Raw genomic sequence first — 57,671 nt, forward strand, 5'->3', positions numbered from 1 at the left:
GGTTACATTCCGAACCCGGAAGCTAAGCCTCACAGCGCCGATGGTACTGCAGGGGGGACCCTGTGGGAGAGTAGGACGCCGCCGAACTATTATTAGAAGAGCTGGTCCCTGAACTTCGGTTCAGGGACCAGCTCTTTTTTGTTTTGTGTCACTTGCCGTTCACGTTCCGCAGCCAACATCCATAGTCATGGGGACAGTTGGCATGTTGCGAGCCGCAGGTGTCGGTGCAGGTGACGAGGTCATCGTGCCGGCGTACGGAAACGTCGAGATCGCCGAGGCCGTGGTCCTGGCAGGGGCCGTGCCCGTATTCGCGGACATAGATCGGGCGTCGTACTGCCTCGATCCTGATGCGGTGGCCGCCGCCGTGACCTCCCGTACGGCCGCTGTGGCCGTCGTGCACCGCTTCGGGCACCCGGCTGACGTAAGGCGGCTCCGGGACGTCGGGACGCGGCACGGCATTCTCGTACTGGAGCAGGGAGAGTCGGACGCACCGTACGACGAGCGTGCGCAGCGGCGGGCCCACGCGGCCTACCTCAGCGGGCGGCTCGGCGGTGTGATCACCCCGGACGGCGTGGAGGGGCACAGCTATCAGCAGTACGTCGTGCGGGTGCCAGGCAATGGGCGGCCGGACCGGGACGCGTTCGCGCGTGCCGTGCGGGCCAAGGGAATTGACTGCCGGGTGCCCGTGAAGACACCCGTTCACCGCACGCCCAAGTTCTGGCGGGACGTCTATCTGCCCGAGACCGAGCGTGCCGCGGACGACACCCTGACGCTGCCGGTCGATGCGTCGATGTCGCGGCGCGAGCTGCAGCGTGTGGTGTCCGCCTGCAACGCGCTCGGCGGGCTTCTCCAGCCGGCATTCTGAGAGCCGCGTGCGCTAAGGCGCCTCTGTGGTGTGGGACTTGAAGAACTCCCACATCAGGTCTGTCGCGTTGATTCCCGCGGTGGGGTCGGACATGCTGCCGCCCGCGCCACCCGGCCAGGAGTGGCCCATGTCGGGCAGCCGGTAGACGACCACGTCTGAGCCGTCGCGGCACTTGGTTGTTGTTTTTTTGATCTTCTTCTTTAGTTTCTCGGGTTGGCCCGTCTTGCACGACAGGCGTTTCTGCCAGGCCGTGATGCCTTCGTCCATCCCTGCGTAGTGCTCGTCGAGGCCGCCGATGAAGGTGATCACGGAGGCAGGGGTTTTCGGCATGTACGAGTCGTCTGCCGAGTCGGGGCCGAGGTAGCCGCCGCTGATCGTGGCCGCGGCCGCGCCGTCGGCCGGATACGGGTGCATGGCGATGACCAGCGGGAGCTTTTCCGAACGGGTGTAGCCGGGTGGGGCGTGCACCGTGTAGACGCGCTTCTTGCCCTTCCAGGTGAGCGTGACCTTATGGATGTTCCACGTCGGGTCGGCATGGGCGCAGAGTGGCAGTGGCGGTGCGGGCGGTCCAGAGGAACGGCCGGTTCGAGGCACCTTCGATTTCAGGTATGATCTATTCCGTTGCCAAGCGGGAAACCGCGAAGCGCAACAGGCCCCTATAGCTCAGTCGGTAGAGCGTCTCCATGGTAAGGAGAAGGTCTGCGGTTCGATTCCGCATGGGGGCTCAGCGAGCAAGACGGGAAAGTCCCCGCCCAGTTGGGCGGGGACTTTTTTTGTATCCCGGGGGGCCCAAGGCCCCCCGGTGCCAGATCGTCAGTCCTTCTGGATGTCGGGGACGCGCATCGCCAGGATCGCCATGTCGTCCGACGGGGCGTCCGTCGCGAACCGCTCGACCGCGCGCATGATGCGGGCCGCGACCGCGCCCGCGGTGAGGCCCGTGCACGTGGTGAGAACGTCCGCGAGGCCGTCGTCGCCGAGCATGCGGGTGCCTTCGCGGCGCTCGGTGACCCCGTCCGTCACACAGAGCAGGACGTCGCCCGGATCGAGCGTCATCGTCTGTTCGTAGAGCTCCAGGTCGTCCATGACGCCGAGGAGCGGTTGCGGCTCCGCGTACGGCTCGACAGTGCCGTCCTGGCGCAGGCGGAGCGGGAGCGGGTGGCCGGCGCAGACGATCTTCAGGACGGCCGAGCCGTCCTCCTGCGGCCACAACTCCCCGTAGAGGAGGGTGAGGAAGCGGCTGCGGGCGCCTTCGTCGAGGATCGCGGCGTTCAGGCGTTCCAGGACGGCGGGGCCGCCGAAGCCCTCGCGGGCGAGGAGGCGCAGGGCGTGGCGGGCCAGGCCGGTGACCGCGGCTGCCTCCGGGCCCGTGCCGCAGACGTCGCCGATCGCGAAACCGTACGCGCCGTCGCGGATGGGGAAGAGGTCGTAGAAGTCGCCGCCGACTTCGTTCCCCTCGCCGGCCGCGCGGTAGATGACGTCGACCTCGACGCCCGGGATCTGCGGGAGTCCCGGCGGCAGCAGGCTGCGCTGGAGGGACTGGCTGATCGCCATGCGCTCCGAGTACAGGCGGGCGTTGTCCAGGGCGAGGGCCGCTCGGCGGGACAGATCTTCGGCCAGTTCCAGGATCTCTTGGCGGAAGTGTTCGTCGGAGGGCTTGCCCAGCGTGAGCATGCCGATGACGCGGTTTCGGGCGACCAGGGGCAGGACGACCGTCTCGCCGCCCACCGCCGATGCCGTGGAGAGCGTTGTGCCGATGCCCGAGCCCAGGCTCAGGGGCTCGCCGAGGCCGAGGCTGCGCATGGAGGTGCGCAGGGCGGCCTGGTGGGCGGCCTCCGAGGGGGCGGCCCAGACGCGGGCTCCCGGGGTCGGCACGGGGTCGGGAGGGGCGATCTTGGAGAGGAGTGCCTTCAGGCCGTCGATGCGCTCCTCGTCCTCATGGAGGACGTACGAGAGATAGGGCTCGGACGACTGGTCGGCGATCGTGTAGACCGCGCACCAGGTGGCGAGGGTCGGGACCGTCATCTGGGCCATGAGCGCCAGGGTCTGGTCACGGTCCAGGGTGCCCGCGAGGAGGTCCGATGCCTCGACGAGGAAGGAGAGCGAGCCGCGGCGCAGGCGCTCCAGCTCGCCGAGGCGCGCCGACTCGACGGCGAGGGCGATGCGGTCGGCGGCGAACTGGAGGCGCAGGGCCTCTTCGTTGGAGTACCGGTCGGGGGCCTCGGCGGCGACGCCCAGGGAGCCGGTGAGACGCCCCTCGACCTTCAGCGGGACCGTGACGACCGAGCGCATGCCCGTGCCGCTGAGGAGCGGTACGGCGCCGGGGACGACCGTGAGGTCCTCGTGGACGGCCGGCATGCGGGCGGAGCCGTAGCGACCGGGTCCTGCCTCCACGGGGACGCGGGCGAAGCGCTGGCGGGCCGAGGGGAGGCCTGTGGAGGCGCGTACCTCCAGCTCCGTCTCGTCGTCCGTGGCGAGGAGCAGGAAGGCGGCGTCGCCGTCGAGCATGTCGCGGGCGCGCTCGACCGTGCGCTGGAGCAGACCGTCGAGGTCGTCCGGCGCGGGGGAGCCGATGAAGACCTCGAAGGGGTCGGCGGTGTGCGACTCGGTGAGCGCCCCGGGCTCGGGGGCGGGGCCGCGCAGCGGGGTCTGCAGGACGGCACGCTCGTCGTCGCGGACGAGCAGGCAGACCGTGGAGGGTTCGCCGTCGGTGTCGCGCACGCGCAGATGTGAGGCGTAGACGGGGGTCACGCGGCCGTCGGAGCCGCGGATGCCGTAACTGCCCTCCCAGCGGGAGAGTTGGAGCGCTTCCACGATGCCGGTGCTGGTGCCCGGGGTGTGCGGCCAGGCGGCGAAGTCGGTGAGCGGTTTGCCGATGACCTGCTCGGCGACGTACCCGAAGAGCTCTTCGGCGTCTTCGTTCCAGGCGGAGATCGCGCCGATGCGGTCGATCTGCACGACGGCCACGCGGACCCTGCCGTCGGTGAGCGGGAGCAGTTCGGCGGGGAGGGCGGGTCCCGCGGCTCGGGTGCCCACCGAGCGGTCGGGGAGGTCGAGTTGGAACCAGACCAGTTTCTGGGTGGGGGTGTAGTCGACGCCCCAGCGGGTGGCGAGCGCCGCGCACAGCTGGAGGCCGCGGCCGCCCTCGCGGTCAGGGTTGCCCATGTTCACGGCGGCCTGCTGGAGCGGGATCTCGCGTTCCGGATAGTGGTCGGAGACCTCGATGCGTACGGCGTCCTCGCTGCGCAGGCAGAGGACGTCGGCGGCGGTCCCGGCGTGCACCACGGCATTGGTGACGAGTTCACTGGTGAGGACGACGGCGTCGTCGACGATGTCCGTGAACCCCCAGCCCTGGAGGGTGTCGCGGACAAAGGAGCGGGCCGTCGCGACGGAACGCCCGACGGGGTCGAAAGTCGCAGCCGCGCGCGCGGTGATCACAGAACTCCTCGTACGAGTATCGACGCCCAAGTCTCCCACCATGGTGCGGCCGCCCCTCCGATGCCCGCTTGTACGTGTGCCACCGCCCAGGCCGGGCAGGACCGGGGTGGTTGGACAGCCGGATGCCAGGTTACTTACCTTCGCCGTCCATGCTGATGCCGGTCGTCAGTGTTTCCGCCCGGAGGGTGTGCGGACGGTGTGCGAAGCTGCCGAACTGTTATGGCCTGGTTCAGCCATGGTGAAACACTGGGCAAGCTTCTTGGAGAGAGCCCAGGTAACCCGAGCAGTACGGTCGACCCTTGCGGGAGGGACACAGTGGAGTCTGGCGCAGCGACGCGGGGCACTAAAACGCGTGCGAAAGACGGACAGTCCCAGAGCAAACAGCGCAAACCGCGCCACGGGGCGACCACGTCGGTGGACGCAGCGGCCCTGAACAGGTTGCTCGCGGCGCTGGTGGCGATGCGGGACGGAAACTTCCGCAAGCGGCTCACGGTGTCCGGTGACGACGTCATGTCCGAGATCGCCGCCGTCTTCAACGAGGTGGCCGACCGCAATCTGCACCTGACCGGAGAGATCTCCCGGGTCCGGCGGATGGTCGGACGTGAGGGGAAGCTCACGGAGCGCCTGGAGACCGGCGCGAGCGAGGGCTCGTGGGCGGCGGCGATCGACGCGTCGAACGCGCTGGTCGATGACCTCGTACGCCCCGTCTCCGAGGTCGGGCGGGTGCTCTCCGCGGTCGCCGAGGGCGACCTGGAGCAGCGGATGGAGCTGCGGGCCCAGGTGGACGAGGGGAACGGCCATCCGCTGCGCGGAGAGTTCCTGAAGGTCGGCCGGACGGTCAACAACCTCGTCGACCAGCTCTCGACGTTCACCGACGAGGTCACGCGGGTGGCCAGCGAGGTGGGCACCGAGGGCAAGCTGGGCGGTCAGGCGCGGGTGCGCGGAATGTCCGGTTCGTGGAAGGATCTCACGGATTCGGTGAACACCATGGCGTACCGGCTCACCGCGCAGGTGCGTGACATTGCTCTCGTCACGACGGCGGTCGCCAAGGGTGACTTGTCCCGGAAGGTGACGGTCCACGTCGCCGGCGAGATGCTGGAGCTGAAGAACACCGTCAACACGATGGTGGACCAGCTCTCGTCCTTCTCCTCCGAGGTGACCCGCGTCGCGCGCGAGGTCGGCACGGAAGGCGAGCTCGGCGGCCAGGCGCAGGTGCCGGGTGTGGCGGGCGTGTGGAAGGACCTCACCGATTCGGTGAATCTTATGGCCGGCAATCTCACCGCCCAGGTGCGGGGGATCGCCCAGGTCACGACGGCCGTCGCGAACGGCGATCTGTCCCAGAAGGTGACGGTCAGCGCACGCGGCGAGGTCGCGCAACTCGCCGAGACGATCAACCAGATGACCGAGACGCTGCGTACGTTCGCGGACGAGGTCACCCGCGTGGCGAACGAGGTCGGCGCGGAGGGGCAGCTCGGCGGTCAGGCGAATGTGCCGGGCGCGGCGGGGACGTGGAAGGACCTCACCGACTCGGTGAACACGGTCTTCCGGAACCTCACCACCCAGGTGCGGGACATCGCGACGGTGACGACGGCGGTCGCCAACGGTGATCTCTCGCAGAAGGTCACGGTCGACGTCGCGGGCGAGATGCTCGAGCTGAAGAACACCGTGAACACGATGGTGGACCAGCTCTCCGCCTTCGGTGCCGAAGTGACGCGTGTGGCGCGCGAGATCGGCGTAGAAGGTGAGCTCGGTGGCCAGGCGCAGGTGCAGGGCGCGGCCGGCACGTGGAAGGACCTGACGGACTCGGTCAACACCGCTTTCCGCAACCTCACGGGCCAGGTGCGCAACATCGCGCAGGTCACGACGGCGGTCGCCAACGGCGACCTGTCGCAGAAGGTCACCGTCGACGTCTCCGGCGAGATGCTTCAACTGAAGAACACCGTCAACACGATGGTGGACCAGCTGTCGTCCTTCGCCGATCAGGTCACGCGGATGGCGCGCGACGTGGGTACGGAGGGCCGCCTCGGCGGCCAGGCCCGCGTGGACGGTGTCAGCGGCACCTGGAAGGAACTCACCGACTCCGTCAACTTCATGGCGGGGAACCTGACGTCGCAGGTACGTCAGATCGCCCAGGTCACCACTGCGGTGGCCCGCGGCGACCTCTCCCAGAAGATCGACGTGGACGCGCGCGGCGAGATCCTGGAGCTGAAGAACACCATCAACACGATGGTCGACCAGCTCTCCGCCTTCGCCGACCAGGTGACCCGGGTGGCCCGAGAGGTGGGCACGGAGGGCCGCCTCGGCGGGCAGGCGCAGGTGCCCGGCGTGGCCGGTGTGTGGCGCGATCTGACCGACTCCGTGAACGGCATGGCCGGCAACCTCACCGCCCAGGTGCGCAACATCGCGCAGGTGGCGACCGCGGTGGCCCGCGGTGACCTCTCCCAGAAGATCGACGTGGACGCGCGCGGCGAGATCTTGGAGCTGAAGAACACCCTCAACACGATGGTGGACCAGCTCTCGGCCTTCGCCGAGCAGGTGACGCGGGTGGCCCGTGAGGTGGGCACCGACGGCATCCTGGGCGGTCAGGCCGAGGTGCAGGGGGTCTCCGGCACCTGGAAGGACCTCACGCAGTCCGTGAACGGCATGGCGAACAACCTGACCCTTCAGGTCCGCAACATCGCCGAGGTCACGACGGCCGTCGCCATGGGCGACCTCTCCAAGAAGATCACCGTCGACGCGAAGGGCGAGATCCTCGAGCTCGTCACCACCGTGAACACGATGGTCGACCAGCTCTCCAACTTCGCCGAGCAGGTCAACCGCGTGGCCCGTGAGGTGGGCACCGAGGGCAATCTGGGTGGTCAGGCGCGGGTTCCGGGCGTCACAGGCACCTGGAAGGACCTCAGCGACAACGTCAACCTGATGGCGAACAACCTGACCGGTCAGGTGCGCAACATCTCCCAGGTCGCGGCGGCGGTCGCCAACGGAGACCTGACCAAGAAGGTCACCGTCGAGGCGCGCGGCGAGGTCGCGCAGCTCGCCGACACCGTCAACACCATGGTGAAGACGCTGAGTTCGTTCGCGGACGAGGTGACCCGGGTGGCCCGCGAGGTGGGCACGGACGGCATCCTCGGCGGTCAGGCCCGGGTGCCCGGAGTCTCGGGCACGTGGAAGGACCTGACGGAGTCCGTGAACGGCATGGCCTCCAACCTCACCGGCCAGGTCCGCAACATCGCGATGGTCACCACCGCGATCGCCAAGGGCGACCTGACGAAGAAGATCGACATCGACGCCCGGGGCGAGATCCTCGAACTCAAGACCACCATCAACACGATGGTCGACCAGCTGTCGTCCTTCGCCGAGCAGGTCACGCGCGTGGCCCGCGAGGTGGGTACGGAAGGGCAGTTGGGCGGTCAGGCGCGGGTGCGGGACGTCGACGGCACTTGGCGTGACCTCACCGAGTCCGTGAACGAGATGGCCGGAAACCTGACGCGTCAGGTGCGTGCCATCGCCGAGGTCGCCACCGCGGTGACGCGCGGCGACCTGAACCTGAAGATCGACGTGGATGCCGCGGGCGAGATCCAGGTCCTCCAGGACAACATCAACTCGATGATCGCCAACCTCCGCGACACGACCCTCGCCAACAAGGAGCAGGACTGGCTCAAGGGCAACCTCGCCCGCATCTCCGGTCTGATGCAGGGCCGCCGGGACCTCGCGGACGTCGCCTCGCTGATCATGAGCGAGCTGACGCCGGTGGTCTCCGCGCAGCACGGCGCGTTCTTCCTGGCGCTGCCCACGGAGGACGCCCCGGAGCCGGGCGCCGAGCAGGGTGACGCGTACGAGCTGCGCATGATGGGCAGTTACGGCTACTCCATGGGCTCCATGCCGACGTCCTTCCGGCCCGGCGAGACGCTGATCGGTACGGCGGCGCAGGAGCGGCGCACGATCCTCGTGGAGAACGCGCCGTCCGGCTATCTGCGGATCGCGTCCGGACTCGGTGAGGCGCCGCCCGCGCAGGTGATCGTCCTTCCGGTGCTCTTCGAGGGGACCGTCCTCGGCGTGATCGAGCTGGCCGCTTTCCAGCCGTTCACGCAGATCCAGAAGGACTTCCTCAGCCAGATCGCCGAGATGATCGCGACGAGCGTCAACACCATCAGCGTCAACACCAAGACCGAAGTGCTGCTCAAGCAGTCGCAGGAGCTCACCGAGCAACTGCGCGAGCGCTCGGCGGAGTTGGAGAACCGGCAGAAGGCGCTGCAGGACTCCAACGCCGAACTGGAGGAGAAGGCCGAGCTGCTCGCCCAGCAGAACCGCGACATCGAGGTCAAGAACACCGAGATCGAAGAGGCCAGGCAGGTCCTCGAGGAGCGCGCCGAACAGCTCGCGGTCTCCATGCGGTACAAGTCCGAGTTCCTGGCGAACATGTCGCACGAGCTGCGTACGCCGCTCAACTCCCTGCTGATCCTGGCCAAGTTGCTCGCCGACAACGCCGACGCCAACCTCACCCCCAAGCAGGTGGAGTTCGCCGAGACGATCCACGGCGCGGGCTCGGACCTGCTGCAGCTCATCAACGACATCCTCGACCTGTCGAAGGTCGAGGCGGGCAAGATGGACGTCTCCCCGACACGCATCGCCCTGGTGCAACTCGTGGACTACGTAGAGGCCACTTTCCGGCCGCTGACCGCCGAGAAGGGGCTCGACTTCTCCGTACGGGTGTCTCCGGAGCTGCCCGCCACGCTCCACACGGACGAGCAGCGACTCCTCCAGGTGCTGCGCAACCTCCTGTCCAACGCGGTGAAGTTCACCGACTCCGGAGCGGTCGAGCTGGTGATCCGGCACGCGAACGCCGATGTGCCCAACGCCATCCGTGAACAGCTCCTGGAGGCGGGTTCGCTGCGGGACGCGGACGCGGATCTGATCGCGTTCTCGGTCAGCGACACCGGCATCGGTATCGCGGGCAGCAAGATGCGGGTGATCTTCGAGGCGTTCAAGCAGGCCGACGGAACGACGAGCAGGAAGTACGGCGGCACGGGGCTCGGGCTCTCCATCAGCCGGGAGATCGCACGTCTCCTGGGCGGCGAGATCCACGCGGCGAGCGAACCGGGCCGCGGTTCGACGTTCACGCTCTATTTGCCGCTGCACCCGAGCGAACTGCCGCCCCAGGGTTACTCGCAGCTGTCACCGCTGCCGGGCACGGTCGCGAGGCCCGCCCTGGAGGAGGGCGCGTCCACGGCCGAGCAGCCCGCGCAGAGCGAGGATGTCACGCCGCCGCGGCTGGACGCGACGCCGGATTCCGGCACGCTCTTCAGGCGCCGGCGCCGTGCCGCACACGCCTCTTCGGAGCAGCCGCCGGTGCTGCCGGGGCAGGGTGTCGCCGAGCCTCAGGAGCAGCGCTCGCAGGAGCAGTGGCCGACCCCGGGGCAGCAGGAGGCGGCCGAGGCGCGGCCGGGCCACCAGTTCGGCGGCGAGAAGGTGCTCATCGTCGACGACGACATCCGTAACGTGTTCGCGCTCACCAGCGTCCTGGAGCAGCACGGGCTCTCGGTGCTGTACGCGGAGAACGGCCGCGAGGGCATCGAAGTCCTGGAACAGCACGACGACGTGACGGTCGTCCTGATGGACATCATGATGCCGGAGATGGACGGGTACGCGACGACGACGGCGATCCGCAGGATGCCGCAGTTCGCCGGGCTGCCGATCATCGCGCTGACCGCGAAGGCCATGAAGGGCGACCGGGAGAAGGCCATCGACTCCGGGGCGTCCGATTACGTTACGAAGCCGGTCGACCCGGATCATCTGCTCTCGGTGATGGAGCAGTGGATGCGCGGGGAGTGACCGAGAAGAGGCTTCATTACGCGGAGTTGCTGACAGAGTGTGTTTGAGCCCGTGTAGAAGCGCGGTATTCGGGGAACCTTCTGGTCTCCCACTGCGTTTCTGCTACGTGCACAGTGACATCGCGGTGACAGGGTGTGGCGACAGGCGGGGTGCGGCTACCATGACCGGCACAAGGACGGACGGCGTAAGGGAGTCGTCCCCTGGGGCGGCGCCCGGTGTACCGCCGGGGCGAGGAGGGCGGGCCATGGTGCAGAAGGCCAAGATCCTCCTGGTCGATGACCGGCCGGAGAATCTGCTGGCGCTGGAGGCCATCCTCTCTGCGCTCGATCAGACCCTGGTACGGGCATCGTCCGGGGAGGAAGCGCTCAAAGCACTACTCACGGACGACTTCGCGGTCATTCTGCTGGACGTCCAGATGCCAGGCATGGACGGTTTCGAAACCGCCGCGCACATCAAGCGGCGAGAACGGACCCGGGACATCCCGATCATCTTCCTCACCGCCATCAACCACGGCCCGCACCACACGTTCCGCGGGTACGCGGCCGGTGCGGTGGACTACATCTCCAAGCCTTTCGATCCGTGGGTGCTGCGCGCGAAGGTCTCGGTGTTCGTCGAGCTGTACATGAAGAACTGCCAACTGCGGGAGCAGGCAGCGCTGCTGCGGCTCCAGCTGGAGGGCGGCGGCAAGTCCGCGGCGGGTGACGCGAAGGAGCCCGCGGGGCTGCTCGCCGAGCTTTCCGCACGCCTGGCGGCCGTCGAGGAACAGGCCGAGGCGCTCTCGAAGCAACTGGACGACGACTCGGCGGATGCCGCCGCGGTCGCCACCGCGGCCCATCTCGAACGCAAACTCACCGGCCTCCGGCGGGCTCTTGACGCCTTGGAGCCAGGCACCGGAAGCGGTGCGCCTTCGGTGTCCTCGCAGAGTTGATCCGACGCGGCGGCGGTGAACATCCGTCAGTTCACCGCCTCCGCAAGGGCGACACAAACGGGTGAAGCAGTAGGCACACGTGTCCGCAGTGGCCTCCACCGGTAACCTCAGACCCATGGCCTCACGTCCGTCCGCAGCCAAGAAGACGCCCGCGAAGAAGGCGGCCGCGCCCACAAAGGCTCCGGTGAAGAAGGCCGTCGCCAAGAAGCCGCCCGCCAGGAAGGCTCCGGCGAAGAAGGCGCCCGCCAAGAAAGCCGTGGCGAAGAAGCCCGTACCCAAGCCGGCGCCCAGTCCCACGGGCGGCGTGTACCGCCTCGCGCGCGCCCTGTGGCTCGGTCTCGCGCACAGCGTGGGCGCGCTGTTCCGCGGCATAGGGCGCGGCGCCAAGGGACTCGACCCGGCCCATCGCAAGGACGGCGTCGCGCTCCTGCTGCTCGGCATCGCGCTGATCGTCGCCGCGGGCACCTGGTCGAATCTGCGCGGTCCCGTCGGGGATCTCGTCGAGATGCTGGTGACCGGCGCGTTCGGCCGCCTCGACCTGCTCCTTCCGATACTGCTCGCGGTCATCGGCGTACGCCTCATCAGGCACCCCGAGAAGCCCGAGGCGAACGGCCGCATCGTGATCGGTCTGTCCGCGCTCGTGATCGGCGTGCTCGGCCAGGTGCACATCGCCTGCGGTTCGCCCGCCCGCGCGGATGGCATGGCGGCCATAAGGGACGCGGGTGGACTCATCGGCTGGGCCATGTCGACGCCGCTGATCTTCACCATGGGCGAGGTCCTCGCCGTACCGCTGCTCGTCCTGCTCACCGTCTTCGGGCTGCTCGTGGTCACGGCGACGCCCGTCAACGCCATCCCGCAGCGGCTGCGGCTGCTCGGCATCAAGCTCGGCATCGTCCAGCCGGCGCCCGAAGAGGTGCAGGATGACTACGCGGACGACGAGCGCTACGAGGAACAGTGGCGCGAGGCGCTGCCCGCTCGCTCACGCAGGCGCGCCGAGGCCCCTGAGGCGTACTCCGCGGATCAGGCGGAGGAGGAGGCCCTCACCCGGCGCCGCAGGCCCCGCAGGGCCGCACAGCCCTCTCTGGACCGCCCGATGGACGCGGTGGACGTGGCTGCCGCCGCGGCCGCCGCGCTGGACGGTGCCGTGCTGCACGGCATGCCGCCCTCGCCGCTGGTCGCCGACCTGACGCAAGGGGTCACCGGGGAGCGCGACGAGCGGCCCGAGGAGCCCGAACAGTCCGAGCAGTCCGCTGAGGGCTCCGCGAACTCCGCTCCGGTGCCGACCGGGCGCGCCAAGGACGGCCCGCCCCCCGGCGTGCTCCGCAAGAAGCCGGGGGAGTCGCGTGACACCTCGGCCTCCGGCGTGAAGGACCTGACGAAGGCCGCCCCGGAACAGCCGCGGGACCTCCCGCCGCGGGCCGAGCAGCTGCAGCTGGCCGGCGACATCACGTACTCCTTGCCCGCGCTCGACCTGCTGGAGCGCGGCGGCCCCGGCAAGACCCGCAGCGCCGCGAACGACGCGGTCGTGGCCTCGCTCAGCAACGTCTTCAGCGAGTTCAAGGTCGACGCGGACGTCACCGGCTTCACGCGCGGCCCGACCGTCACGCGGTACGAGATCGAGCTCGGCCCGGCCGTGAAGGTCGAGAAGATCACGGCCCTGGCCAAGAACATCGCGTACGCGGTCGCCAGCCCCGACGTCCGCATCATCAGCCCCATCCCCGGCAAGTCCGCGGTCGGCATCGAGATCCCGAACACCGACCGTGAGATGGTCAACGTCGGCGACGTGCTCCGTCTGGCGGACGCGGCCGAGGACGACCACCCCATGCTGGTGGCGCTCGGCAAGGACGTCGAGGGCGGCTACGTCATGGCCAACATGGCGAAGATGCCGCACATCCTGGTCGCCGGAGCCACCGGCTCCGGTAAGTCCTCGTGCATCAACTGTCTGATCACGTCGATCATGATGCGGGCGACCCCCGAGGACGTACGGATGGTCCTCGTCGACCCCAAGCGCGTCGAGCTCACCGCGTACGAGGGCATCCCGCACCTGATCACGCCGATCATCACCAACCCCAAGCGGGCCGCCGAGGCGCTCCAGTGGGTCGTACGCGAGATGGACCTGCGCTACGACGACCTGGCGGCGTTCGGCTACCGGCACATCGACGACTTCAACCAGGCCGTCCGCGAGGGCAAGCTCAAGACGCCCGAGGGCAGTGAGCGTGAGCTCAGCCCGTACCCGTACCTCCTGGTGATCGTCGATGAGCTCGCCGACCTGATGATGGTCGCCCCGCGCGACGTCGAGGACTCGATCGTGCGCATCACGCAGCTCGCCCGTGCGGCGGGCATCCATCTGGTGCTCGCCACGCAGCGGCCGTCCGTGGACGTCGTGACCGGTCTGATCAAGGCGAATGTGCCCTCGCGGCTCGCCTTCGCGACCTCGTCGCTCGCCGACAGCCGGGTCATCCTCGACCAGCCGGGTGCCGAGAAGCTGATCGGCAAGGGTGACGGGCTCTTCCTGCCGATGGGCGCAAACAAGCCCACCCGTATGCAGGGCGCTTTCGTCACCGAGGACGAGATCCACGCGGTCGTCCAGCACTGCAAGGACCAGATGGCGCCCGTCTTCCGGGAGGACGTCACCGTCTCCACCAAGCAGAAGAAGGAGATCGACGAGGACATCGGCGACGATCTCGATCTGCTCTGCCAGGCCGCTGAGCTGGTCGTTTCCACTCAGTTCGGCTCCACGTCGATGCTCCAGCGCAAGCTGCGCGTCGGTTTCGCGAAGGCCGGACGGCTCATGGACCTCATGGAGTCGCGCGGCATCGTGGGTCCCAGCGAAGGCTCAAAGGCTCGTGACGTTCTTGTGAAACCCGATGAGCTGGATGGCGTGCTGGCCGTGATCCGCGGGGAGGCTCACCCATAAGGGAGCGGCAGGCAACCGTTTCTCTTCGGCATACGTCAAGTTGAGCGGAGGGAAAGCACCATGGTCCACCGCCCCCACCATCAGGATGTCCGGCCATTCCGATGGCGTACAAAGTCCGTCGCCCAGTTGCCCCACCCTTCGGGAACCCCCCTAGACTGAACATCCGGCAGGTGGCTACACGCTCGAAAGGCGCCCCCGTGTCCATCGGCAACTCCCCTGAAGACGACCGCCCTTCAGACCACCGACCTAACGACGACCGGCCCGTGGACGACCGTCCGGCAGCCGAGAGTCCGGCTGACGACCGGCCCTCCATCGGGCGCACGCTGCAGCAGGCACGTATCGACACGGGCCTGACCGTCGACGAAATCAGTTCGTCCACTCGGGTGCGCATCCCCATCGTGCACGCGATCGAACAGGACGACTTCTCCCGGTGTGGCGGAGATGTGTACGCCCGCGGACACATTCGTACCCTCGCGCGTGCCGTGGGACTCGATCCCGCCCTCCTGCTGGCCCAGTACGACGAGGCGCACGGCGGTCGCCCGCCCGCGCCCACCCCCGCGGCGCCGCTCTTCGAGGCCGAGCGGATCAGGTCCGATCCGCGCCGCCCCAACTGGACCGCGGCCATGGTCGCCGCGATCGTCGCCGTCATCGGCTTCGTCGGCTTCACCGCGTTCAGCGGCGGCGGCGAAGAGGACGGGTCGAAGTCGCAGGTCGCCGAGGGCGCCACGCCGGCCACCAGCAAGCCCGCCACGAAGCCCGCGCCGAACAAGCCCGCCGACCCCAAGCCGGACCCGTCGGACAGCGCGATCGCCGGCGCCCCCCAGGACAAGGTCACGGTCAAGGTCAATGCCGCGGACGGCCGCAGCTGGATCTCGGCCAAGGACCACAACGGCCGCACGCTCTTCGACGGCGTCCTGGAGCAGGGCAAGTCGAAGACCTTCCAGGACAAGCAGAAGATCGACCTGGTCCTCGGTGACGCGGGCGCGATCCATCTGTTCGTGAACGGCAAGACGGTCGACAACGAATTCGAGCCCGGCCAGGTCGAGCGGCTCACGTACACCAAGGGCGACCCCCAGGTCGGCTGACCCTTGTGACGGCGGCCCGGACCCTCGCGGCGGGGGCCCGGGCAAGGACGAAGTAGTCTTGAGAGCATGCCCGAACGCCGTACCGTCGCCCTTGTCACTCTTGGCTGCGCCCGTAACGAGGTGGACTCGGAGGAGCTCGCAGGCCGCTTGGAGGCGGACGGCTGGCAGCTCGTCGAGGCCGCCGAAGACGCGGATGTCGCCGTCGTCAACACCTGTGGATTCGTCGAAGCCGCCAAGAAGGACTCCGTCGACGCCCTCCTGGAAGCCAACGACCTCAAGGGCCATGGCAAGACCCAGGCCGTCGTCGCGGTCGGCTGCATGGCCGAGCGGTACGGCAAGGAGCTTGCCGACGCCCTTCCCGAAGCCGATGGTGTCCTCGGCTTCGACGACTACTCCGACATCTCCACCCGCCTGAACACCATCCTGAGCGGCGGCAGTGTCGAGGCCCACACCCCGCGCGACCGGCGCAAGCTGCTTCCGATCAGCCCCGCGGAGCGCCAGGAAGCGGGCTCAGACGTCGCGCTGCCCGGTCACACGCCCATGGACCTGCCCGAGGGCCTCGCGCCCGCCTCGGGGCCGCGTGCCCCGCTGCGGCGGCGCCTGGGCACCAACCCCGTCGCCTCGGTGAAGCTGGCCTCCGGCTGCGACCGGCGCTGCTCCTTCTGCGCCATCCCCTCCTTCCGCGGGTCCTTCATCTCGCGGCGCCCCTCGGACGTGCTCGGCGAGACGCGCTGGCTGGCCGAGCAGGGCGTCAAGGAGGTCATGCTCGTCTCCGAGAACAACACGTCGTACGGCAAGGACCTGGGTGACATTCGTCTCCTGGAGACGCTGCTGCCCGAGCTGGCCGCGGTCGACGGGATCGAGCGGGTGCGTGTCAGCTACCTGCAGCCCGCCGAGATGCGCCCCGGGCTCATCGACGTACTGACCTCCACGGAGAAGGTCGCCCCGTACTTCGACCTGTCCTTCCAGCACTCCGCTCCCGGCGTGCTGCGGGCGATGCGGCGCTTCGGGGACACCGACCGCTTCCTGGAGCTCCTTGACACCATCCGTACGAAGGCGCCGCAGGCCGGTGTCCGGTCCAACTTCATCGTGGGCTTCCCCGGCGAGACCGAGGCCGACGTGAACGAGCTGGAGCGGTTCCTCACGGGTGCGCGGCTGGACGCCATCGGCGTCTTCGGGTACTCCGACGAGGAGGGCACCGAAGCGGCGACGTACGACCAGAAGCTCGACCAGGACGTCGTCGACGAGCGGCTCGCGCGGATCTCGCGGCTCGCCGAGGAACTGACCTCGCAGCGTGCCGACGAGCGACTCGGTGAGACCGTCGAGGTGCTCGTGGAGTCCGTGGACGAGGAGGACGGCGCGATCGGCCGGGCGGCTCACCAGGCGCCCGAGACGGACGGCCAGATCCGCTTCGCGGGAGCCACGGGTGGGGACGACCTGCAGGTCGGTCGTATGGTCGTGGCAAAGGTGGTCGGCACGGAAGGCGTGGACCTGGTGGCTGAGTACAGCGAAATTCTGGGCGACTCGCCCCGGATTCCGGCCGAGGAGGCACGCAGATGACCGGAGTCCCGGCATCCGCCGCGGGCGGCTCCGGCGCGCAGGGCGCCAAGCCGGTGCGCGGCGGAAAGTTGGGCGCTGCGGCCGTCAATCAGGCCAGCGTGTGGAACGTCGCCAACTTGTTGACGGTGATCCGGCTGCTGCTCGTGCCGGGCTTCGTGATGCTCCTGCTCGCCGACGGCGGGTACGACCCGGCCTGGCGCGCCTGGGCCTGGGCGGCGTTCGCCGTCGCCATGATCACGGACCTGTTCGACGGGCACCTCGCACGGACGTACAACCTGGTCACGGACTTCGGGAAGATCGCCGACCCCATCGCCGACAAGGCGATCATGGGCGCCGCGCTGATCTGTCTCTCGTATCTCGGTGATCTGCCGTGGTGGGTGACGGGCGTCATTCTCGGGCGTGAGCTCGGGATCACCCTGCTGCGCTTCTGGGTGATCCGCTTCGGTGTCATTCCGGCCAGTCGCGGCGGCAAGATGAAGACCCTCTGGCAGGGCGTGGCGGCAGGGATGTACGTCTTGGCGCTGACCGGTCCGCTCGCCACGCTGCGGTTCTGGGTGATGGCGGTCGCCGTCGTCCTGACCGTCCTGACCGGCCTCGACTACGTGCGGCAGGCGATCCTGCTGCGGCGCACGGGCCTCGCGGAGGCGCAGGCGGCGTCGCTGGCCTCCGCCGCGGCTGCTGAGGCGGCAGCGGCAGCCGCCGAGGCATCGGCCTCCGCTTCCGGTGAAGGGACCCGGGAGTCGGCTCCGTGACGTCCCTCGGTCCGGCCGCGCAGGTGCTGCGGCTTCTTCAGGCGCGTGGCGAGACGCTCGCCGTGGCCGAATCGCTCACGGGCGGCCTGGTGGCCGCCGAGCTGACGGCGGTGCCGGGTGCCTCGCAGGTCTTCCGGGGGTCCGTGACGGCGTACGCGACCGACCTGAAGCACGAGGTGCTCGGGGTCGACGGCACTCTGTTGGCCGAGCGCGGTGCCGTGGACGGCGAGGTGGCGCTGCAGATGGCAGCGGGTGTGCGCAAGGTCATGGGTGCGGACTGGGGGATCGCGACCACGGGCGTCGCGGGGCCGGAGCCGCAGGACGGACAGGCGGTCGGGACGGTCTTCGTGGCGGTTGCGGGGCCGGTCGTCGGGCCGGGCTGCGGGCTGGATCCCGGGCTGGTTTCCCTGGACGCGGGGCCTGGGACGGCGGTCGGCGGTGTGGGTTCCGCTCTTCGCTCTGAGGGGAAAGTCGCCGCTCTGCGGTTGAACGGTGAGCGTTCGGACATCCGTATGGAGAGTGTACGGAGCGTGCTCACGCTGCTGGTCGAGCGGCTGTCCGGCGAACGTGCCGGGAACGGGCGGGCACAGGATACGGAACAGAACGGGGGGACTTGATGTTTGCAGCCCTGAGTGAACACGACATCGCTCCCCGCACGGCCGCCGCGCAAGGCGGTACGGTGGGGCGTGAAGGATGCGGCTACGCGGTCCGAGGAGGGAGCCACCGATGATTCTGCTCCGTCGCCTGCTGGGTGACGTGCTGCGTCGGCAGCGCCAGCGCCAGGGCCGTACTCTGCGCGAAGTCTCCTCGTCCGCCCGAGTCTCGCTCGGCTATCTTTCCGAGGTGGAGCGGGGGCAGAAGGAGGCATCCTCCGAGCTGCTTTCCGCGATCTGCGACGCGCTTGACGTACGGATGTCCGAGCTCATGCGCGAGGTGAGCGATGAGCTCTCCCTCGCCGAACTGGCTGCGTCGGCAGCGGCTACGGAACCGGTGCGCGCACCGGTTCGCCCCATGCTCAATTCCGTCTCGGTGAGCGGTGTGCCGCCGGAACGGGTGACGATCAAGGCGCCTGCGGAGGCGGTGGACGTCGTCGCCGCGTGATCTCGCGTTGTGATGCCGCGTTGTGATGCTGCGTTGACGGTGCACGCTGTTTGAGCGCTCATATGTGTACGAGGCCCTGGCCGGGTTTACTGGCTGGGGCTTTTGTGCGTTTTGGGGCTTGGGGTTGGGTCTGAGGGTTGAGGGCCGGGGGTCCGGGTGTGTGGTCCGGGTGACGCTGCGTGCACTCTGTGCGATGTCCCTATTGGTGCATTTGTGCCATGGTGGTGGGGGTTTTCGCTTACGCGTTCCCATGATCTTTGGAGGCGGCATGTACGTCGTGAAGAGTCCTCTGTCCGAGGCGGATCTGAAGACGGTCTCGGAGGCCCTGCAGGGCGCGCTCGTGGACCTGGTCGACCTTTCCCTGGTGGCCAAGCAGATCCACTGGAACGTGGTGGGCACGCGCTTCCGCTCCGTTCATCTGCAGCTCGACGAGGTCGTGGACACGGCGCGGACGCACTCGGACACGGTGGCCGAGCGGGCTTCCACGCTCGGCGTCTCGCCCGACGGGCGCGCGTCGACCGTGTCGCGGAGCAGTGGCATCGGTGACGTCGCCGCCGGCTGGGTCAAGGACGCGGACGCGGTCGGCACGCTGGTGGATGCGCTCGGTGCGGTGATCACGCGGATGCGGGAGCGGGTCGAGGCGACCGGCGAGGCAGATCCGGTGAGCCAGGACATCTTCATCGGGATCACGGCCGACCTGGAGAAGCACCACTGGATGTTCCAGGCGGAGAACGGTTGATCGCGTGATCGCGGATCGCGTGATCGCGAAGAGGGGCTGAATGAGGCGGGAGCCTCGGCTCGCTCGTGCCTCGTGTGCCCTGCGGTGCGCCCTCCCGTCTGGTGGGGCCGGCGTCTAGCGTCGGGCGCCAAGTTCAGGCCCAGGATTTGGGGGTCGGGCGGGGCGTGGGGTGTTGAGCGTCGGGGGCCGGCTTCGTGCGGAGGTGGTGGCCGTGGCATGGAGAGTCGTGCGGTGGGCGCCGGCTCTGGCACTCGGCGCGCTCTGGTGGTGGGGCGTGCTGCGGCTGGCCCTCGTCCCTGAGGCGGGAGTCCTGGAGGGGGCCGTCGCGGCCGGTGGGTGGGGGCTGAGCTTGCTGCCGGTGCACTGTGTGCCGCAGTCCCGGGCTGTGGGGGCGTCCCGAGCTGCTGCTCGGGCTGCTCGGGCGTCCCGGGCTGCTCAGGGTGCCTCGCAGGGTTCCCCGGCCAGGGGGCGCGGTCGGGGGGCGGACGGTGGTGGGGCGGGGTGGTTCGGGAAGCGTACGGCCGGAGGCGCTGCCCGGTCCGCCGGTGACGCTGTCACCAAGGCATGGCGACGCCGCCGTTCGGGCGGAGGATCTGACCCGTCGTGAAGGCGGAAGCGTCGGACGCCAGGTGCAGGACGGCGTGGGCGATGTCCTCCGGTTCGCCTACGCGGCCCAAGGGGGACATGCGGATCATGAGCCCCTCGGTGTGTGCCTGGGCGTCAGCGTCGTGGCGGTCGGTCATGGGGGTGCGGATCCAGCCGGGGGCTACCGCGTTGACCCGGATGCCGTGCTTGCCCACCTCGGTGGCGAGGGTCTTCGTGAGCTGGACGACGGCGGCTTTCGCCGCGCCGTAGCAGAGGAGGCCAGGGCCGCCGGTGTCCACGGCGCCCGAGGCCATGGTGATGATGCTGCCGGGGTGGTGGGGGCGGCGTGGGTGGCCGGGATGGCGGGGATGATCGGGCTTGGCCGCCGTGCTTGCCGTGTTGGCGGCGATCATCGTGCGGGCTGCGGCCTGGCAGGCGTACAGAACGCCCTTGAAGTTGATGTTCAGGACTCGGTCGAGGTCCTCGTCCCGGGTCTCCAGGACGGGGCTGTTGTGCATGATCCCGGCGATGGCGGCCATCACGTCCAGGCGGCCGGTGGAAGCGGCGGCGGTCGCGACGGCCTGGTCGACCTGGGCCCTGTCCGAGACGTCCACGGTGTGGGTGTGCGCGGTGCCGCCGGCGGCCTTGATGAGCGTGGCCGTCTCGTGGAGTGCTTGGGTGTCGCGGTCGGCGCAGTGAACGGTGGCGCCCGCTTCCGCGAGGAGTACGGCCGATGCGCGGCCGATGCCGCTTGCCGCGCCGGTGACGAATGCGGTGCGCCCGCTGAGGTCGTACGCCGTGAGGGGCATGACGGGACGGTACGACTGGACCTGACGGGCCGTCAACTGGTGGGTTGGGGCGAGGTTGGGGTCGGGGGTAACGGGAGTTGGTGGTTGGCGGGGTTCAGGGTGTCTGGCCCTGTTGGCAGGACGGGCACCAGTAGGTGGGGCGGCTGCGGGAGCCGTCGCCCTGCTCTCCCAGGCGGATGGGGGTCCCGCAGCGCAGGCAGGGGCGGGGTGCCCGGCCGTAGACGTAAAGGCGCTGGCCCGCGCGGTCGTGGCCCGTGGTGGTGCGTGACGGGCGGTTGCGGTTGGCTTCCAGGAGCTTTTTGGCGAGGGCGGGGATGCGAGAGACCGTCTCGGCGGGGAGCTCACCCACGGGGAGCCAGGGCGTGACGCCGAGGAGGAAGGCCATCTCGCACTTGTAGACGTTGCCGATGCCCGCGAGATTGCGCTGGTCGAGCAGGGCTTCGCCGAGGGCGCGCTCGGGCGTCGCCAGGAGGTTGGCGAGGGCTTTCTCGGGGTCCCAGTCGGGGCCCAGGAGATCGGGGCCGAGATGGCCCACGGCCTTGTCCTCGTCGGCGGTGCGGAGGAGTTCGAGCACGGGAAGGCGGTACCCGACTGCTGTGCGCTCGGCGTTGCCCAGGATCGCCCTGATCTGGTGGCCGGGGCCGCCTCTCCAGCGCTCACCGGGGGCGTACACCTTCCAGGAGCCGTCCATGCGGAGGTGGGAGTGCAGGGTGAGCCCGCCCTCGAAGCGGGTGAGGAGGTGCTTGCCGCGCGGGGTGACGTCCAGGACGGTGCGCCCGGTGAGGTCGACGGTCGCGAGCTTCGGGACGCGGAGGTCGGAGCGCGTGACGGTGTGCCCGGCGAGGGCGGTGTGCAGCCGCCGGGCTGCCTGGTGGACGGTGTCGCCTTCGGGCATGGGATCCAGGGTTGCATGTTGGGAGCGGGGCGGGGGTGCGGTGAGGGCCGGGTGGGGGTGGGGATTGGGCGGCGTGAGGGGAGCCAGGTGGAGGGGCGTGGGTTGTCGTGCCGCGAGCGATCTGGAGTGACGTGGTGTGGCGTGACGTGCGTGATGTTGCCTGGCGTGGGTGGGCGGGAGGTGGTGGTGAGGGGCGGGGGATCTGCGTTGCCGTGGTGTCGTTGCGCGCGGTGAGGGTGGCCGGTGCCGCGGTGGCGCGGTGGCGCGGTGGCGTTGCGTTCGCGGCGGGAGACTGGTGCCGCGGTGTGTTGCGCCCACAGCGTGTGGCTGTGTTGCCGCTGTGGGCTTACGGGCGGCGCAGAGTGGCCGTGGCTGTTGTCGTAGTGGGTTTCGCCCGTCGCGGGTGGCTGTTCGGTCGCGGTGAGGTTGCGTCCGCAGGGGATGGCGCCACGGCGGCGATAGCGCGTGTGGCGTGAGGCTGGTGCCGCGGTGGCGTTGGGCCCCCTCGGGGTGGCTGTGTGACGCCGTGGTGGCGTTACGCGCGCAGGCGTAGGCCCCGTGGGGTGGCGTGGAAGCCTGCTCCTTCCAGGAGGGGGGCGAGGGGGGACGTCAGGGAGGAGACGCCGTTGATGCGCTCGACCGTGACGGTGCCGAGTGAGCCCGCGCGGGCCGCGGTGGCGAGAGCCTCGGCTGCGGCGTGCAGCCGTACGTCCTCGGTGGCCGGGGCGTCGTCCTGCGGCGTCGCGGGCCAGGCCAGCAGGGTCTTGCCGCCGCGCTCCATGTAGAGGGTCAGTTCGCCGTCGACGAGCACGACCAGGGAGCCTGCCTTGCGGCCCGGCTTGTGCCCCGCGTCGGTGGGCGGATCGGGCCAGGGAAGCGCGGCTCCATAGGCGTTGGCCGGGTCGGCGGCCGCCAGGACGAGGGCCTGGGTGTCCGAGGTGCGCGGGGAGTAGTTCATGGCGCCGGGTGAGCTGTCCGTACGGTCAAGGGCGTTCGCCGCCGCGCGCAGCCGGTCGACCGCGCCGTCCATGGCGAACTGCGCGGCGCCGAGCCCCTCGACCACGTAGCCGCGCCGCGCCTGGCCGCTGTCCTCGAAGGCGGACAGGACGCGGTACGTCGCCGAGAAGCCGCCCTCCACCCCCTCGGCCGCGACTGCCCCACGGGTGACCACGCCGTGCCGGTCCAGGAGGGTACGGGCCAGGGCGTGGGCCCGCAGGGTGGGGTCGGGTTCGTGGGCGGGGAGCAGTGACCAGCGGCCCGCCACGGTCGGCGGGCCCGTACGCGACGACGTGGGGCGGGCGGCGCCCGTCAGCGAGCCGTAGCGTCCGCGCGGCATGGTGCGCTTGGCGCGGTGTGCGGTGGAGCCCGCGGTGCGGCCCGAGCCGAGGAGCGAGCGCATCGGGGTGAGCGTGTCGTTCGTGAGCCGTCCGGACCAGGCCAGATCCCAGATCACGTCGGCCAGTTGGAGCTCGGAGGCCTCGGGGTGGGTCGTGGCCCGGATCTGATCGGCGATCTGCCGGAAGAAGAGGCCGTACCCCCCGGAGAGCGTGTCGAGGACCGACTGGTGCAGTGCGGTGAGCTCCAGCGGATGGGCCGGCGGCAGGAGCAGGGGCGCGGCGTCGGCCAGGTACAGGGAGACCCAGCCGTCCTTGCCGGGAAGGGATCCGGCCCCGGCCCACACCACCTCTCCGGCGGCGGTGAGTTCGTCGAGCATCGCCGGTGCGTACCCGGAGACGCGGGAGGGCAGGACGAGCTTCTCGAGCGCGGACGCGGGCACCGTCGCGCCCTGCAACTGCTCGATGGCGCGCACCAGTCCGTCCACGCCCCGCAGCCCGTGACCGCTCAAGTGCTGCCACTGGGGCAGGAACTGGGCGAGCGCGGCGGGCGGCACCGGCTCCAGCTCGTGCCGGAGGGCCGCGAGGGAGCGGCGGCGCAGGCGGCGCAGGACGGCCGCGTCGCACCACTCCTGGCCGATGCCCGCCGGGTGGAACTCTCCTTGTACGACGCGTTGGTTGGCGGCAAGGCGCTGCAGCGCACCCTCGGTCACGGCGACGCCGAGGCCGAAGCGGGCCGCCGCCGTCGCCGAGGTGAACGGGCCGTGCGTGCGCGCGTACCGCGCGACGAGGTCGCCGAGGGGGTCCTTGACGGGTTCGGTGAACGCCTCCGGGACGCCGACCGGAAGCGCGGTGCCCAACGCGTCACGCAGCCGGCCCGCGTCCTCGATCGCCGCCCAGTGGTCTGCTCCGGCGATGCGAACGCTGATCGCGCGGCGGGCGGAGGCCAGCTCCTGCGCCCACTCAGGCTCGGCGCCGCGCTCGGCGAGCTCGGCGGCGGTGAGCGGCCCGAGGAGGCGCAGCAGGTCGGCGACGCCCTCGGCGTCCTTGACGCGGCGGTCCTCCGTGCGCCACTGGAGCTCCTGCTCCAGCTCCGCGAGGACGTCGGCGTCAAGCAGCTCGCGCAGCTCGGCCTGGCCCAGGAGCTCCGAGAGGAGCCGGGAGTCCAGGGAGAGGGCCGCCGCGCGCCGCTCGGCGAGCGGCGAGTCGCCCTCGTACAAGAACTGCGCCACATAGCCGAACAGGAGCGAGCGGGCGAACGGGGACGGTTCGGGAGTGGTGACCTCGACGAGCCGGACCTTGCGGGACTCGATGTCGCCCATCAGTTCCGTGAGGCCGGGGACGTCGAAGACGTCCTGGAGGCACTCCCTGACCGCTTCAAGGACGATGGGGAATGAGCCGAACTCACTCGCCACCTGGAGCAGTTGTGCCGCACGCTGGCGCTGCTGCCACAGAGGCGTGCGCTTTCCGGGGCTGCGGCGCGGCAGCAGCAGCGCGCGGGCGGCGCACTCACGGAAGCGCGAGGCGAACAGGGCCGAGCCGCCCACCTGGTCGGTGACGATCTGATTGACCTCGCCCTTGTCGAAGGCGACGTCCCCGGCCCCTACGGGGGGCTGCTCGCTGTCATACCCCAGGGGCTGGTCGGTGGGCTCCTGGTCGAGCAGGTCCAGGCTCATCAGGTCGGCGTCCGGCAGGCGGAGCACGATGCCGTCGTCGGCGTGCATGACCTGGGCGTCCATCCCGTACCGCTCGGTCAGCCGGGAGGCGAGGGCCAGGGCCCAGGGCGCGTGCACCTGAGCGCCGAACGGGGAGTGCACCACCACCCGCCAGTCACCCAGCTCGTCGCGGAACCGCTCCACCACGATCGTGCGGTCGTCCGGGATGTGGCCGCAGGCCTCACGCTGTTCGGCGAGGTACGTCAGGACGTTGTCGGCCGCCCAGTCGTCAAGGCCCGCGGCCAGCAGGCGCACGCGCGCGTCGTCGATCGGCAGGGAGCCGACCTCCCGGAGGAAGGCGCCCAGCGCACGGCCCAGTTCGAGCGGGCGGCCCAGCTGGTCGCCCTTCCAGAAGGGGAGCCGGCCCGGGACGCCGGGAGCGGGGGAGACGAGTACGCGGTCGCGGGTGATGTCCTCGATGCGCCAGGAACTCGTGCCGAGCGTGAAGACGTCGCCGACGCGCGACTCGTAGACCATCTCCTCGTCGAGCTCTCCGACGCGGCCCCCGCCCTTCTTGGGGTCGGCGCCGGCCAGGAAGACCCCGAAGAGGCCGCGGTCCGGGATCGTGCCCCCGGAGGTGACCGCGAGGCGCTGCGCCCCGGGGCGGCCGGTGACGGTCCCCGCGACGCGGTCCCAGACCACGCGGGGACGCAACTCCGCGAAGGCGTCCGACGGATAGCGGCCCGCGAGCATGTCCAGGACGGCCGTGAACGCCGACTCCGGGAGCGAGGCGAAGGAGGCGGCCCGGCGAACCAGGGCAAGGAGGTCGTCGACCTGCCAGGTGTCGAGGGAGACCGTCGCGACGAGCTGCTGGGCGAGCACGTCCAAGGGGTTGGCCGGGATGCGCAGCGACTCGATGGAGCCGGTCCGCATCCGCTCGGTGACCACGGCGGCCTGAACCAGGTCGCCTCGGTACTTGGGGAAGACGACGCCGGTGGAGACCGCTCCCACCTGGTGTCCCGCCCGGCCGACGCGCTGCAGACCGGAGGCCACGGAGGGCGGTGACTCGACCTGGACCACCAGGTCGACCGCTCCCATGTCGATGCCGAGCTCCAGGCTGGACGTGGCGACGACAGCCGGCAGACGGCCGGCCTTCAGGTCCTCCTCGACGAGCGCGCGCTGCTCCTTGGAGACCGAGCCGTGGTGGGCCCGGGCGAGGACCGGAGGGGCGCCCTTGGCCGCCCCCGACTCGGCCATCAGCTCCGCGGGGGAGTGGTCTTCGGGCAGGGGCTCTCCCGTGGCGCGTTCGTACGCGATCTCGTTCAGCCTGTTGCACAGGCGCTCCGCGAGGCGGCGGGAGTTGGCGAAAACGATGGTCGAGCGGTGCGCCTGGACGAGGTCGGTGATGCGTTCCTCGACGTGCGGCCAGATGGAGGGCCGCTCCGCGCCCTGGTCGGAGTCGGCGACCGGGGAACCGCCCAGCTCCGCGAGGTCCTCGACCGGCACGACCACGGACAGGTCGAACTCCTTGCCGGACGGCGGCTGGACGATCTCCACCCTGCGCTGCGGCGACAGATAGCGCGCCACCTCGTCCACCGGACGGACGGTCGCCGACAGGCCGATGCGCCGGGCGGGCCGGGGCAGCAGCTCGTCAAGCCGCTCCAGGGAGAGGGCGAGATGGGCGCCGCGCTTGGTGCCCGCTACGGCGTGCACCTCGTCCAGGATCACCGTCTCGATGCCCGCCAGGGCGTCCCGCGCGGCGGAGGTGAGCATCAGGAAGAGCGACTCGGGGGTGGTGATCAGGATGTCCGGCGGGCGCGTGGCCAGGGAGCGGCGCTCGGCGGGCGGGGTGTCGCCCGAACGGATGCCCACCCGGACCTCGGGCTCGGGGAGCCCGAGGCGCACGGACTCCTGGCGGATGCCGGTCAGGGGGCTGCGCAGGTTGCGCTCCACGTCGACCGCGAGGGCCTTCAACGGAGACACGTACAGCACGCGGCAGCGTTTCTTGGGGTCGGCGGGCGGCGGCGTCGAGGCCAGTTGGTCCAGGGCGGCGAGGAACGCGGCCAGGGTCTTGCCCGAGCCGGTGGGCGCGACGACCAGCACGTCCGAGCCCTCGCCGATGGCTTTCCACGCCCCGGCCTGCGCGGACGTGGGCGCCGAGAAGGCCCCCGTGAACCAGCTGCGGGTCGCGGGGGAGAACCCATCAAGGGCGCCGGGGGCACTGGATGCGGACCTGACCATGACCCCATCGTGCACCCCGCCACTGACAACGGCGCCGACCTGCGAAAAAGGGTTTGCGTGGCTGTCGCAGAATGGGGGGTATGGCGGGTTCGGCGGAGCAGGCGCGGCACTGGCGATACGCGGAGCTGCCCGGGGTCGACCTGCTGCGTGCCCACTACATCGACAAGACGTTCGTGCGGCACACCCACGAGCACTACGTGATCGCCGCGATCGCCGAGGGCGTCGACGTCTTCCACCACGGCGGCGCCGACCAGCACGCGGGCCCGGGGACCCTGGCCCTGATCAACCCCGACACGCCGCACACGGGCCGGGCCGGTGCGCCCGAGGGATGGCGGTACGCGGCGGTCTACCCGTCGCCGGACCTGGTCGCCGCCATCGCCGCGGAGACCACCGCGATTCGGGGCACCCCCGGCTTCATCCGCCCGGTACTCGAGGACCCGTACGCCGTGGCCCTCGTCCACCGGGTGCTGCGAGCAGCCGAGGAGGGCAACGCGCTCGCCGCCGACACGCTGCTCAGGGTGGCCGTGACCCGGCTGCTCCGGCACAACGGCGGGGCCGCCCCCCAGCGTGACGCGCGCACGGCGGGAGCCAGGATCGCGGCACGCGCGCGTGCCGTCCTGGAGGAGCGGCTGGCCGACCCGCCGAGCCTGGAGCGCCTCGCCACCGATCTCGGAGTCGGCCCGTTCGCCCTGCTGCGGGCCTTCCGCGACGCGTACGGGATGCCTCCGCACGCGTGGCTCACCGACGCGCGGGTGCGCGCCGCACGGCGCCTCCTGGACGCGGGAACGCCACCGGCCGAAGCGGCCGTCGCCGTGGGCTTCACCGACCAGCCGCACCTGAACCGGCACTTCACGCGCATCGTCGGAGTACCGCCCGGGGCGTATCAGCGCGAGCGCAAGAACGTACGCGAGCGCAAGAACGTACAAGACGGGGAATCGGCCCTGCTCGTACCGTCCGGCGTGTGGCAGAACAGACGACACCCGCAGACATAGGCGCAGGTCTCTCAGGAAACACGACAGCCGACCGACCGCCGGAGAAACCCGATTCCGCGGTGGTCCGCGACGCCCTCGGCGTCGGGGTCGCCGTCGGACTCTCCGGCTTCGCCTTCGGGGTGACCTCGGCGGGCAGCGGGCTCACCGTGCTGCAGACCTGCGTGCTCAGCCTGCTGGTCTTCACCGGCGCCTCGCAGTTCGCGCTGGTCGGGGCGCTCGCGGGCGGCGGGAACCCCTTCACCGCCGCGGCGGGCGCCTTCTTCCTCGGTGTACGCAACGCGTTCTACGGGCTGCGGCTCTCGCAATTGCTCGCCCTCCCGCGCGCGGTGCGCCCGTTCGCCGCCCACTGGGTCATCGACGAGACCACCGCCGTCTCGCTCGCGCAGCCGACCAGGCGCGCCGCCCGCATCGGCTTCACCGTCACCGGGCTGAGCCTCTACGTGCTGTGGAACCTCACCACGCTCCTCGGTGCGCTCGGTGCCGAGGCCATCGGTGACACCGACGCGTGGGGGCTCGACGCCGCGGGACCTGCGGTCTTCCTGGCGTTGCTCGCGCCGATGCTGCGTACGACCACGGAGCGGGCTGTCGCGGCGCTCGCGGTCGTCCTGGGGCTCGGCCTGCTGCCCGTTCTGCCCGCGGGGGTGCCGGTCCTGGTGGCCGCGCTCGCCGTACCGGCGGTGCTCTACGTAGATGGCCGGAGAGCCACCTCCGAAGCGGCCGACAAAGACGCTCGCCCGGACGACACTCAGAAGGAAGACCGTTGAACATCTGGATCGCGATCGGCGTGACCTTCGTCGGCTGCTACCTCGTGAAGCTCGCGGGCCTGCTGGTGCCCGCGGGCGCCCTGGAGCGCCCGCTCGTCAAGCGCATGGCCGCCCTGCTGCCCGTGGCGCTCCTGGCCGCGCTCACGGCCCAGCAGGCCTTCGCCAACGGTCGGGTCCTGGAGATCGACGCCAAGGCCCTGGGGCTCGCCGCGGCGGCCGTGGCGCTGCTGATGCGGGCGCCGTTCCTGGTCGTCGTCGGGGCCGCCGTGGCCGTCACCGCGGGGGCGCGGGCGCTCATGGGCTGACCGCGTAACGTGACGCGTCACAACCGCGGCCCCGCCCCCGGAGAGGAGACCCCGTGGCGCTGTCCCCCGAGGCGAAATCGCTCGCGGCGCGCTGCGAGCCCCGGGTCAATGAACTGGCCCGCAGGATGGTCCGTGAGTCGTTCGAGGAGCTCCCCGGGTACGCGGAGCTGCCCGACGACGTGAAGGACCTGGAGATGGCCGCGACCGCACGCCACGGAGTGCGCCTCTTCCTGCGGCGCGTCACCGACCGGCCCGGCAGTCACCGGCTCTTCCGTGAGCGGGCCGCCCAGCGTGCGGAAGAGGGCATGCCGCTGCACCTCTTGCTGCGTACGCACGCTCTGGGGGTGTACGTCCTGTGGCAGGCGCTGCGCGACGAGGCCCGCCCCGGCGAGGAAGCGGCCCTGGTCGAGCTCGTGGACGTACTCCTGCGCTCGCACCCCTCCATCGTCGGGGCCGTGGCGGAGACCTACCTGGACGAGCGCTCCGCGCTGGAGGCCGAGCAGCGCGCCCACCGCAGGTCCCTGGTCCGGGGTCTGCTCGACGGCATGGTGCCGCCCGGCCACGTGCTGCTCGACCAACTGAACCTCGCGGGGCCCGTGCTCGTCCTGGCGATCGGTTTCGACGGGACGCCGGCTGAGGGCCCCGTAGCGGTACGGCGGCGCCTGCGACGTGTGCAGACCGCCCTGGACCACGCCTTCGAGGTGGAGGTGCTCGCCCTCCTGGAGGCCGACGGCGGACGGGTCGTCGTGCCCCAGGCACGCCGGCCTCCCGAGGACCTGCCGCACCGGCTCAGCAAGGCCTGCGACCTCCCCGTACGCGTGGCCGCCGTGGACGCCGCCGGGCCCGAGGCGGTCACCGACGCGGCGCGCACCGCGACCGAGATACTGCGCGTCACGCGCGCGTGCGGCCTGCCTCCGGGACTGCACCGCATGGAGGACGTACTCCTCGAGTACCACCTCTCCCGACGCAACGAGAGCAGCCACCTCATCTCCGCACTGCTCGACCCGGTGGCCGACCGGCCCGAGCTTCTGGAGACGCTGCGAACCCACCTGGGCCACCAGCAGGAGCGCAGGGCGACCGCCGCCGCCCTGGGCCTGCACCCCAACACCGTCGACAACCGCCTCGCGAAGATCGGCGAGCGCACCGGCCTCGACCTGTCGGCACCGCGCGGCACCGCGCTCGCCATCGCGGCGCTGCTGCTGAGGGGGGCCGAGGAGGCCCCGTCAGACGATGGCCCGTCCGTACGCCCGTAGGGTGCGCAGCGCCTCGACGGTGACGATCGGGCGGGCTTCGAGAGCGCTGCCCGGCGCCCACTGCCGCCAGCCGATCGGCCAGCCGCCGTCCTCCTGCTGCTCCCGCTCGAGGTGGTCCAGGGAGCGCGTCATCTCCTCGTCGGTGAACCACGCGCGCGCGAGCGACTCGGGGGTCTTGGCGTAGTCGTGGGCGAAGTGGTGCTCACCTGGTGCGTACCCCGGTGCCACGGGGTACGCCTCCAACCGCTCGGGGTCGAGCGCCACGAGCCGCTGCTCCCGCGCGACTCTGCCGAGCCGGTCGGCTGCCGCCCGCGCGCGCGGGCGGTCGGGTGCCCCGTCGAGGAAGGCGACGGCCGCCTGGATCTCGTACGGATGGGACTTCTCCAGGGACTCCACCGCGGCCCAGCAGAAGTCGGTGGCCCTGAACAGCCAGGCGTGCCACACCTCGTTGCGGTGCAACAGGCCCACTACGGGGCCGGTGGCGAGTAGTTCGCTCGGGGGATCGTCCACCACGGGCACGAACGGCGCCGAGGGATAGGCGCGTTGGCTGGGATGGATCGCAGGGAGGGCACCGTCCGACGTCGACACCGACGTCAGATAGCGGCACACGCGCTCCACCCGCTGCCCGCCGCAGCGTCCGATCGAGTCCAGGACGCGCAGCGCGTGCCCGACGTGCAGGGGCTGGCTGACGGGGCCGCGCAGGTCCGGTTCCAGCGCGTATCCGTACCCGCCGTCCTGGGTGCCGTACGCGGCAAGCGCGGTCTCGACCGCGTCGGCCGACGGACCGGCTCCGGCGCCGCCCGTGCCGCTCAGGAAGTGGTAGGCGAACCGCCGCTGCTCGAGGACGCGCGCGGTGAGCCAGACGAAGTGCTCGGCGCGTGCGACCGGCGAGGACGCGGCGTGCGGGGAAGCTCCGGTTTCGGCCATGCACAGACCGTAGGCCGGAAAGCGCCTTCGGTGATCCCCCTGCGTCCGGCTGCACTCTCAAGGGAGCGATACTGAGGGCATGCGGTTGACGATTTTCTGGGAGCGGATGGCGGACCACTTCGGACAGGGGTACGCCGACTCGTTCGCCCGCGATCACGTGATGGCCGAGCTCGGCGGACGTACGGTGCATCAGGCACTGGACGCGGGCTGGGACGCCAAGGACGTCTGGCGCGCCGTGTGCTCCGCCGTGGACGTACCGGCCGAAAAGCGCTGACGCCGGGATACTTCCCCGTTCTTCCGCGTCCCGTCGCGCGTGCCCAAGAGCGCGAAGATGCGGGGGCGGCGGCCGAATGTCGTCGGCGTGGGCGAGACTGACTCCGTGGCATCGACAGACGAGACCGCGCAGGTCACTCAGGACGTAGCTCCGCTCGGCACGACGCCGCCCGCACAGCCCCCGAACGGGGCGGAGACCGGGCGGACCGCCGGCATGCCGCGCTGGCTGCCGCGCGCCATGGTGCTCGCCCTCGCTCTCATCGCCTGTTTCCAGCTGGGCAGTTGGGCCTTCCACCAGCTGACCGGGCTGCTGATCAACATCCTCATCGCGTTCTTCCTCGCGCTCGCCGTGGAACCCGCGGTGAGCTGGATGGCCGCGCGCGGGCTGCGCAGGGGCTTCGCCACCTTCCTGGTCTTCCTCGGAGTCCTGATCGTGGGCGCCGGCTTCATCACGCTCATGGGGTCGATGCTCGCGGGCCAGATCGTGGACATGGTCGAGGACTTCCCGGAGTACCTCGACGATGTCATCAGCTGGATCAACCAGACGTTCCACACGGAACTCTCCCGGGTCGAGATCCAGGACAGCCTGGTCCACTCGGACTGGCTGCAGAAGTACGTGCAGAACAGTGCCAGCGGCGTCCTGGACGTGTCGGCGCAGGTCCTCGGGGGCCTCTTCCAGCTCCTGACCGTCCTGCTGTTCTCGTTCTACTTCGCGGCCGACGGCCCACGGCTGCGGCGCGCCCTCTGTTCGGTGCTGCCGCCCGCCCGCCAGGCCGAGGTGCTCCGCGCCTGGGAGATCGCGGTCGACAAGACCGGTGGCTACATCTACTCGCGCGGCTTGATGGCGCTGATCTCCGGAGTCGCGCACTACGTCCTGCTGCAGGCCCTGAGCGTGCCGTACGCGCCCGTGCTCGCGGTGTGGGTCGGCCTGGTCTCGCAGTTCATCCCGACCATCGGCACGTATCTGGCGGGTGCGCTGCCGATGCTGATCGCCTTCACGGTCGATCCCTGGTACGCGCTGTGGGTGCTGATCTTCGTCGTGGTCTACCAGCAGTTCGAGAACTACGTCCTGCAGCCCAAGCTCACCGCCAAGAGCGTGGACATCCACCCGGCGGTCGCCTTCGGGTCGGTCATCGCGGGCACGGCGCTCCTGGGTGCGGTCGGCGCCCTGATCTCCATCCCGGCGATCGCGACCCTTCAGGCGTTCCTGGGCGCGTATGTGAAGCGGTACGACGTCACGGACGACCCGCGCGTCCACGGACACCGACGCAAGGGCGGAGCGTCCCTCCTGACGCGCATGAGGCGCGCGCTGCGTGGACCGAACCATCCGGGGGCGAGCTCGGAGGCCGAGGTCGCCGCCGAGGAGGCTTCGGGAGCGAGCCCTGACCCCGCTTCAGGGGCCGGCCCGGAGCCGGGTTCGGGCGAGCGTCGGTAGCGCCGGGAATCGCCCGAGTACCGGGATCCGCCCGGCGGACGGAGCCCTTCCGTACTCTCGGTGGGACCCGCGTGGTGCGCTTGACACCAAAATCGAACATCCATTCTCATGGGTGGCCTGGCGGCGTTTTCCCGGGGTTTTCGCGGGGGGATCCCTGGGGCTCCGGCGGATTCCGGCGGGGCGATCGCCTCGAGTTATCCACAGGCCGGACGGGCGTCGGGGCGGATTGTCAGTGGCAGGCGCTAGCGTCATTGACGTGAAGCGATCGACACAAGCAAATCGGGTGGAACCCATGGCAGGAACCGACCGCGAGAAGGCGCTCGAAGCCGCGCTCGCACAGATTGAACGGCAATTCGGCAAGGGCGCAGTGATGCGCATGGGCGAGCGGCCGAACGACCCCATCGAGGTCATCCCCACCGGATCGACCGCCCTCGACGTCGCGCTCGGCGTCGGCGGCATCCCGCGCGGCCGTGTGGTGGAGGTGTACGGACCGGAATCCTCCGGTAAGACGACGCTGACGCTGCACGCCGTGGCGAACGCACAGCGCGCGGGCGGCGCCGTCGCCTTCGTGGACGCCGAGCACGCACTCGACCCCGAGTACGCGAAGAAGCTGGGCGTCGACATCGACAACCTGATCCTGTCCCAGCCGGACAACGGCGAGCAGGCCCTGGAAATCGTCGACATGCTGGTCCGCTCCGGCGCGCTCGACCTGATCGTCATCGACTCCGTCGCGGCCCTGGTGCCGCGCGCGGAGATCGAGGGTGAGATGGGCGACTCGCACGTGGGTCTGCAGGCCCGTCTGATGAGCCAGGCGCTCCGGAAGATCACCAGCGCGCTCAACCAGTCCAAGACGACCGCGATCTTCATCAACCAGCTCCGCGAGAAGATCGGCGTGATGTTCGGCTCGCCGGAGACCACGACCGGTGGTCGCGCGCTGAAGTTCTACGCCTCGGTGCGACTCGACATCCGCCGGATCGAGACCCTGAAGGACGGCACGGACGCGGTCGGCAACCGCACCCGCGTCAAGGTCGTCAAGAACAAGGTCGCGCCGCCCTTCAAGCAGGCCGAGTTCGACATCCTTTACGGCCAGGGCATCAGCCGCGAGGGCGGCCTGATCGACATGGGCGTGGAGAACGGCTTCGTCCGCAAGGCGGGCGCCTGGTACACGTACGAGGGCGACCAACTCGGCCAGGGCAAGGAGAACGCCCGCAACTTCCTCAAGGACAACCCCGATCTCGCCAACGAGATCGAGAGGAAGATCAAGGAGAAGCTGGGCGTCGGCGTGAAGCCGAAGGACGAGGAGCCGAAGGACGAGCCGGCCAAGGACGCGGCGGGTGCGGTGGCCGAGGACGCCGCCAAGACGGTTCCCGCTCCGGCGACCAAGGCCACCAAGCCCAAGGCCGCCGCGGCCAAGAGCTGATCCATGACGCGGCGCACGGACTGGGCGGACCAGATCACTCCCGAGCACCACACCGACCCCGCGGGCAGAGGCCTCGCGGACGGTGTGGATCAGGGTGGCGCCGACCAGGAGGGTGACGACACCGGCTTCCGCGGGGGCGGCGGCCGGCGAGGTCGCCGACGGCGTGGCGGCTTCGGCGAAGGCCGAGGCGGCGGTTCACAGGACAGCGGCCCCCCTTCCTCGTCGAGGGCCGAGAAGGGGGAGCCGCCGACATCGGATCCGGGTGAGAAGGCGCGGGCGATCTGTCTGCGGCTGCTCACCGGGACTCCGCGCACGCGCAAACAGCTGGCGGACGCGCTGCGCAAGCGGGAGATCCCGGATGACGTGGCGGAGGAAGTGCTGACCCGCTTCGAAGAGGTCGGCCTGATCAACGACGGCGCCTTCGCGGGTGCGTGGGTGGAGTCCCGGCACCACGGCCGGGGCCTGGCCCGACGGGCGCTCGCGCAGGAGCTGCGTACGAAGGGCGTGGACGCCACGCTGATCGAGGAAGCCGTCGGGCAGCTCGACTCGGAGCAGGAGGAGGCGACCGCACGCGAGTTGGTCGCCCGCAAGCTCCGTGCCACACGGGGTCTCGACCGCGACAAGCGACTGCGCCGCCTCGCGGGCATGCTCGCCCGCAAGGGCTACCCGGAAGGCCTGGCGCTCCGGATCGTCCGGCAGGCCATCGAGGAAGAGGGCGAGGACGCGGGGGACTTGGGGTTCGACGGGGACTGAGCCGACCAGGGCCCTCGCGGGGGTGGGGCCCAGGTCAGGCCGGGCAGCGCGGTGCGAACCGTGGCCCGGCCCTTTCGCGTTCCGCGGAGGGCGTCACGAGGGGTGGCGCGATGCCCTGCGGCCTCCGTAGCGCCCTGCTCCAACTCCCCTTCCGCGCCTGCAGGGTGGGGTTAACCCCCCACCGAAGACGCCGGTCCACCGCACTGCAAAGGAACCTGTGCACAGGCGACTGTGTACGCATGGCTAAGGAACCCGGCACGACCGACGGCGCCCCGGAGGAGCTGAACGACCTCCGCGTCCTCAAGGCACTCGCACAGCCCCGGCGGCAGCAGATGCTGCAGCACCTCACCGTGCACGGCCCGGCAACTTCGGCGACGCTCGCCAGGGCGCTCGGCCTCAACACCGGCGCCACCAGCTACCACCTGCGCGAACTCGCCCGCTACGGCTTCGTCGAGGAGACCGCCGGTACGGGCCACGGCCGCGAACGCTGGTGGCGCGCCATTCCCGGCGACCGGCGCTTCCCGCCCCGCAGCAAGCAGAATGCCGAGACGCGGCTCGTCATGGACGAGCTGAACCATCTCGCCTACGCCGCCGACCTGGAGCTCTTCGAGCAGGTGCAGCGAGAGGCATGTGACACCGGGGACGCCGGACTCGGTGAGTGGGCCGACGCGTTCACGTACTCGCGCGGCACGATCCGGCTGACGCTTCCCGAGCTCCGCGAGTTCTTCGAGGAGTACATCGCCCTGCTCAACCGCTACAAGCGCCCCGAGGCCGAGACCCCGGCCGACGCCCGCACCGTACTCACACGGCTCCTGGCCTTCCCGGCGCCCGCATCCGCCGACGCGCCGCCCGCGCCCGCGCCCGCGCCTGCCCGTTCCGCCCGCTCCTCCGCCCCCTCTTCCCTCTCTTCCTCCTCCTCAGAGCCCGAGGCGACGTCATGATGCTGCGCTACGCACTGCAGACAGTCCGAGACCGCAAGGGCGGATTCCTCGGCGCCTTCCTGGCGTTGATGTGCGCGGCGGCGCTCATCACGGCCTGCGGCACCCTCCTGGAGACAGGCCTGCGCGGCACCATCCACACCGAGCGCTACGCCGCCACCCCCGTGATCGTCTCCGCGGACCAGAACGTCCACCAGACCACCGTCAAGCACAAGAAGGGCAAGACCAAGGTCAAGCACAAGGCCAAGCCGATCGCCGAGCGGGCCTGGCTGTCGGACGACATCGCGGAGAAGCTCAAGGGAGTGCGGGGAGTCGGCAAAATCATCCCCGAACTCACCTTCCTCGCCACGCCGTTGACCCCCGCAGCCGGCGACCTCACCGACAAGCCCGCGTACGGCCACGCCTGGGAGTCGGCAGCGCTGACCCCCTTCCGCCTCGTCGAGGGGAAGGCTCCGCGCGCCGCGGGGGACCTCGTCATCGACAGCGGCCTTGCCGGGCGCGCCCAGCTCAGGACCGGTGACCGCCTCACCGTCCAGTCGACACAAGCCCCGCGCTCCTACCGCATCACCGGTGTGGCCGCCTCCTCCGGAGGCGCCCTCGCTCACCAGACGTCTCTCTTCTTCTCCTCCGGAGAGGCCGAGCGGCTCGCCGCGCACCCCGGAAAGATCACCACTCTCGGCGTCACGCCGGCCGAAGGAACCGGGACGGGTGAGCTCAAGGCGGCGGTCGCAGACGCCCTCGCCGGTACGAAGTCGCAGGTCAGCACTGGCGATGACCGTGGCCCCGTGGAGTTCCTCGACGCGGCGGGGGCTCGCATCAAGCTGGTCAGCATGGGCGGTGCGATGGGCGGCACCTCCCTCCTCGTCGCGGTCCTCGTGGTCGTCGGCACGTTTGCCCTCTCCGTGCAGCAGCGCCACCGCGAACTCGCCCTGCTCCGCGCCATCGCCGCCACCCCGAAGCAGATCCGGGGGCTCCTCGGCCGCGAGGCCCTGATCGTCGGGGCGGCCGCGGGCGTCATCGGCTCGCTCGGCGGAATCCCGCTCGGCGGCTGGCTGCACGGCAAGTTCGTGGACCTGGGCGCCGTCCCCGCCACGCTGGAACGGACGGTCAGCGCCTTCCCGCTCATCGCCGCCGTGGCCGCGACGCTGCTCGGGGCCTGGGCCGCCGCCCGCCTCTCGGCCCGCCGCATCGCCGGTATCCGCCCGGCAGAGGCCCTCGCCGAAGCGCGCGTCGAGCGCGCCCGGCCGCCGTGGAGCCGCATCATCGTGGGCGTCCTCGTCCTCGCCGCGGGAGCCGTGCTGGTCGCCGTGCTCAGCGTGCTGCGCACCGAGCCCGCGTCGACTCCCGTGACGTTCCTGGCCGTGGTGGTCCTCTCCACCGCTGTCGCGCTGCTCGGCCCGCTCCTGGTCAGGGCGGCGGCTGCAGTGCTCCGCGGACCGCTGCGGCTCTCCGGCCCCGGCGGCCGCCTCGCGCACGCCAACCTTCGCGGCAACGCGGCCCGGATGGCGGCGGCCGTCACCCCGCTCGCTCTTCTCACCGGCATGACCTGCACCGTCCTGTTCGTCCAGCCCACCCTCGGCGACGCGGCCCGCGCTCAGGCCCGCGACGGCATCCGCGCCGACTGGGTCCTGGCGGCGCAAGGGCCGGGCGTCCCCGCCGAGGTCGCGCGGAAACTGCGTACGACCGAGGGCGTCGAGGCCGCCACCGAGGTCGTGCGCACCACCGTGCGCGTGGGGCTCGACAAGTACCCGGCGCAGGGCGTCAGCACGGCCGGCCTCACCCATACCTGGGACCCCGACGTGACCGCCGGCTCCCTGCGGGGCTTCGGCAAGGGCAGCGTCGCCGTCAGCGAACTGGCCGCCGACCAGCTCGGCCTGCGGCCCGGCAGCAGCCTGAAGCTCACGCTCGGCGACGGCACGAAGACCAGGCTCAAGGTCAGCGCCGTGTACGCGCGCGGGCTCGGTTTCGGGGACCTGACCATGGCCCACGACCTGGTCGCCCGCCACGTCGACAACCCGCTCGCCGCCACGGTCCTGATCAAGAGCGACCGTACACAGGAACAACTCGCGGCAGGCGTCGCGAAGTTCCCGGGCGTGGAAGTTCTCGCCCCGGCCGCCGTCGACAACCTCCAGGCCGAGCGGCAGCAGGAGAACGCCGAGGTGAACTATCTGGCGATGGGCCTCATCCTGGCCTTCACCGCGATCGCCGTCGTCAACACCCTCGCCATGTCGGTCTCCGAGCGCATCCGAGAGTTCGCGATGCTGCGCCTGGCGGGTGCGAGCCGCCGCCAGGTTCTGCGCATGCTGCGTACCGAGGCGCTGTCCGTCCTGCTCATCGGCACGGCCATCGGCAGCGGTATCGCGCTCGCCGTCCTGACCGCCTTCAGCGTCGGCATGACCGGCAGCGCCGCACCCTCGATCGCCCCCTTGGTGTACGTCTCCTTGGTGGCCGTCGCGGCTCTGCTCGCCCTCACCGCGACAGCGCTCCCGGGCCGCGCCGCCCTCAGGCCCCGCCCCGTCACGGTGGCGACGGCCAAGGAGTGACCGTGCTCAGTCCTTGACAGGAAGGGCGGCCGCGACCGGAAGCCCGGCGGCCTTCCACGCCTGGAATCCGCCGATGAGGTCGGTCGCGTGGCGCAGGCCCAACTGGCGCAAGGAGACGGCCGCGAGGCTCGACGCGTAGCCCTCGTTGCAGATCACGACGACCCGCAGGTCATGGCCCGTGGCCTCCGCGGCACGGTGGCTGCCCTGCGGGTCAAGGCGCCACTCCAGCTCGTTGCGCTCGACGACGAGGGCCCCGGGGATCAGGCCGTCGCGCTCGCGCAGGGCGGCGTACCGGATGTCGACCAGGAGTCCTCCCGCGGCCGCGGCGTCACGCGCCTCCTCCGGAGTGACCCGGTCGAGGTCGCGGCGCACGCGCTCCAGCAACTCATCGATCCCGAGGGCACGTTCACCGATGGGGTGCTCACTCACTGCCAGTCCTCCGGGCGTTCCACGGACTCCAGACGCAGGACCGCGCCCGTGCGGCTGTAGCGGCGGATGCGCGGCAGCGGCGGGTAGTAGGCATGCACGGAGATGGCGTGCTCGCCGGTGGAGTCGTTCAGTACCTCGTGCATGTGGTTCTGGCCGAACGCCCTGCCCTTGCCGGCCGTCAACTCCCGCTCGCGGTCGACCCCTTCGGACAGTTCCAGGGTCTTCCAGCCGTCGGTGGGCAGCCGGGCGGCGAGCGAGTTCTCCTTGAGGGCGCCGGCAGCGGTGTAGAAGGCACCCACCGACTCCGCGTGGTCATGCCATCCGGTGCCGGTGCCGGGCGGCCAGCCGATCAGCCAGGCCTCGCTGCCGCCGGGTCCTTCCAGGCGTACCCAGGTACGCCCCTCAGGGTCCAGCGGGAGTGAGGCGATGAGCTCGGCGTCGGCGGCGCTCCTGCGTACGAACTCGAGGAGCTCGGCGGCGGTGGGTGCGGACCCGGCCGTGGAGGCATGGGCGGCAGAAGCACGAGGAGTGGAGACAGGAACAGAGACAGAGGCAGACACGGGGACCGTCCTGGAGGTTCGCGGAAGCGCGCGCCAAGAACAGGGCGCGCAGAGGGGGAGAGCGGCGAAATCAGCAGGACGGACGACACACGCAGCCCGCATAGCGGACGAGGTCCATATGGACCCTCCGCCACAGGCGCACATCGGTGTCGGTCACGTTTCGGAGTAGACCATGACGCTGCGTGCCGGTCAACTCCTTCTCACTGTGTGGTCGGGCGGCCCGCGGGTGCCCCGCTCTCCGCCTTCTCCGTGGCGTTCGCGCTGCCCGTACGCCGCTTCGGGGACGGTCCGCCAAGGGCTGTCTCGGCCGCTGTATACAGCTCGGCGGGGCGCACCCCGCCGAGCGCCGTGACCAGGTGGCCATCGGGGCGGATGAGCAGCACCGAGTGCGCGGGTGCTCCGGGGTAACTCTCCGCGACCAACAGTTCCGCCGGGTGCGGCAGCGCCGTGACGGCAGCCGCGAGCCGGGGCATGATCCCGGCCGTCACCCAGTGCCGCCGCTCCCACACCACCGTGCCGGGCGCGACAAGGACGACGAGCAGCTGATTCGCGCCGAGCCGGTCGCGCAACCGCACGAAGGACCCGTCGGGAGCCGTCACCGGCACATCGGCCACGGGCGACCCCGGTTCCGTGCCCACGGCCACCTCGGACGCGGAAGGCGGAGGTGCCAGCGGCGAGTCCGCGTACGACGCGGGTGCGCCGAGGGGTCCACGTCCCACGTGACCGTCGGCGAGGAGCGTGTCGTGCCCGCGCGCGGAACCCGGAACGTAGGAGCGCAGCCCTTTGCCGCCCCGCAGTATCGGCAGCGACTGGTCGGCGGCGCGCAGCCGTGCGGCGACACCGGCCCGCCGCTCGGCCTGGTAGCTGTCGAGCAGGGCGTCGTGCGCGCCGTGATGCCAGGCAAGGGCCAGCTTCCAGGCGAGGTTGTCCGCGTCCCGCAGCCCTTCGTCGAGCCCCTGCGTACCGAGCGCGCCGAGCAGATGCGCGGCGTCGCCCGCGAGGAAGGCACGGCCGACCCGCCACCGGCGGGCCAGCCGGTGGTGGACGGTGTGCACACCGGTGTCGAGCAGTTCGTAGGGCGGGGTGGCGCCGCCGCACCAGCCCGCGAGGGTCTCGCGGATACGCACCACGAGCGCGTCCGGCGTCACGAGCTCGCCGCGCGGCGGCAGCAGCCAGTCGAGCCGCCACACCCCGCCGGCGAGCGGGCGGCCCGTCACCTCGGCGCCTCCGTGGCGCCACGGAGGCATCCGATGCAACAACGCCTGGCCGGACCCTGGAAGTTCCGTGCGCAGCGCGGCCACGGCGTGTCGCTCGACGGCCGTACGCCCCGGGAAGCGGACGTCGAGGAGCTTGCGCACGGTGGACCGGGGCCCGTCGCACCCCACCAGATAACTGCCGCGCCACCACGTTTCCTTGGGGCCACGAGTGTGGGCGGTCAGCCCGTCCGCGTCCTGTTCGAGGGAGTCGAGCTTGCTCTCCACCGCGACCTTGACGAGTCGCTCCTCGGCGATGGCCGCGCGCAGGGCGCCCGTCAGCGCGTGCTGGGGCACATGAAGGGGCGCCGGTACCTCATCACTGAACGTGAGCTCCCGCATCAGCTGCTTGCGCCGCAGGGAGCGCCAGCCGTCCCACCGCGCGCCCGACTCCTGGTCACCGAACGAGTGACCGGTGAGCCGCTCCATGAGGGCCGCGGTGTCATCCCGCAGGATGACGGTCCGCGCGGGCCGCTGCTCGTCCTTGCCGGGCCCTTCGTCTAGTACGACGGTGGGTACGGAGTGACGCGCGAGAGCCAGGGCGAGCGTGAGCCCCACGGGGCCCGCGCCGACGACGATCACCGGGTCCACGGTGCGTACCCTCCCGCCGCAAGGGCCCGGGAGCGCTGGACGTACGTACAGGAACTGGCAGTTGGAGCCCGGTGCACGATCACAGAACGTATGCAACCCACCGCTGGTGCCCGCGTCAAGTTGCCGCCCGGCTGCTGTGGCGCTTGGGCGAACGCGTGACAAGGCGGTCGGCAGACACGCAAAACAACGGAGGCAGTGGCGGTATGCCACTGCCTCCGTTGTTTTGCCGGCCGTTCGGGAGATGCGCTAACCTCCGCCGCCCCCACCTTCCTCACCACGGATCGTCTTGGGGCCGATCGTCTCCAGGTTTTCGAGCGTCTCAGTGCCCACCACGGCTCCCGTGCTCTTCTTGGACTGCCGCATACGGCGCTCCAGCCAGGAGGCGAGGCTGGTGAGAATCAGGTTCAGCACGATGTAGATCACCGCGACGACGATGAAGCTGGGGATGACGCTCGCGTAGTACGAGGCGGCCGTCTTTCGCGCGCTGAGCAGCTCGGAGAAGCTGAGCAGCGCGCCACCGAGCGCGGTGTCCTTGACGATGACGACGAGCTGGCTGACGAGCGCCGGGAGCATCGCGGTCACGGACTGCGGAAGCAGCACGCTCCTCATCGTCTGGCCCTTGCGCAGGCCGATCGCCTTGGCGGCTTCCGTCTGGCCCTTGGGAAGCGACAGGATGCCCGCCCGCACGATCTCGGCCAGCACCGAGGCGTTGTAGAGCACCAGGCCCGTCACCACGGCGTACATCGGACGGTCTTCGACGCTGATGTCGGTGGACACCGAGAAAAACTGGTTGGCGAAGACCATCAGGATCAGCACCGGGATCGCGCGGAAGAACTCGACGACCACAGCGGCGGGAACCCTGACCCACCGGTGGTCGGAGAGCCGTGCGATACCGAAGAGGGCTCCCAGCGGAAGGGCGATCACCATGGCGAGGCCCGCGGCCTTCAGCGTGTTCGCGAGTCCCGGCAGGAGATAGGTCGTCCATGACTCGGAGTCCGCGAGCCAGGGCTCCCACTTGGCCCATTCCAGCTGGTCCTTGTCGGACATGGCGGTCCAGGCCCACCAAAGTCCCAGGAGCATGAGCGCGAGGAAGAGCAGCGAGAGAAGTACATTGCGCCGTTTGGCGCGGGGCCCGGGTGCGTCGTAGAGGACGGAAGTCATCGCTTCACCGCCATACGCTTGCCGAGCCAGCCGAGTATGAGGCCCGTCGGCAAGGTCAGCACCACGAATCCGAAGGCGAATATCCCGGTGATGAGGAACAACTGCGCCTCATTTTCGATCATTTCCTTCATCAGCAGAGCCGCTTCCGCCACACCGATGGCCGCTGCGACCGTGGTGTTCTTGGTCAGGGCGATCAATACGTTGGTGAGAGGGCCGATCACGGAACGGAAGGCCTGCGGCAGCACGATGAGACCGAGGACCTGACTGAAGCCCAGCCCGAGGGCGCGTGCGGCCTCCGCCTGGCCCACCGGCACGGTGTTGATGCCGGACCGCACCGCTTCGCACACGAACGCCGCCGTATAGGCGCCGAGGCCGAGCACCGCGAGACGGAAGCCCAGCGTTTCGAAGTCGTTGCCCGCACCCAGAGTGATGCCGAAGACATCGGCGAGCCCGAGCGAGCTGAACACGATGATGACGGTCAGCGGAATGTTCCGCACGATGTTGACGTAGGCGGTACCGAACCAACGCATGACCGGAACCGGGCTGACGCGCATGGCGGCCAGCAGAGTGCCCCAGACCAGGGAACCGATGCCTGCGAAGACGGTGAGCTTCACCGTCATCCAGAAGGCCTCGAGCAAGTCGTAGTCTTCAAGAAAGTCGAACACGATCTCCCGCGCTCTCGCATGTGGTGATGGCGAGGTACGCCGCCGCGTCCGAGCGGCGGCGTACCGGCGTGTGCCCTGTCAGTGGAGCGGCTTCAGGAGCCGTTCCCACGAGGTCACTTGACGATGTCGCCGATCTTCGGGGCGGGCTCGTTCTTGTAGTTGGCCGGGCCGAAGTTCTTCTTGACGGCCTTGTCCCACGACTTGTCCGAAACCATCTTCTCGAGGGCCTTGTTGATCTGGTCCTTGAGCTTGGTGTCGCCCTTCTTGATGCCGATGCCGTAGTTCTCGTTGGTCAGCTTCAGGCCGGCGAGCTTGTACTTGCCCTTGTACTGCTCCTGCGCCGCGTAGCCCGCGAGGATCGAGTCGTCCGTGGTCAGCGCGTCGACGGCGCTGCTGCCCAGTCCGTCGATGCACTCGGAGTACGTGCTGTACTCGCGCAGCTGGGCCTTCGGCGCGATCTCCTTCTTGACGTTCTGCGCCGAGGTGGAACCGGTCACCGAGCAGAGCTTCTTGCCGTTGAGGTCCGTGCCCTTGCTGATGTTGTCGTCGGACCGCACGAGCAGGTCCTGGTGGGCGAGGAGGTACGGGCCCGCGAAGTCGACCTTCTTCTCGCGCTCCTCGTTGATGGAGTACGACGCCGCGATGAACTTGACGTCACCGCGCTGCAGGGCGGTCTCGCGGTCCGCGCTGGGCGTTTCCTTCCACTCGATGTCCCCGGCCTCGTAACCGAGCTCCTTGGCGACGTAGGTCGCGACATCGACGTCGAAGCCGGTGTATCCGTCCGGCGTCTTCAGGCCGATACCGGGCTGGTCGAACTTGATGCCGATGGTGATCTTCTTGCCACCACCGGAACCCTTGTCGTCCTTGTCGTCCGAGCCACAGGCCGTGGCGGTGACGGAGAGCGCGAGTACGGCGGCGGCTGCCGCGGTGACCTTGCGAGCCTTCATGGTGAACATCCTTTGTTTCGGCAGAAGAGGGTTGAGACGCAGGGGAGAGCCACGCGTCAGTGGTGAAGGATCTTCGACAGGAAGTCCTTGGCCCGGTCGCTGCGCGGGTTGCTGAAGAACTGGTCCGGCACGGCCTCTTCGACGATCCGGCCGTCCGCCATGAAGACGACGCGGTTGGCCGCGGAGCGTGCGAAGCCCATCTCGTGGGTGACCACGACCATGGTCATGCCGTCACGCGCGAGCTGCTGCATGACCTCGAGGACCTCGTTGATCATCTCCGGGTCGAGCGCCGACGTGGGCTCGTCGAAGAGCATCACCTTGGGGTCCATGGCCAACGCGCGGGCGATCGCGACACGTTGCTGCTGGCCACCGGAGAGCTGCGCGGGGTACTTGTCGGCCTGCGTGGCGACACCCACACGGTCCAGGAGGCCGCGTGCCTTTGTCTCTGCTTCCGCCTTGGACGTCTTGCGCACCTTGATCTGGCCCAGCATCACGTTCTCGAGCACGGTCTTGTGCGCGAAAAGGTTGAAGGACTGGAAGACCATGCCCACGTCCGCACGGAGACGGGCGAGCTCCTTGCCCTCCTGGGGCAGGGGCTTGCCGTCGATCGAGATGTCTCCCGACTCGACCGTCTCCAGGCGGTTGATGGCGCGGCACAGTGTCGACTTGCCCGACCCGGAGGGGCCGATCACGACGACGACCTCACCGCGGGTGATGGTCAGGTCGATGTCCTGGAGGACGTGCAGAGCGCCGAAGTGCTTGTTGACGTTCTTCAGCACGACCAGGTCGTCCGCCCCGGGCGGTATGGCGTCCTTGGTCACCGATACTTCGGTCACGGCTTGTTGCTCCATCCTCCTCGGTTGGGAGGACAGTAGTAACCCGGTGCGACCAGCGTCATTACATCTGAGGGGAAATTGAGCATAACGATCCGGCCGCAACCGGACACACCGTGTGAACGGGGACGCCCAGGCGCGTACCGGCTCCATAACGGAACGTGTCCGTGACCCGAACCCTCTTGACGCGGTCCTTATCCATCGGCGTGGATGCCTTGGTGCCTGTGCACGCGCGCGTACCGGCCATCGGCGAGCGCGAACCGAACGACCGATGAACCGGAGGGGGCCCGTATGAGACTGCTCCTCGTCGAGGACGACGATCATGTGGCCGCCGCCCTGTCCGCGGTCCTGGCCAGGCACGGCTTCGACGTCGTGCACGCCCGCAGCGGCGAGGAAGCGCTGCAGGCCCTGCTGCCCGGCGAAACGGCACCCTTCGGAGTCGTGCTTCTCGACCTGGGGCTGCCCGATCAGGACGGCTACGAGGTGTGCGGCAAGATCCGCAAGCGCGGATCGATCCCCGTGATCATGGTGACGGCGCGTGCCGACGTACGCTCGCGGATCCATGGCCTGAACCTCGGGGCCGATGACTACGTGGTGAAGCCGTACGACACCGGGGAACTCATCGCCCGCATCCACGCGGTCATCCGCCGGCCCCCGTCCGGCGCCGCCGCGGGCCCCGCGGACAGCGAACTGCGCCTCGGTTCCGTACGCATCGAACTGCCCACCCGGCAGGTCAGTGTGGACGGTTCGACGGTCCAGCTGACCCGCAAGGAGTTCGACCTGCTCGCGCTCCTCGCGCAGCGGCCCGGAGTGGTGTTCCGCCGGGAGCAGATCATCAGCGAGGTGTGGCGCACCAGCTGGGAGGGAACGGGACGCACCCTTGAGGTGCATGTCGCCTCCCTGCGCTCAAAGTTGCACATGCCGGCCCTGATCGAGACCGTCCGGGGCGTGGGCTATCGGCTCGTCGCCCCGGCCGCGTAGCGAGTAGCGAGGTCAGGTGCGCTCTCGCCTCCTCCCGCTGCTCATCGTCCTCATGGCGGGTGTGCTGCTCGCGCTCGGCTTCCCGCTCGCGGTGAGCGTGGCGGCGGCGCAGCAGCAGAAGGTGGTCATCGACCGGATCGACGACACGGCGCGATTCGCGGCGCTCGCGCAGTTCGTCACGAAACGTCCCACGGGCTCGCGCCTGCGGGACAAGGACGAACGGCGCGAAACCCTTCAAACCGAACTCGGCTACTACCACGAGGTCTACGGGATCAAGGCGGGCGTCTTCTTCCGGGACGGTGAGCCCATGGCTCACGCCCCAGGGGACTGGTTCCTGCCCCCCAGGGGCGCCGAGGCGCGCGAGGCCTTCGAGGAGGCCCTCAGGTCCCGTGGAAGCCACAATCCGCGCCAGGTCTGGCCCTGGCAGCGCGGCCGGCTCGTCGTCGCGTCCCCGGTGATCAGGGACGGGGACGTCATCGCGGTCGTCGTCACCGACTCACCCACGGGGCGCATGCGTTCGCAGACACTGCAGGGATGGCTGCTCATCGGTGCCGGCGAGCTGGCGGCGATGCTTCTCGCGGTCGGTGCCGCACTGCGCCTCACCGGCTGGGTGCTGCGCCCGGTACGGGTCCTGGACGCGACCACGCACGACATCGCGACCGGGCGCCTGAAGTCGCGGGTGGCGGCCGCGGGCGGACCGCCGGAACTGAGGCGCCTTGCCCGGTCGTTCAACGAGATGGCCGACAACGTCGAGGACGTGCTCGAACAGCAGCGGGCCTTCGTCGCCGACGCCTCGCACCAACTGCGCAACCCGCTGTCCGCCCTGCTGCTCCGCATCGAGCTGCTCGCCCTCGAACTGCCCGAGGGGAACGAGGAGATCGCCTCCGTGCGCACCGAGGGCAAACGCCTCGCCCAGGTGCTCGACGACCTCCTGGGCCTCGCCCTGGCCGAGCACGCCGCGGCCGATCTGCAGCTCACCGACATCGGGGAGCTCGCGGCCGAGCGGGTCGGCGCCTGGCGGCCGCTCGCCGAGGAGCGGGGGGTACGGCTGACGGGCCAGTGCCCGGCGACCACCGGCTGGGCCGACCCGATCGCGCTGTCCAGCGCCCTGGACGCGGTGATCGACAACGCCCTCAAGTTCACGCCCGAGGGCGAGGAGGTGCGGGTGGAGGTCTCCTGGAGCGGTGAGCGGACGACCATAGTGATCACGGACGGCGGCCCCGGCCTCACGGAGGACGAACTCGCCCGCATCGGCGACCGCTTCTGGCGCAGCAACCGCCATCAGAACGTCAAGGGATCCGGCCTCGGCCTGTCCATCTCGCGCGCCCTGCTCACCGCGGGCGGCGGCTTCATCACGTACGAGCAGCACGAGCCGCACGGACTGCGGGTGACCGTCGGGGTGCCACGCGGCGAACCCGGGAGCTCGGCCTGACGGCTACGGCTTGACCGACTGGTAGTAGCGGCGCGCGCCCTCGTGCAGGGCCAGCGGGTCCGTGTAGAGAGCCGTGCGCAGGTCCACGAGCTGGGCCGCGTGCACCTTGCCGCCGATGTGATCGCGGCTGTCGATCACCGTGCGGGTCAGCCCCTCGGTCAGCTTCGGGTCCGCCCGGTCCGTCGTCACCAGGAGGTTCGCCACGGCCAGCGTGGGCACGGCGTCGTTCTGCTGGGCGGCGGGGTAGGCGTCGGCGGGCATTACCGCCGCCCGGTAGTAGCGGGAGGCACCGCCCTGCTCATGCAGCGCGTCCACGAGGGTGCCCAGCTCGACGAGGCGGATGTCGAACTCTTCGGAGAGCAGCCGCACCGTGGTGGTCGGCAGCCCACCCGACCAGAAGAAGGCGTCGATGTCACCCTTCTTGAGGAGGTCGGGCGCCGTGTCGATCCCGGCGTGCACCGCCGTGAGGTCCTTCTCCGGATGGAGTTCGGCAGCCTTGAGCACCCGGTCCGCTATCAGCCGCACGCCCGAGCGCGGCTGCCCCACAGCCACCTTCTTGCCCCGCAGGTCCTGCGCCTTGTCGATGTCGGACGAGCGCCGGACGACGAGCTGCACGTAGTCGTCGTACAGCCGCGCACAACCCCGGAGCCCGTCCGCGCCCGCACGCCCCTCCAAGCGGTACTTCTCCACGGCGTCGGCGGCCGCGATGGTGAAGTCGGCCTTCCCCGTAGCCACCCGCTCGACGTTCTGCTGCGATCCCTCGCTGTTGAGGAGCTCCACGTCCACCTTGGGCATGTCATGGGAGACGGCGGTCCTCAGGAGCTTGCCGTACCGCTCGTACACCGCGTTCTTCACGCCTGTGCTGAACGTCATCCGGCCCCCCGGAGAGTCGTCGCCCACCGGGACGAGCCACCACATCAGGAGCCCGAAGACCACGAGGGCGGCCGCCGCACCCTGGAGTGCGCGTCGCCTGCTGATGTGGGGGAGTGCCGTGAGCATGCGCGCGATCCTGCCAGGCCACTCGCAGTAATGGCCAGGGCCGAGCTCCCGGCGGGGACACTCCCGCGACCGCCTACCCTTGTCACATGAGCAGCGGAGACCGGGGACAGGCAGTGGGCGTCAAAGGAACGTACGAGGTACGCACTTACGGGTGCCAGATGAACGTCCACGATTCGGAGCGCCTCTCCGGTCTCCTCGAGGGCGCCGGATACGAACGCGCGCCCGAGGGTTCGGACGGCGACGCCGACGTGGTCGTGTTCAACACGTGCGCCGTTCGGGAGAACGCGGACAACCGTCTGTACGGGAACCTCGGCCGCCTGGCGCCCATGAAGACCAAGCGGCCCGGCATGCAGATCGCCGTCGGCGGCTGCCTGGCCCAGAAGGACCGCGACACCATCGTCAAGAAGGCCCCCTGGGTCGACGTCGTCTTCGGTACGCACAACATCGGCAAGCTGCCGGTCCTCCTGGAGCGGGCCCGCGTACAGGAAGAGGCGCAGGTCGAGATCGCCGAATCCCTGGAGGCGTTCCCCTCGACGCTGCCCACGCGCCGCGAGAGCGCGTACGCGGCATGGGTCTCCATCTCCGTGGGCTGCAACAACACGTGCACGTTCTGCATCGTGCCCGCCCTGCGCGGCAAGGAGAAGGACCGCAGGACCGGTGACATCCTCGCCGAGATCGAGGCGCTCGTCGCCGAGGGCGTCTCCGAGATCACCCTGCTCGGCCAGAACGTGAACGCGTACGGCTCGGACATCGGTGACCGCGAGGCCTTCAGCAAGCTGCTGCGGGCCTGCGGGAAGATCGAGGGCCTGGAGCGCGTGCGCTTCACGTCCCCGCACCCGCGCGACTTCACCGACGACGTGATCGCCGCCATGGCCGAGACCCCGAACGTGATGCCGCAGCTGCACATGCCGCTCCAGTCCGGCTCGGACCCGATCCTGAAGGCCATGCGCCGCTCGTACCGCCAGGACCGTTTCCTCGGCATCATCGAGAAGGTCCGCGCCGCCATGCCCGAGGCCGCGATCACCACCGACATCATCGTCGGCTTCCCCGGGGAGACCGAGGAGGACTTCGAGCAGACGATGCACGTGGTCCGCGAGGCCCGCTTCGCCAACGCCTTCACCTTCCAGTACTCCAAGCGTCCCGGTACGCCCGCGGCGACCATGGAGGGGCAGATCCCCAAGGAGGTCGTGCAGGCGCGCTACATGCGGCTGTCCGCCCTCCAGGAGGAGATCGCCTGGAACGAGAACAAGAAGCAGGTCGGCAGGACCCTCGACCTGATGGTGGCCGAGGGCGAGGGCCGCAAGGACGGCTCCACCCACCGCCTCTCCGGCCGTGCCCCGGACAACCGCCTGGTCCACTTCACCAAGCCCGACACCGAGGTCCGCCCCGGCGACGTCGTGACGGTCGAGATCACGTACGCGGCGCCGCACCACCTGCTCGCCGAGGGCCCCGTCCTGAACGTGCGCCCCACGCGCGCGGGCGACGCCTGGGAGAAGCGCAACGCGGAGCCGGCCGCCAAGCCCGCGGGCGTGCTGCTCGGCCTGCCGAAGGTGGGCGCCCCCGAGCCGCTGCCGGTGGCCTCCGGCAGCGGTTGCGGCTGCGACTGACCTGGGCGAGCGCGTACGACGGTCGAGCGGCGGACTCGGGGCCGGCGGGACCGATCTCCTGCTGGCGCGCCGACGAGCGTTACGCTGCGGATCATGCTTGTCGCCGCAGCCGTCTGCCCCTGCCCGCCCCTGCTCGTCCCCGAGGTGGCCGCGGGTGCCGCCCCCGAGCTGGACGCCGCGCGCGCCGCGTGCACGGACGCCATCGGGGTGCTCGCGGCGGCACGCGCCGACCGTCTCGTCGTGGTCGGCCCCGCCGGGGAGAGCGGGCGTGGCCCGCATCCGCAGGGCGCGCGTGGGTCCTTCCGTGGCTTCGGGGTGGACCTGGACGTACGCCTCGGGAGTTCCGACCACGAGGTGGCGGAGCGCGTCCTTCCGCCTTCGCTCGCCGTGGCCGCCTGGCTGCTCGACCGTACGGAGTGGTCGGCGGCCCCGCTGGAAGGTCTCGGGGTGGGGGAACCTCTGGAGGCCGAGCGGTGCATCCAAGTCGGAAGGGACATCGCGGCGGGGGCCGACCGCATGGCACTGCTGGTGATGGGCGATGCCAGCGCGTGCCGCACGCTGAAGGCTCCCGGATATCTCGACGAGCGGGCGGCCGGCTTCGACGCGGAGGTGGCCCGTGCGCTGGGTGCCGCGGACATCGAGGCGCTCAAGGCGCTGGACGAGGAGCTGGCCCATGAGCTGAAGGCGGCGGGGCGGGCGCCGTGGCAGGTGCTCGCGGGCGCGGCCGAGGACGCGGGCCTGAGCGGCGAGCTGCTCTATGAGGACGCCCCGTACGGCGTCGGGTATTTGGTGTCCACCTGGTCGTAGCGGCCTGCGCGGTTCGCGCCCCACGTGCGGCCTGGGTGGCCCTCAGAGATCCACCACGACCGCGGCCGACAGCGGCCGACGCACGGCGACGGCCGCGGAGCTGGTGGCGCTCCACGGCCGTCCGCCGGAGTCGTTCAGCGGGTGACCTGGCCGGCGTACTCAGTCGGTGCTCCGGCCCCGCGACGCGGTCCGGGACGCGGTCCGTGAGGCGGCCGGTGAGCCGACGAGTGATTCAGCCGGTGGTTCAGGAAGCCGGAGGAGGCGTCGGCGGGGTGGGCCCGCGACCCGTGCCCTTGCCGTCGTCGGGCGTCCCGGCGAGGCGGTCCACGGCGTCCTTCGCCTTGCCCGTCCCCGTCTGGATCTTGTCGCTGTACTTGCCCTTGGTCTTGGCGTCGACCACCTTCGCGGCCTTGTCGAGACCCTGGTCGATCTTGTCCCCGTGCTGCTGCGCGAGGCCCGCGACCTTGTCCTTCGCCGGGGCGATCTTGTTCTTCAGTTTCTGCACGAAGCCCATCGGTCGCCTTCCCTCGCCGGGGGAGTCACTTGCGGGCGCCTTCGTCGGCTTCGTCGTTGTCGGCTGCCTTGTCGGCGGACTGCTGCTTCGGGATGTCCACGTTCTCCCCGGAGGCCGCCTCGGCGTCGTCCGGCTTGCCCTCGGCGTTGCCCGCGGACTCGGACTCGGATTCCGGCTCTGCCTCGGCCGCCGCCTCTGCCTTCGCCTCGTCCTGCTCGCCGGACTTCTCAGCAGACTTCTCAACGGGCTTCGCCTCGACGGCGGCTTCGGCCCCGTCCTTGGGCTCATCCCCGACGGCGGCTGCGGCCTTGGCCTCTCCCTTGTCGGCCTCGGACCCGGTGGACTCCCCGGGCGCGTCCGCCTCGGCCGTGAGGGGGCCCGCTGCCGCCTCGGTGGTGGACGCCTCTTCCGTGTCCTTGGACTTCCTACGGAACCGTGCAAAAACGCCCATATCTACTCCATACGGTACTCGTGTGGGCGAAATCCCGCGCCGCCCGGTGCGCCCTGTTGCGCCTCCCGGGTCGCCGATCCTCAAAACCGGCGGCCGGAACCTCGCAACAGGCAACGACCCCGGACGTGTGGCGTCACGTAGCTCGTTCGGGAAGTGGCCGCGGGGTTTGCGAGACTGGGGCGGTGAGTAGAGCAGCTCCCGCACCGCGGGTCATCGCCGTCGTCGGGCCGACAGCGGCAGGAAAGTCCGATCTGGGCGTTTTTCTGGCCCAGCGTCTCGGCGGCGAAGTCGTCAACGCCGACTCCATGCAGCTCTACAGAGGGATGGACATCGGCACCGCCAAGCTGACGCTCCAAGAGCGCGACGGAGTGCCGCACCACCTCCTCGACATCTGGGACGTCACGGAGGCCGCGAGCGTCGCCGAGTACCAGAAGCTGGCGCGCGCCGAGATCGACCGCCTCCTCGCCGACGGACGCTGGCCGATCCTGGTCGGCGGCTCCGGGCTCTACGTCAGGGGCGCCGTCGACCACCTGGAGTTCCCCGGCACCGACCCCGAGGTCCGGGCCCGCCTGGAGGGCGAGCTCGCCCTCCACGGCTCCGGTGCGCTCCACGCCCGCCTCGCCGCCGCCGACCCGGGAGCGGGCCAGGCCATCCTCCCCAGCAACGGCCGCCGCATCGTCCGTGCCCTCGAGGTCATCGAGATCACCGGCAAGCCCTTCACGGCCAACCTCCCCGGCCACGACTCCGTCTACGACACCGTCCAGATCGGCGTCGACGTCGGCCGCCCCGAGCTCGACGAACGCATCGCCACGCGCGTGGACCGCATGTGGGACGCGGGTCTCGTCGACGAGGTGCGGTCCCTGGAGGCCGTGGGGCTGCGCGAGGGGCGTACGGCGTCTCGCGCGCTCGGGTACCAGCAGGTGCTCGCGGCGCTCGCGGGGGAGTGCAGCGACGACGAGGCGCGCGCGGAGACCGTGCGCGCGACCAAGCGTTTCGCGCGCCGTCAGGACTCCTGGTTCCGCCGCGACCCCCGGGTGCACTGGCTCAGTGGTGCCATGGCCGACCGAGGGGAACTCCCAGGACGGGCAATGGCGTTGGTCGAACGAGCGGTCACAGCCTGATCACGTGATGGCATCGGGACGCTCCGGCGGTCATCCCGGCCCCTGGCGCCGTGCCATCATCGACCATCGATCGACCAGTGGAGTCCGAAGTGGGAGGGCGGATGGCGATGGAGGCCGGCCCTCGTGACACCGCGCATGACGGCGGCGAGCTGACCCCGGACGGCCCTGATGAGGTGCCGGGCGGCGTGACCGACGACGGTCCCGTCGCGGACGCGATGGCTGTGGCGGAAGTCGAGGTCGAACTGCGACCGCAGCGCCGTCTGCGCATCTGGCAGCTCGCGCCGATCGTCGTCCTCGCCGCCGCCGGATCGCTGATGTTCGCCTTCCCGCTGGCCTTCGAGTTCGGGGACGGCGGCGCCGTCGTCGCCATGCTCGGGCTCCTGATCAGCAGCTGTGCCGCAGGCTGGGGCATGATGGCCGCCCGCCGCGTGGGACACACCTGGCCGGGATTGCCGGAACGCGGCTCCGGACGCCGCCCGGACTGGCGGATCGTCTCCGCCTACGCCCTGGTCTTCCTCGCCGTCGCCGTCCTCGCCGTATGGCGGGTCGCGCGCCTTCGCTGACGGCGTCGTACCAGGTCAGAGCCCTGACGGGCACCTTGACGACTGACTGTCCTCGCCACCCCGTACGATCGAGGAATGAGCACGCGGATCGCCTTCCTCAAGGGGCACGGGACCGAGAACGACTTCGTGATCATCCCGGACCCCGACAACGCCGTCGCGCTGTCCCCGGCCGCTGTCGCCGCCCTCTGCGACCGCCGTGCGGGCATCGGGGGCGACGGTCTGCTGCACGTCGTGCGTTCCGCGGCGCATCCCGAGGCGCGCCACCTGGCCGCCGAGGCCGAGTGGTTCATGGACTACCGCAACGGCGACGGTTCGATCGCCGAGATGTGCGGCAACGGCGTGCGCGTCTTCGCCCGCTATCTGCAGCGCGCCGGTCTGGTGGGCGAGGGTGATCTGGCCGTCGCGACCCGGGGCGGCGTGAAGACCGTGCACATCGCCAAGGCCGCGGCCGGCGGGGACGTCACCGTGGGCATGGGCAAGGCATCCCTCCCCGAAGGGGATGTCACCGTCTCCGTGGGCGACCGCCACTGGCCCGCGCGCAACGTGAACATGGGCAACCCGCACGCGGTGGCCTTCGTCGACGACCTGGCCCACGCGGGCAGCCTGTACGACGCGCCACCATTCAGCCCCGCTTCGGCGTACCCGCAGGGCGTGAACGTCGAGTTCGTCGTCGACCGCGGCCCGCGGCACGTCGCCATGCGGGTGCACGAGCGCGGCGCGGGCGAGACCCGCTCGTGCGGCACGGGCGCGTGCGCCGTTGCCGTCGCGGCGGCGCGCAAGGACGGGGCCGACCCCGTGACGACCGGTTCGCCGGTCACGTACACCGTCGATCTGCCCGGTGGGAGCCTGGTGATCACCGAGCGGCCCGACGGAGAGATCGAGATGACGGGCCCCGCGGTGATCGTCGCCGAAGGCGTGATCGACGCGGAATGGCTCGAAACTGTAAACCCGTGAACTGTCGCTCGAATGGGTGATCCGTTTCACGCTCGGCGAGAGGCGGTCAGCGGCGCGTGGTGGGCTCGGTAGCATCAAGCACCGGCCCGGACGGAGCACGCCGTCGTCCGCTCACCGCCGGTCGGAGCAGCCGGAGGTGCCCATGAGTGCGGAGGCTACAAACCCTGCGATGTCTGGCCCCGTAACGCCCGGAGCCCAGCGCAGGCGCGGTCGTCCGCGGCTTGACCTGCGAAGGCTCGGCCGGGCAGCCCTCCTGGGGCCCGGCACGCGGGACCGGTTGCCGGACGCGATCGGCCATGTGGCGGAAGCCCACCGCGCCCACTACCCGGACGCGGATCTGGAGCCCCTGCGGCGCGCGTGGGTCCTCGCGGAGTCCTCCCACCGCGGCCAGATGCGCAAGAGCGGTGAGCCGTACATCACACATCCGCTCGCGGTGACCCTGATCCTCGCCCAACTGGGCGCCGAGACCACCACCTTGACCGCGTCCCTGCTCCACGACACCGTCGAGGACACCGATGTGACGCTCGATCAGGTGCGCACGGAATTCGGCGACGACGTCTGCTATCTGGTCGACGGCGTCACGAAGCTGGAAAAGGTCGACTACGGAGCAGCCGCCGAGCCCGAGACCTTCCGCAAGATGCTCGTGGCCACCGGCAACGACGTACGCGTCATGTCGATCAAGCTGGCCGACCGTCTGCACAACATGCGCACGCTCGGCGTCATGCGCCCCGAGAAACAGGCCCGGATCGCCAAGGTGACGCGGGACGTGCTCATCCCCCTCGCCGAACGCCTCGGCGTACAGGCGCTCAAGACCGAGCTGGAGGACCTCGTGTTCGCCATCCTCCACCCGGAGGAGTACGCCGAGGTCGAGAGGCTGATCGCGGCCAACGCGGCCGACGGCGGCGACCCGCTGGAAGGAACGGCGGACGACGTCCGGGCGGTGCTGCGTGAGGCGGGCATCGCGGCCGAAGTCCTCATCAGGCCACGGCACTACGTCTCGGTCCACCGGGTGCACCGCAAACGCGGCGAGATGCGCGCGGCCGACTTCGGGCGGCTCCTGGTCCTGGTGAACGAGGACGCGGACTGTTACGGAGTGCTCGGCGAGCTGCACACCTGCTTCACGCCGGTGGTCTCGGAGTTCAAGGACTTCATCGCCGTACCGAAGTTCAACCTCTACCAATCGCTGCACACGGCCGTGGCCCGCCCGGACGGTGAGGTCGCCGAAGTCCTCATCCGTACGCACCAGATGCACAAGGTCGCCGAGGCGGGCGTCGTCGCGCTGCGCAATCCGTACGCTCCTCCTTCGGAGGAGCAGTCCGACGCGGCCGCCGAGGCCCCTTCCGAGGACGCCGTGGAGGGCGAGCGCGCCGACCCGACCCGGCCCGGTTGGCTCTCCCGACTGCTCGACTGGCAGGAAGCGGCCCCCGACCCCGACACGTTCTGGTCCACCCTCCGCGAGGACCTCGCCCAGGACCGGGAGATCGCCGTCTTCCGCCCCGACGGCGGCACCCTCGGACTGCCCGCGGGCGCGAGCTGCGTGGACGCCGCCTACGCCCAGTACGGCGAGGACGCCCACGCCTGCATCGGCGCACGGGTCAACGGACGCCTCGCCACGCTGAGCACCGTCCTGCGGGACGGTGACACGGTCCAGCTGCTCATGGGGCAGGACGCGGCGTCCGGGCCCTCCCGCGAGTGGCTCGACCACGCCCGCACGCCCGGCGCCCGGATCGCCATCCGGCGCTGGTTGACCACCCACCCCACGCCCGCGGCGCCGGCCCCGACCCCCGAGAAGACGGCCCCCCCGCCGCAGGCCGCCGACTTCCCGCGTCCCGCTGCGGCGAACGCCGTGGTGGACAGGGAAGGCGCGACCGTACGCCTCGCCGGCTGTTGTACGCCGGTGCCGCCCGACGAGGTGACCGCCTTCGCCGTACGCGGCGGGGTCGTCACCGTGCACCGCGTCGAGTGTCCGGCCGTCGCGCGCATGAAGGAAGTGGGGCGTGCGGAGGTCGGCGTGCGCTGGGGAGACAGCGCGGAGTGCCGGGTCACCTTGATCGCCGAGTCGTTCGGGCGGGCGCATCTGCTGGCCGACCTCACCGAAGCCATCGCCCTGGAGGGCGTCGAGGTCATGTCGGCGACCGTCGAGCCGCCGAGCCAGCAGCGCGTGCGCCACACGTACACGCTGCAACTGCCGGACGCGGCGCACCTTCCGGGACTGATGCGCGCGATGCGTGCGGTGCCCGGTGTGTACGACGTCAGCCGCGCCCAGCACCCGGCGGCAGCGACTTCGTAGAAGACGACTCGGGCACCGGCGTCGTATCGGCCGTCTACTGACGACCCGTTCGAGTGGCATGACGCGCGCCGACACCGGTGGGGAAGCCTCGCGCTGATAGCGGTAGTTCATGCTGCTCACCCCCCGGGTCAAGGCCTCGCGGCCGAGGACTCTCCGCATCGCGACCGCTCTCCTGGCCGCGGCCACCTCCGCCACCCTTCTCGCCGCGAGTGCGCCCTCACCGGCCACACCGCTCGGCATCGGCGACCGCCTCTTCCCGCACCTGGGCAATCCCGGGTACGACGTCATGGCGTACGACATCGCCTTCACCTACCGCGGCGACAACAAGAAGCCGCTCGACGCCGTCACGGTGATCGACGCCCGTGTGAGCGAGCCGCTGGAGCGGGTCAACCTCGACTTCGCCCACGGAAAGGTCCGCTCCGCCGAGGTCAACGGCGCACCCGCCCGTTTCGAGACCACCGGTGAGGACCTGGTCGTCACGCCGTCCCGCCCGCTGAACCGGGGCGAGCGGATGCGGGTCACCGTCCGGCACACCAGTGACCCCGCGCCCACGAAGGACCAGGACGGTGGCTGGGTGCCCACCGCCGACGGGCTCGCCATGGCCAACCAGGCCGATGCCGGGCACCGCGTGTTCCCGTGCAACGACCACCCCGCCGACAAGGCGCTCTTCACGTTCCGTGTGACCACCCCGAAGGGGCTCACCGCCGTCGCCAACGGCCTGCCTGTCGCCACGGCACATATGGGACCCACCACGACCCGGGTCTTCCGCACCCACCACCCCATGGCGACGGAACTGGCGCAGGTGTCCATCGGCCGCTCCACCGTGGTCCACCGCTCCGGGCCGCACGGCCTCCCCGTACGCGATGTGGTGCCCACCAAGGACCGCAAGGCGATGGAGCGCTGGTTGAAGAAGACGCCGGACCAGATCCGCTGGATGGAGGAGAAGGTCGGCCGCTACCCCTTCGAGGCGTACGGCGTGCTGATGGCACAGGCACGGACCGGCTTCGAACTCGAGACGCAGACCCTCTCCCTCTTCGAGAGCGACCTGTTCAAGCGGCCCGAGTACCCCGAGTGGTACGTCGACTCGATCATGGTGCATGAGCTGGCGCACCAGTGGTTCGGCGACAGCGTGAGCCCGCGGTCCTGGTCCGATCTCTGGCTCAACGAAGGGCACGCC

At 70.3% G+C, this 57,671-nt stretch carries 46 protein-coding genes, 1 tRNA gene and 1 rRNA gene (1 of these 48 running past the window's edge); 31 read left to right on the forward strand and 17 right to left on the reverse strand.

Annotated elements, in window-relative coordinates; all coding sequences use genetic code 11:
* Positions 1–87 (forward strand): 5S ribosomal RNA (gene rrf, locus ACZ5U5_RS28665); the annotation flags it as partial.
* 115 nt (positions 88–202) lie between these two features.
* Entirely contained in the window at positions 203–865 is a 663-nt protein-coding gene (locus ACZ5U5_RS28670) for a DegT/DnrJ/EryC1/StrS family aminotransferase (RefSeq protein ID WP_469027144.1), read from the forward strand.
* Positions 866–877: 12 nt separating this feature from the next.
* Here the strand turns inward: ACZ5U5_RS28670 and ACZ5U5_RS28675 are convergent, their stop codons facing one another.
* The gene (locus tag ACZ5U5_RS28675; RefSeq protein ID WP_469027147.1) at positions 878–1,459 is read right to left on the reverse strand and encodes an alpha/beta hydrolase family protein; all 582 of its coding nucleotides are present in this window, start codon (positions 1,457–1,459) and stop codon (positions 878–880) included.
* 58 nt (positions 1,460–1,517) lie between these two features.
* On the opposite strand from ACZ5U5_RS28675, the gene ACZ5U5_RS28680 reads away from it, so the two are divergent.
* Positions 1,518–1,590: transfer RNA gene (locus tag ACZ5U5_RS28680), tRNA-Thr, on the forward strand.
* Between the two features lie 88 nt (positions 1,591–1,678).
* Here ACZ5U5_RS28680 and ACZ5U5_RS28685 read toward each other — a convergent pair.
* On the reverse strand, positions 1,679–4,342 hold the full coding sequence (locus tag ACZ5U5_RS28685) for a SpoIIE family protein phosphatase (protein WP_469027149.1): 2,664 nt from the start codon (positions 4,340–4,342) through the stop codon (positions 1,679–1,681).
* Positions 4,343–4,615: 273 nt separating this feature from the next.
* Here ACZ5U5_RS28685 and ACZ5U5_RS28690 point away from each other — a divergent pair, with 273 nt between their 5' ends.
* From ACZ5U5_RS28690 to ACZ5U5_RS28730, 9 genes are all read left to right on the forward strand, one after another.
* Complete coding sequence (locus ACZ5U5_RS28690) at positions 4,616–10,132, forward strand: HAMP domain-containing protein (RefSeq protein WP_469027151.1); 5,517 nt, start codon at positions 4,616–4,618, stop codon at positions 10,130–10,132.
* A 244-nt stretch (positions 10,133–10,376) separates the two neighbouring features.
* On the forward strand, positions 10,377–11,060 hold the full coding sequence (locus tag ACZ5U5_RS28695; RefSeq protein WP_160507566.1) for a response regulator: 684 nt from the start codon (positions 10,377–10,379) through the stop codon (positions 11,058–11,060).
* Between the two features lie 115 nt (positions 11,061–11,175).
* Positions 11,176–13,977, forward strand: coding sequence for a DNA translocase FtsK (locus tag ACZ5U5_RS28700; RefSeq protein WP_469027155.1), 2,802 nt, complete (start codon positions 11,176–11,178; stop codon positions 13,975–13,977).
* A gap of 197 nt (positions 13,978–14,174) precedes the next feature.
* Positions 14,175–15,062: a helix-turn-helix domain-containing protein gene (locus ACZ5U5_RS28705; protein WP_469027157.1), complete on the forward strand. Its 888-nt coding sequence runs from the start codon at positions 14,175–14,177 to the stop codon at positions 15,060–15,062.
* 66 nt (positions 15,063–15,128) lie between these two features.
* Positions 15,129–16,622 (forward strand): 30S ribosomal protein S12 methylthiotransferase RimO, encoded by a 1,494-nt coding sequence (gene rimO, locus ACZ5U5_RS28710; protein WP_469027160.1) that lies wholly within the window; start codon positions 15,129–15,131, stop codon positions 16,620–16,622.
* Entirely contained in the window at positions 16,619–17,374 is a 756-nt protein-coding gene (pgsA, locus tag ACZ5U5_RS28715) for a CDP-diacylglycerol--glycerol-3-phosphate 3-phosphatidyltransferase (protein ID WP_469027163.1), read from the forward strand. The genes rimO and pgsA overlap by 4 nt, the downstream gene beginning before the upstream one ends.
* Entirely contained in the window at positions 17,371–17,991 is a 621-nt protein-coding gene (locus ACZ5U5_RS28720) for a CinA family protein (RefSeq protein ID WP_469027165.1), read from the forward strand. Before pgsA ends, ACZ5U5_RS28720 begins: the two co-directional genes overlap by 4 nt.
* 109 nt (positions 17,992–18,100) lie before the next feature.
* The gene (locus tag ACZ5U5_RS28725) at positions 18,101–18,475 is read left to right on the forward strand and encodes a helix-turn-helix domain-containing protein (RefSeq protein WP_160507571.1); all 375 of its coding nucleotides are present in this window, start codon (positions 18,101–18,103) and stop codon (positions 18,473–18,475) included.
* Between the two features lie 268 nt (positions 18,476–18,743).
* Positions 18,744–19,214 carry a Dps family protein gene (locus ACZ5U5_RS28730; protein WP_453443466.1) on the forward strand — a complete coding sequence of 157 codons (471 nt, stop codon included), beginning with the start codon at positions 18,744–18,746 and terminating at the stop codon, positions 19,212–19,214.
* A 554-nt stretch (positions 19,215–19,768) separates the two neighbouring features.
* Here the strand turns inward: ACZ5U5_RS28730 and ACZ5U5_RS28735 are convergent.
* The 3 genes from ACZ5U5_RS28735 to ACZ5U5_RS28745 all read right to left on the reverse strand — a co-directional run bounded on the left by ACZ5U5_RS28735 (position 19,769) and on the right by ACZ5U5_RS28745 (position 26,733).
* Entirely contained in the window at positions 19,769–20,608 is an 840-nt protein-coding gene (locus ACZ5U5_RS28735) for an SDR family NAD(P)-dependent oxidoreductase (RefSeq protein WP_469027169.1), read from the reverse strand.
* Positions 20,609–20,702: 94 nt separating this feature from the next.
* Complete coding sequence (locus ACZ5U5_RS28740; RefSeq protein ID WP_469027172.1) at positions 20,703–21,503, reverse strand: Fpg/Nei family DNA glycosylase; 801 nt, start codon at positions 21,501–21,503, stop codon at positions 20,703–20,705.
* 535 nt (positions 21,504–22,038) lie between these two features.
* Positions 22,039–26,733: an ATP-dependent helicase gene (locus tag ACZ5U5_RS28745; RefSeq protein WP_469027175.1), complete on the reverse strand. Its 4,695-nt coding sequence runs from the start codon at positions 26,731–26,733 to the stop codon at positions 22,039–22,041.
* Positions 26,734–26,813: 80 nt separating this feature from the next.
* Between ACZ5U5_RS28745 and ACZ5U5_RS28750 the strand changes: the two genes are divergently transcribed.
* Genes ACZ5U5_RS28750 through ACZ5U5_RS28765 form a run of 4 tightly spaced genes read left to right on the forward strand, consistent with a single transcriptional unit; the run spans position 26,814 to position 30,047 of the window.
* Complete coding sequence (locus tag ACZ5U5_RS28750) at positions 26,814–27,725, forward strand: AraC family transcriptional regulator (protein ID WP_469027177.1); 912 nt, start codon at positions 26,814–26,816, stop codon at positions 27,723–27,725.
* The gene (locus tag ACZ5U5_RS28755) at positions 27,722–28,489 is read left to right on the forward strand and encodes an AzlC family ABC transporter permease (RefSeq protein ID WP_469028025.1); all 768 of its coding nucleotides are present in this window, start codon (positions 27,722–27,724) and stop codon (positions 28,487–28,489) included. Before ACZ5U5_RS28750 ends, ACZ5U5_RS28755 begins: the two co-directional genes overlap by 4 nt.
* Positions 28,486–28,794, forward strand: coding sequence for an AzlD domain-containing protein (locus ACZ5U5_RS28760; protein ID WP_469027180.1), 309 nt, complete (start codon positions 28,486–28,488; stop codon positions 28,792–28,794). Before ACZ5U5_RS28755 ends, ACZ5U5_RS28760 begins: the two co-directional genes overlap by 4 nt.
* A gap of 53 nt (positions 28,795–28,847) precedes the next feature.
* Complete coding sequence (locus ACZ5U5_RS28765) at positions 28,848–30,047, forward strand: PucR family transcriptional regulator (RefSeq protein WP_469027182.1); 1,200 nt, start codon at positions 28,848–28,850, stop codon at positions 30,045–30,047.
* Here ACZ5U5_RS28765 and ACZ5U5_RS28770 read toward each other — a convergent pair.
* On the reverse strand, positions 30,018–30,974 hold the full coding sequence (locus ACZ5U5_RS28770) for a hypothetical protein (RefSeq protein WP_469027185.1): 957 nt from the start codon (positions 30,972–30,974) through the stop codon (positions 30,018–30,020). The genes ACZ5U5_RS28765 and ACZ5U5_RS28770 overlap by 30 nt on opposite strands.
* Positions 30,975–31,053: 79 nt before the next feature.
* Here ACZ5U5_RS28770 and ACZ5U5_RS28775 point away from each other — a divergent pair, with 79 nt between their 5' ends.
* The 6 genes from ACZ5U5_RS28775 to ACZ5U5_RS28800 all read left to right on the forward strand — a co-directional run bounded on the left by ACZ5U5_RS28775 (position 31,054) and on the right by ACZ5U5_RS28800 (position 38,336).
* Positions 31,054–31,248 carry a DUF3046 domain-containing protein gene (locus ACZ5U5_RS28775; protein WP_363210012.1) on the forward strand — a complete coding sequence of 65 codons (195 nt, stop codon included), beginning with the start codon at positions 31,054–31,056 and terminating at the stop codon, positions 31,246–31,248.
* A 105-nt stretch (positions 31,249–31,353) separates the two neighbouring features.
* The gene (locus tag ACZ5U5_RS28780; protein ID WP_469027187.1) at positions 31,354–32,682 is read left to right on the forward strand and encodes an AI-2E family transporter; all 1,329 of its coding nucleotides are present in this window, start codon (positions 31,354–31,356) and stop codon (positions 32,680–32,682) included.
* Between the two features lie 292 nt (positions 32,683–32,974).
* Positions 32,975–34,102, forward strand: a complete 1,128-nt coding sequence (gene recA / locus ACZ5U5_RS28785; protein ID WP_365819729.1) for a recombinase RecA — start codon at positions 32,975–32,977, stop codon at positions 34,100–34,102.
* Positions 34,103–34,105: 3 nt separating this feature from the next.
* Positions 34,106–34,855, forward strand: a complete 750-nt coding sequence (gene recX / locus ACZ5U5_RS28790) for a recombination regulator RecX (RefSeq protein WP_469027190.1) — start codon at positions 34,106–34,108, stop codon at positions 34,853–34,855.
* A gap of 239 nt (positions 34,856–35,094) precedes the next feature.
* A complete protein-coding gene (locus tag ACZ5U5_RS28795) occupies positions 35,095–35,796 on the forward strand; it encodes an ArsR/SmtB family transcription factor (RefSeq protein ID WP_469027192.1) in 702 nt (233 codons plus the stop codon).
* Positions 35,793–38,336 (forward strand): FtsX-like permease family protein, encoded by a 2,544-nt coding sequence (locus ACZ5U5_RS28800; protein WP_469027194.1) that lies wholly within the window; start codon positions 35,793–35,795, stop codon positions 38,334–38,336. The genes ACZ5U5_RS28795 and ACZ5U5_RS28800 overlap by 4 nt, the downstream gene beginning before the upstream one ends.
* Positions 38,337–38,342: 6 nt before the next feature.
* On the opposite strand, the gene ACZ5U5_RS28805 is transcribed toward ACZ5U5_RS28800, so the two are convergent.
* The 8 genes from ACZ5U5_RS28805 to ACZ5U5_RS28840 form a co-directional block, all read right to left on the reverse strand.
* Positions 38,343–38,765 carry a rhodanese-like domain-containing protein gene (locus ACZ5U5_RS28805; RefSeq protein WP_469027197.1) on the reverse strand — a complete coding sequence of 141 codons (423 nt, stop codon included), beginning with the start codon at positions 38,763–38,765 and terminating at the stop codon, positions 38,343–38,345.
* Positions 38,762–39,325, reverse strand: a complete 564-nt coding sequence (locus tag ACZ5U5_RS28810) for a cupin domain-containing protein (protein ID WP_469027199.1) — start codon at positions 39,323–39,325, stop codon at positions 38,762–38,764. The genes ACZ5U5_RS28805 and ACZ5U5_RS28810 overlap by 4 nt, the downstream gene beginning before the upstream one ends.
* Before the next feature lie 70 nt (positions 39,326–39,395).
* Complete coding sequence (locus ACZ5U5_RS28815; RefSeq protein WP_311605579.1) at positions 39,396–39,482, reverse strand: putative leader peptide; 87 nt, start codon at positions 39,480–39,482, stop codon at positions 39,396–39,398.
* Positions 39,483–39,525: 43 nt separating this feature from the next.
* Positions 39,526–41,169, reverse strand: a complete 1,644-nt coding sequence (locus ACZ5U5_RS28820) for an FAD-dependent monooxygenase (protein ID WP_469027201.1) — start codon at positions 41,167–41,169, stop codon at positions 39,526–39,528.
* 246 nt (positions 41,170–41,415) lie between these two features.
* Positions 41,416–42,330: an amino acid ABC transporter permease gene (locus ACZ5U5_RS28825; RefSeq protein ID WP_469027204.1), complete on the reverse strand. Its 915-nt coding sequence runs from the start codon at positions 42,328–42,330 to the stop codon at positions 41,416–41,418.
* Positions 42,327–42,995, reverse strand: a complete 669-nt coding sequence (locus ACZ5U5_RS28830) for an amino acid ABC transporter permease (protein ID WP_469027206.1) — start codon at positions 42,993–42,995, stop codon at positions 42,327–42,329. Before ACZ5U5_RS28830 ends, ACZ5U5_RS28825 begins: the two co-directional genes overlap by 4 nt.
* A 113-nt stretch (positions 42,996–43,108) precedes the next feature.
* Positions 43,109–43,942, reverse strand: coding sequence for a glutamate ABC transporter substrate-binding protein (locus ACZ5U5_RS28835; protein WP_469027209.1), 834 nt, complete (start codon positions 43,940–43,942; stop codon positions 43,109–43,111).
* A gap of 56 nt (positions 43,943–43,998) precedes the next feature.
* Positions 43,999–44,778 (reverse strand): amino acid ABC transporter ATP-binding protein, encoded by a 780-nt coding sequence (locus ACZ5U5_RS28840; RefSeq protein ID WP_361843160.1) that lies wholly within the window; start codon positions 44,776–44,778, stop codon positions 43,999–44,001.
* Between the two features lie 288 nt (positions 44,779–45,066).
* Here ACZ5U5_RS28840 and ACZ5U5_RS28845 point away from each other — a divergent pair, with 288 nt between their 5' ends.
* On the forward strand, positions 45,067–45,756 hold the full coding sequence (locus ACZ5U5_RS28845) for a response regulator transcription factor (protein WP_160507591.1): 690 nt from the start codon (positions 45,067–45,069) through the stop codon (positions 45,754–45,756).
* Between the two features lie 16 nt (positions 45,757–45,772).
* Complete coding sequence (locus ACZ5U5_RS28850) at positions 45,773–47,188, forward strand: sensor histidine kinase (protein ID WP_469027213.1); 1,416 nt, start codon at positions 45,773–45,775, stop codon at positions 47,186–47,188.
* 3 nt (positions 47,189–47,191) lie between these two features.
* Here the strand turns inward: ACZ5U5_RS28850 and ACZ5U5_RS28855 are convergent, their stop codons facing one another.
* Positions 47,192–48,187, reverse strand: a complete 996-nt coding sequence (locus ACZ5U5_RS28855; RefSeq protein ID WP_469027216.1) for a TAXI family TRAP transporter solute-binding subunit — start codon at positions 48,185–48,187, stop codon at positions 47,192–47,194.
* Positions 48,188–48,273: 86 nt separating this feature from the next.
* On the opposite strand from ACZ5U5_RS28855, the gene miaB reads away from it, so the two are divergent.
* Together miaB and ACZ5U5_RS28865 are read left to right on the forward strand one after the other, a co-directional pair.
* The gene (gene miaB / locus ACZ5U5_RS28860) at positions 48,274–49,794 is read left to right on the forward strand and encodes a tRNA (N6-isopentenyl adenosine(37)-C2)-methylthiotransferase MiaB (protein WP_469027218.1); all 1,521 of its coding nucleotides are present in this window, start codon (positions 48,274–48,276) and stop codon (positions 49,792–49,794) included.
* A gap of 93 nt (positions 49,795–49,887) precedes the next feature.
* Positions 49,888–50,601: a class III extradiol dioxygenase subunit B-like domain-containing protein gene (locus ACZ5U5_RS28865; RefSeq protein WP_469027221.1), complete on the forward strand. Its 714-nt coding sequence runs from the start codon at positions 49,888–49,890 to the stop codon at positions 50,599–50,601.
* A gap of 244 nt (positions 50,602–50,845) precedes the next feature.
* Here ACZ5U5_RS28865 and ACZ5U5_RS28870 read toward each other — a convergent pair whose 3' ends face one another.
* Both ACZ5U5_RS28870 and ACZ5U5_RS28875 read right to left on the reverse strand, forming a co-directional pair.
* Positions 50,846–51,115 carry an antitoxin gene (locus ACZ5U5_RS28870; protein WP_469027223.1) on the reverse strand — a complete coding sequence of 90 codons (270 nt, stop codon included), beginning with the start codon at positions 51,113–51,115 and terminating at the stop codon, positions 50,846–50,848.
* A gap of 25 nt (positions 51,116–51,140) precedes the next feature.
* On the reverse strand, positions 51,141–51,566 hold the full coding sequence (locus ACZ5U5_RS28875) for a hypothetical protein (protein ID WP_469027225.1): 426 nt from the start codon (positions 51,564–51,566) through the stop codon (positions 51,141–51,143).
* A gap of 182 nt (positions 51,567–51,748) precedes the next feature.
* On the opposite strand from ACZ5U5_RS28875, the gene miaA reads away from it, so the two are divergent.
* From miaA to ACZ5U5_RS28900, 5 genes are all read left to right on the forward strand, one after another.
* Entirely contained in the window at positions 51,749–52,687 is a 939-nt protein-coding gene (miaA, locus tag ACZ5U5_RS28880) for a tRNA (adenosine(37)-N6)-dimethylallyltransferase MiaA (protein ID WP_469027228.1), read from the forward strand.
* 101 nt (positions 52,688–52,788) lie between these two features.
* Positions 52,789–53,250 carry a hypothetical protein gene (locus tag ACZ5U5_RS28885; protein ID WP_469027230.1) on the forward strand — a complete coding sequence of 154 codons (462 nt, stop codon included), beginning with the start codon at positions 52,789–52,791 and terminating at the stop codon, positions 53,248–53,250.
* A gap of 75 nt (positions 53,251–53,325) precedes the next feature.
* The gene (gene dapF / locus ACZ5U5_RS28890; protein WP_469027232.1) at positions 53,326–54,204 is read left to right on the forward strand and encodes a diaminopimelate epimerase; all 879 of its coding nucleotides are present in this window, start codon (positions 53,326–53,328) and stop codon (positions 54,202–54,204) included.
* A gap of 142 nt (positions 54,205–54,346) precedes the next feature.
* Positions 54,347–56,494 carry a RelA/SpoT family protein gene (locus ACZ5U5_RS28895; protein ID WP_469027234.1) on the forward strand — a complete coding sequence of 716 codons (2,148 nt, stop codon included), beginning with the start codon at positions 54,347–54,349 and terminating at the stop codon, positions 56,492–56,494.
* Between the two features lie 109 nt (positions 56,495–56,603).
* Positions 56,604–57,671 carry the 5' portion of a M1 family metallopeptidase gene (locus tag ACZ5U5_RS28900; protein ID WP_469027237.1) on the forward strand. It continues 420 nt past the right edge of the window, so 1,068 of the gene's 1,488 nt are visible here — the first part of the coding sequence; its start codon is at positions 56,604–56,606; its stop codon lies off the right edge, out of view.

The sequence above is a fragment of the Streptomyces sp. NPDC033177 genome, assembly GCF_055577715.1.

What these genes read in the sequence shown, in the direction of transcription:
- pgsA (WP_469027163.1), top strand. Translation starts at nt 16,619, where the DNA reads ATGACCGGAGTCCCGGCATCCGCCGCGGGCGGCTCCGGCGCGCAGGGC.
- ACZ5U5_RS28825 (WP_469027204.1), bottom strand. Translation starts at nt 42,330, where the DNA reads ATGACTTCCGTCCTCTACGACGCACCCGGGCCCCGCGCCAAACGGCGC.
- ACZ5U5_RS28770 (WP_469027185.1), bottom strand. Translation starts at nt 30,974, where the DNA reads ATGGCCGAAACCGGAGCTTCCCCGCACGCCGCGTCCTCGCCGGTCGCA.
- ACZ5U5_RS28885 (WP_469027230.1), top strand. Translation starts at nt 52,789, where the DNA reads ATGGCGATGGAGGCCGGCCCTCGTGACACCGCGCATGACGGCGGCGAG.
- ACZ5U5_RS28845 (WP_160507591.1), top strand. Translation starts at nt 45,067, where the DNA reads ATGAGACTGCTCCTCGTCGAGGACGACGATCATGTGGCCGCCGCCCTG.
- ACZ5U5_RS28725 (WP_160507571.1), top strand. Translation starts at nt 18,101, where the DNA reads ATGATTCTGCTCCGTCGCCTGCTGGGTGACGTGCTGCGTCGGCAGCGC.
- ACZ5U5_RS28865 (WP_469027221.1), top strand. Translation starts at nt 49,888, where the DNA reads ATGCTTGTCGCCGCAGCCGTCTGCCCCTGCCCGCCCCTGCTCGTCCCC.
- ACZ5U5_RS28735 (WP_469027169.1), bottom strand. Translation starts at nt 20,608, where the DNA reads ATGCCCCTCACGGCGTACGACCTCAGCGGGCGCACCGCATTCGTCACC.
- ACZ5U5_RS28730 (WP_453443466.1), top strand. Translation starts at nt 18,744, where the DNA reads ATGTACGTCGTGAAGAGTCCTCTGTCCGAGGCGGATCTGAAGACGGTC.
- ACZ5U5_RS28775 (WP_363210012.1), top strand. Translation starts at nt 31,054, where the DNA reads ATGCGGTTGACGATTTTCTGGGAGCGGATGGCGGACCACTTCGGACAG.
- dapF (WP_469027232.1), top strand. Translation starts at nt 53,326, where the DNA reads ATGAGCACGCGGATCGCCTTCCTCAAGGGGCACGGGACCGAGAACGAC.
- ACZ5U5_RS28800 (WP_469027194.1), top strand. Translation starts at nt 35,793, where the DNA reads ATGATGCTGCGCTACGCACTGCAGACAGTCCGAGACCGCAAGGGCGGA.
- ACZ5U5_RS28875 (WP_469027225.1), bottom strand. Translation starts at nt 51,566, where the DNA reads ATGGGCGTTTTTGCACGGTTCCGTAGGAAGTCCAAGGACACGGAAGAG.
- ACZ5U5_RS28670 (WP_469027144.1), top strand. Translation starts at nt 203, where the DNA reads ATGTTGCGAGCCGCAGGTGTCGGTGCAGGTGACGAGGTCATCGTGCCG.
- ACZ5U5_RS28740 (WP_469027172.1), bottom strand. Translation starts at nt 21,503, where the DNA reads ATGCCCGAAGGCGACACCGTCCACCAGGCAGCCCGGCGGCTGCACACC.
- ACZ5U5_RS28695 (WP_160507566.1), top strand. Translation starts at nt 10,377, where the DNA reads ATGGTGCAGAAGGCCAAGATCCTCCTGGTCGATGACCGGCCGGAGAAT.
- ACZ5U5_RS28745 (WP_469027175.1), bottom strand. Translation starts at nt 26,733, where the DNA reads ATGGTCAGGTCCGCATCCAGTGCCCCCGGCGCCCTTGATGGGTTCTCC.
- ACZ5U5_RS28750 (WP_469027177.1), top strand. Translation starts at nt 26,814, where the DNA reads ATGGCGGGTTCGGCGGAGCAGGCGCGGCACTGGCGATACGCGGAGCTG.
- ACZ5U5_RS28685 (WP_469027149.1), bottom strand. Translation starts at nt 4,342, where the DNA reads ATGGTGGGAGACTTGGGCGTCGATACTCGTACGAGGAGTTCTGTGATC.
- ACZ5U5_RS28700 (WP_469027155.1), top strand. Translation starts at nt 11,176, where the DNA reads ATGGCCTCACGTCCGTCCGCAGCCAAGAAGACGCCCGCGAAGAAGGCG.
- recX (WP_469027190.1), top strand. Translation starts at nt 34,106, where the DNA reads ATGACGCGGCGCACGGACTGGGCGGACCAGATCACTCCCGAGCACCAC.
- ACZ5U5_RS28895 (WP_469027234.1), top strand. Translation starts at nt 54,347, where the DNA reads ATGAGTGCGGAGGCTACAAACCCTGCGATGTCTGGCCCCGTAACGCCC.
- rimO (WP_469027160.1), top strand. Translation starts at nt 15,129, where the DNA reads ATGCCCGAACGCCGTACCGTCGCCCTTGTCACTCTTGGCTGCGCCCGT.
- miaB (WP_469027218.1), top strand. Translation starts at nt 48,274, where the DNA reads ATGAGCAGCGGAGACCGGGGACAGGCAGTGGGCGTCAAAGGAACGTAC.
- ACZ5U5_RS28835 (WP_469027209.1), bottom strand. Translation starts at nt 43,942, where the DNA reads ATGAAGGCTCGCAAGGTCACCGCGGCAGCCGCCGCCGTACTCGCGCTC.
- ACZ5U5_RS28795 (WP_469027192.1), top strand. Translation starts at nt 35,095, where the DNA reads ATGGCTAAGGAACCCGGCACGACCGACGGCGCCCCGGAGGAGCTGAAC.
- ACZ5U5_RS28855 (WP_469027216.1), bottom strand. Translation starts at nt 48,187, where the DNA reads ATGCTCACGGCACTCCCCCACATCAGCAGGCGACGCGCACTCCAGGGT.
- recA (WP_365819729.1), top strand. Translation starts at nt 32,975, where the DNA reads ATGGCAGGAACCGACCGCGAGAAGGCGCTCGAAGCCGCGCTCGCACAG.
- ACZ5U5_RS28870 (WP_469027223.1), bottom strand. Translation starts at nt 51,115, where the DNA reads ATGGGCTTCGTGCAGAAACTGAAGAACAAGATCGCCCCGGCGAAGGAC.